Source organism: Nocardia sp. NPDC006630 (assembly GCF_040611495.1).
GTDB lineage: Bacteria > Actinomycetota > Actinomycetes > Mycobacteriales > Mycobacteriaceae > Nocardia.
Window position 1 is genome coordinate 57,445 of sequence record NZ_JBEXOK010000011.1, and the last position, 57,671, is coordinate 115,115.

The 57,671-nt window shown below is 66.6% G+C and carries 50 protein-coding genes and 2 pseudogenes (2 of these 52 only partly in view); 23 read left to right on the forward strand and 29 right to left on the reverse strand.

Annotated features, from left to right (window positions below):
- The 6 genes from argJ to ABZX86_RS30830 form a co-directional block, all read right to left on the reverse strand.
- Positions 1-140 carry the 5' portion of a bifunctional glutamate N-acetyltransferase/amino-acid acetyltransferase ArgJ gene (argJ, locus tag ABZX86_RS30805; protein WP_355128420.1) on the reverse strand. Its footprint begins 1,072 nt before the window's first position, so only the first 140 of its 1,212 coding nucleotides appear in the window; the start codon lies at positions 138-140; the stop codon falls past the left edge of the window.
- Positions 137-1,219: an N-acetyl-gamma-glutamyl-phosphate reductase gene (gene argC, locus ABZX86_RS30810; protein ID WP_355128422.1), complete on the reverse strand. Its 1,083-nt coding sequence runs from the start codon at positions 1,217-1,219 to the stop codon at positions 137-139. The genes argJ and argC overlap by 4 nt, the downstream gene beginning before the upstream one ends.
- 90 nt (positions 1,220-1,309) lie before the next feature.
- A complete protein-coding gene (locus ABZX86_RS30815) occupies positions 1,310-2,734 on the reverse strand; it encodes a gluconate:H+ symporter (RefSeq protein WP_355128424.1) in 1,425 nt (474 codons plus the stop codon).
- A 10-nt stretch (positions 2,735-2,744) separates the two neighbouring features.
- Complete coding sequence (locus ABZX86_RS30820; protein ID WP_355128944.1) at positions 2,745-3,353, reverse strand: bifunctional 4-hydroxy-2-oxoglutarate aldolase/2-dehydro-3-deoxy-phosphogluconate aldolase; 609 nt, start codon at positions 3,351-3,353, stop codon at positions 2,745-2,747.
- Between the two features lie 8 nt (positions 3,354-3,361).
- Positions 3,362-4,978, reverse strand: a complete 1,617-nt coding sequence (locus ABZX86_RS30825; protein ID WP_355128426.1) for a D-aminoacylase — start codon at positions 4,976-4,978, stop codon at positions 3,362-3,364.
- Positions 4,979-4,988: 10 nt separating this feature from the next.
- A complete protein-coding gene (locus ABZX86_RS30830) occupies positions 4,989-6,308 on the reverse strand; it encodes an amino acid deaminase (RefSeq protein ID WP_355128428.1) in 1,320 nt (439 codons plus the stop codon).
- Positions 6,309-6,461: 153 nt separating this feature from the next.
- Here ABZX86_RS30830 and ABZX86_RS30835 point away from each other — a divergent pair, with 153 nt between their 5' ends.
- The 5 genes from ABZX86_RS30835 (at position 6,462) to ABZX86_RS30855 (ending at position 11,047) form a co-directional block, all read left to right on the forward strand.
- Entirely contained in the window at positions 6,462-7,496 is a 1,035-nt protein-coding gene (locus ABZX86_RS30835; protein WP_355128430.1) for a sugar kinase, read from the forward strand.
- Entirely contained in the window at positions 7,493-8,257 is a 765-nt protein-coding gene (locus ABZX86_RS30840; protein WP_355128432.1) for an IclR family transcriptional regulator, read from the forward strand. Before ABZX86_RS30835 ends, ABZX86_RS30840 begins: the two co-directional genes overlap by 4 nt.
- A 10-nt stretch (positions 8,258-8,267) precedes the next feature.
- Complete coding sequence (locus tag ABZX86_RS30845) at positions 8,268-8,675, forward strand: RidA family protein (RefSeq protein WP_355128434.1); 408 nt, start codon at positions 8,268-8,270, stop codon at positions 8,673-8,675.
- Positions 8,676-8,794: 119 nt separating this feature from the next.
- Positions 8,795-10,459, forward strand: a complete 1,665-nt coding sequence (locus ABZX86_RS30850) for an LCP family protein (protein WP_355128436.1) — start codon at positions 8,795-8,797, stop codon at positions 10,457-10,459.
- 87 nt (positions 10,460-10,546) lie between these two features.
- Entirely contained in the window at positions 10,547-11,047 is a 501-nt protein-coding gene (locus ABZX86_RS30855) for a nitroreductase/quinone reductase family protein (RefSeq protein ID WP_355128438.1), read from the forward strand.
- Positions 11,048-11,098: 51 nt separating this feature from the next.
- Here ABZX86_RS30855 and ABZX86_RS30860 read toward each other — a convergent pair whose 3' ends face one another.
- The 5 genes from ABZX86_RS30860 to ABZX86_RS30880 all read right to left on the reverse strand — a co-directional run bounded on the left by ABZX86_RS30860 (position 11,099) and on the right by ABZX86_RS30880 (position 15,097).
- Positions 11,099-11,824 (reverse strand): helix-turn-helix domain-containing protein, encoded by a 726-nt coding sequence (locus tag ABZX86_RS30860; protein ID WP_355128440.1) that lies wholly within the window; start codon positions 11,822-11,824, stop codon positions 11,099-11,101.
- A 104-nt stretch (positions 11,825-11,928) separates the two neighbouring features.
- A complete protein-coding gene (locus ABZX86_RS30865; RefSeq protein WP_355128442.1) occupies positions 11,929-12,660 on the reverse strand; it encodes a helix-turn-helix domain-containing protein in 732 nt (243 codons plus the stop codon).
- 430 nt (positions 12,661-13,090) lie between these two features.
- Entirely contained in the window at positions 13,091-13,459 is a 369-nt protein-coding gene (locus ABZX86_RS30870; protein WP_355128444.1) for a DUF6188 family protein, read from the reverse strand.
- Between the two features lie 48 nt (positions 13,460-13,507).
- Positions 13,508-14,551 (reverse strand): hypothetical protein, encoded by a 1,044-nt coding sequence (locus tag ABZX86_RS30875; protein WP_355128446.1) that lies wholly within the window; start codon positions 14,549-14,551, stop codon positions 13,508-13,510.
- 36 nt (positions 14,552-14,587) lie between these two features.
- Positions 14,588-15,097, reverse strand: coding sequence for a hypothetical protein (locus tag ABZX86_RS30880; RefSeq protein ID WP_355128448.1), 510 nt, complete (start codon positions 15,095-15,097; stop codon positions 14,588-14,590).
- Between the two features lie 437 nt (positions 15,098-15,534).
- On the opposite strand from ABZX86_RS30880, the pseudogene rho reads away from it, so the two are divergent.
- A pseudogene (gene rho / locus ABZX86_RS30885) lies at positions 15,535-16,653 on the forward strand (transcription termination factor Rho); the annotation flags it as partial.
- 3 nt (positions 16,654-16,656) lie between these two features.
- Here the strand turns inward: rho and ABZX86_RS30890 are convergent.
- From ABZX86_RS30890 to ABZX86_RS30905, 4 genes are all read right to left on the reverse strand, one after another.
- Entirely contained in the window at positions 16,657-17,439 is a 783-nt protein-coding gene (locus ABZX86_RS30890) for an alpha/beta hydrolase (RefSeq protein WP_355128450.1), read from the reverse strand.
- 94 nt (positions 17,440-17,533) lie between these two features.
- On the reverse strand, positions 17,534-20,032 hold the full coding sequence (gene pheT, locus ABZX86_RS30895; protein WP_355128452.1) for a phenylalanine--tRNA ligase subunit beta: 2,499 nt from the start codon (positions 20,030-20,032) through the stop codon (positions 17,534-17,536).
- A 35-nt stretch (positions 20,033-20,067) separates the two neighbouring features.
- A complete protein-coding gene (gene pheS, locus ABZX86_RS30900; protein WP_355128454.1) occupies positions 20,068-21,129 on the reverse strand; it encodes a phenylalanine--tRNA ligase subunit alpha in 1,062 nt (353 codons plus the stop codon).
- A gap of 155 nt (positions 21,130-21,284) precedes the next feature.
- Positions 21,285-21,932: a nitroreductase family protein gene (locus tag ABZX86_RS30905; protein ID WP_355128456.1), complete on the reverse strand. Its 648-nt coding sequence runs from the start codon at positions 21,930-21,932 to the stop codon at positions 21,285-21,287.
- 69 nt (positions 21,933-22,001) lie between these two features.
- Between ABZX86_RS30905 and ABZX86_RS30910 the strand changes: the two genes are divergently transcribed.
- Positions 22,002-22,385, forward strand: coding sequence for a helix-turn-helix domain-containing protein (locus ABZX86_RS30910; RefSeq protein WP_327140799.1), 384 nt, complete (start codon positions 22,002-22,004; stop codon positions 22,383-22,385).
- Here ABZX86_RS30910 and ABZX86_RS30915 read toward each other — a convergent pair.
- A complete protein-coding gene (locus ABZX86_RS30915; RefSeq protein WP_355128459.1) occupies positions 22,342-23,808 on the reverse strand; it encodes an MFS transporter in 1,467 nt (488 codons plus the stop codon). The two genes, ABZX86_RS30910 and ABZX86_RS30915, sit on opposite strands and share 44 nt — an antisense overlap.
- Before the next feature lie 102 nt (positions 23,809-23,910).
- Between ABZX86_RS30915 and ABZX86_RS30920 the strand changes: the two genes are divergently transcribed.
- A complete protein-coding gene (locus ABZX86_RS30920; protein ID WP_355128461.1) occupies positions 23,911-24,480 on the forward strand; it encodes a helix-turn-helix domain-containing protein in 570 nt (189 codons plus the stop codon).
- A gap of 36 nt (positions 24,481-24,516) precedes the next feature.
- Here the strand turns inward: ABZX86_RS30920 and ABZX86_RS30925 are convergent, their stop codons facing one another.
- The 5 genes from ABZX86_RS30925 to infC all read right to left on the reverse strand — a co-directional run bounded on the left by ABZX86_RS30925 (position 24,517) and on the right by infC (position 28,856).
- The gene (locus ABZX86_RS30925; RefSeq protein ID WP_355128463.1) at positions 24,517-26,247 is read right to left on the reverse strand and encodes an amidohydrolase; all 1,731 of its coding nucleotides are present in this window, start codon (positions 26,245-26,247) and stop codon (positions 24,517-24,519) included.
- 296 nt (positions 26,248-26,543) lie between these two features.
- Complete coding sequence (locus tag ABZX86_RS30930) at positions 26,544-27,347, reverse strand: RNA methyltransferase (protein ID WP_355128945.1); 804 nt, start codon at positions 27,345-27,347, stop codon at positions 26,544-26,546.
- A 40-nt stretch (positions 27,348-27,387) separates the two neighbouring features.
- Complete coding sequence (rplT, locus tag ABZX86_RS30935) at positions 27,388-27,768, reverse strand: 50S ribosomal protein L20 (RefSeq protein WP_327140803.1); 381 nt, start codon at positions 27,766-27,768, stop codon at positions 27,388-27,390.
- Positions 27,769-27,860: 92 nt separating this feature from the next.
- Positions 27,861-28,055 carry a 50S ribosomal protein L35 gene (gene rpmI / locus ABZX86_RS30940; RefSeq protein ID WP_355128466.1) on the reverse strand — a complete coding sequence of 65 codons (195 nt, stop codon included), beginning with the start codon at positions 28,053-28,055 and terminating at the stop codon, positions 27,861-27,863.
- A 60-nt stretch (positions 28,056-28,115) separates the two neighbouring features.
- Entirely contained in the window at positions 28,116-28,856 is a 741-nt protein-coding gene (gene infC / locus ABZX86_RS30945) for a translation initiation factor IF-3 (protein WP_355128947.1), read from the reverse strand.
- Positions 28,857-29,182: 326 nt separating this feature from the next.
- Between infC and ABZX86_RS30950 the strand changes: the two genes are divergently transcribed.
- The 8 genes from ABZX86_RS30950 (at position 29,183) to ABZX86_RS30985 (ending at position 37,831) form a co-directional block, all read left to right on the forward strand.
- A complete protein-coding gene (locus ABZX86_RS30950; RefSeq protein ID WP_297608495.1) occupies positions 29,183-29,554 on the forward strand; it encodes a DUF1844 domain-containing protein in 372 nt (123 codons plus the stop codon).
- Positions 29,555-29,811: 257 nt separating this feature from the next.
- Positions 29,812-30,654, forward strand: coding sequence for an LppX_LprAFG lipoprotein (locus ABZX86_RS30955; RefSeq protein WP_355128467.1), 843 nt, complete (start codon positions 29,812-29,814; stop codon positions 30,652-30,654).
- A 276-nt stretch (positions 30,655-30,930) separates the two neighbouring features.
- Entirely contained in the window at positions 30,931-32,391 is a 1,461-nt protein-coding gene (locus tag ABZX86_RS30960) for a fatty acid desaturase (protein WP_355128468.1), read from the forward strand.
- A gap of 105 nt (positions 32,392-32,496) precedes the next feature.
- The gene (locus ABZX86_RS30965; RefSeq protein WP_355128949.1) at positions 32,497-33,651 is read left to right on the forward strand and encodes a 3-oxoacyl-[acyl-carrier-protein] synthase III C-terminal domain-containing protein; all 1,155 of its coding nucleotides are present in this window, start codon (positions 32,497-32,499) and stop codon (positions 33,649-33,651) included.
- A gap of 38 nt (positions 33,652-33,689) precedes the next feature.
- Positions 33,690-35,768 carry an ATP-binding cassette domain-containing protein gene (locus tag ABZX86_RS30970; RefSeq protein WP_355128470.1) on the forward strand — a complete coding sequence of 693 codons (2,079 nt, stop codon included), beginning with the start codon at positions 33,690-33,692 and terminating at the stop codon, positions 35,766-35,768.
- 115 nt (positions 35,769-35,883) lie between these two features.
- Positions 35,884-36,063 (forward strand): hypothetical protein, encoded by a 180-nt coding sequence (locus ABZX86_RS30975; RefSeq protein ID WP_355128472.1) that lies wholly within the window; start codon positions 35,884-35,886, stop codon positions 36,061-36,063.
- A gap of 59 nt (positions 36,064-36,122) precedes the next feature.
- Positions 36,123-36,995 (forward strand): helix-turn-helix transcriptional regulator, encoded by an 873-nt coding sequence (locus ABZX86_RS30980; RefSeq protein WP_355128474.1) that lies wholly within the window; start codon positions 36,123-36,125, stop codon positions 36,993-36,995.
- A 44-nt stretch (positions 36,996-37,039) separates the two neighbouring features.
- Positions 37,040-37,831 (forward strand): glucose 1-dehydrogenase, encoded by a 792-nt coding sequence (locus ABZX86_RS30985; RefSeq protein WP_355128476.1) that lies wholly within the window; start codon positions 37,040-37,042, stop codon positions 37,829-37,831.
- Between the two features lie 129 nt (positions 37,832-37,960).
- Here ABZX86_RS30985 and uvrA read toward each other — a convergent pair whose 3' ends face one another.
- Both uvrA and ABZX86_RS30995 read right to left on the reverse strand, forming a co-directional pair.
- On the reverse strand, positions 37,961-41,014 hold the full coding sequence (gene uvrA / locus ABZX86_RS30990) for an excinuclease ABC subunit UvrA (protein WP_355128478.1): 3,054 nt from the start codon (positions 41,012-41,014) through the stop codon (positions 37,961-37,963).
- Positions 41,015-41,231: 217 nt separating this feature from the next.
- Positions 41,232-42,047: a hypothetical protein gene (locus ABZX86_RS30995; RefSeq protein ID WP_355128480.1), complete on the reverse strand. Its 816-nt coding sequence runs from the start codon at positions 42,045-42,047 to the stop codon at positions 41,232-41,234.
- A gap of 252 nt (positions 42,048-42,299) precedes the next feature.
- Here ABZX86_RS30995 and ABZX86_RS31000 point away from each other — a divergent pair, with 252 nt between their 5' ends.
- Positions 42,300-44,033, forward strand: coding sequence for a GAF domain-containing sensor histidine kinase (locus ABZX86_RS31000; RefSeq protein WP_355128482.1), 1,734 nt, complete (start codon positions 42,300-42,302; stop codon positions 44,031-44,033).
- A 94-nt stretch (positions 44,034-44,127) separates the two neighbouring features.
- Here the strand turns inward: ABZX86_RS31000 and ABZX86_RS31005 are convergent, their stop codons facing one another.
- A complete protein-coding gene (locus tag ABZX86_RS31005) occupies positions 44,128-45,324 on the reverse strand; it encodes a beta-ketoacyl synthase N-terminal-like domain-containing protein (protein ID WP_355128484.1) in 1,197 nt (398 codons plus the stop codon).
- Positions 45,325-45,490: 166 nt separating this feature from the next.
- Between ABZX86_RS31005 and ABZX86_RS31010 the strand changes: the two genes are divergently transcribed.
- Both ABZX86_RS31010 and ABZX86_RS31015 read left to right on the forward strand, forming a co-directional pair.
- Entirely contained in the window at positions 45,491-46,834 is a 1,344-nt protein-coding gene (locus ABZX86_RS31010; RefSeq protein ID WP_355128486.1) for a diguanylate cyclase, read from the forward strand.
- 276 nt (positions 46,835-47,110) lie between these two features.
- Entirely contained in the window at positions 47,111-49,396 is a 2,286-nt protein-coding gene (locus tag ABZX86_RS31015; protein WP_355128951.1) for an ATP-binding domain-containing protein, read from the forward strand.
- A 136-nt stretch (positions 49,397-49,532) separates the two neighbouring features.
- On the opposite strand, the gene ABZX86_RS31020 is transcribed toward ABZX86_RS31015, so the two are convergent.
- Together ABZX86_RS31020 and ABZX86_RS31025 are read right to left on the reverse strand one after the other, a co-directional pair.
- Positions 49,533-49,985 (reverse strand): universal stress protein, encoded by a 453-nt coding sequence (locus ABZX86_RS31020; protein ID WP_327140813.1) that lies wholly within the window; start codon positions 49,983-49,985, stop codon positions 49,533-49,535.
- 452 nt (positions 49,986-50,437) lie between these two features.
- Positions 50,438-51,325, reverse strand: coding sequence for a helix-turn-helix domain-containing protein (locus ABZX86_RS31025; protein WP_355128489.1), 888 nt, complete (start codon positions 51,323-51,325; stop codon positions 50,438-50,440).
- A 55-nt stretch (positions 51,326-51,380) separates the two neighbouring features.
- Between ABZX86_RS31025 and ABZX86_RS31030 the strand changes: the two genes are divergently transcribed.
- The gene (locus ABZX86_RS31030) at positions 51,381-51,848 is read left to right on the forward strand and encodes a VOC family protein (RefSeq protein WP_355128491.1); all 468 of its coding nucleotides are present in this window, start codon (positions 51,381-51,383) and stop codon (positions 51,846-51,848) included.
- Between the two features lie 46 nt (positions 51,849-51,894).
- Here the strand turns inward: ABZX86_RS31030 and uvrB are convergent, their stop codons facing one another.
- Entirely contained in the window at positions 51,895-54,060 is a 2,166-nt protein-coding gene (gene uvrB / locus ABZX86_RS31035) for an excinuclease ABC subunit UvrB (RefSeq protein WP_355128493.1), read from the reverse strand.
- Between the two features lie 463 nt (positions 54,061-54,523).
- Here uvrB and ABZX86_RS31040 point away from each other — a divergent pair, with 463 nt between their 5' ends.
- Positions 54,524-55,108 (forward strand): DUF402 domain-containing protein, encoded by a 585-nt coding sequence (locus ABZX86_RS31040; RefSeq protein ID WP_355128495.1) that lies wholly within the window; start codon positions 54,524-54,526, stop codon positions 55,106-55,108.
- An 89-nt stretch (positions 55,109-55,197) separates the two neighbouring features.
- On the opposite strand, the gene ABZX86_RS31045 is transcribed toward ABZX86_RS31040, so the two are convergent.
- Complete coding sequence (locus ABZX86_RS31045; RefSeq protein WP_355128497.1) at positions 55,198-55,611, reverse strand: hypothetical protein; 414 nt, start codon at positions 55,609-55,611, stop codon at positions 55,198-55,200.
- A 196-nt stretch (positions 55,612-55,807) separates the two neighbouring features.
- Here ABZX86_RS31045 and ABZX86_RS31050 point away from each other — a divergent pair, with 196 nt between their 5' ends.
- Positions 55,808-56,332, forward strand: a complete 525-nt coding sequence (locus ABZX86_RS31050; protein ID WP_327140818.1) for a DUF402 domain-containing protein — start codon at positions 55,808-55,810, stop codon at positions 56,330-56,332.
- 64 nt (positions 56,333-56,396) lie between these two features.
- On the opposite strand, the pseudogene coaE reads toward ABZX86_RS31050, so the two are convergent.
- Positions 56,397-57,326 (reverse strand): annotated as a pseudogene (coaE, locus tag ABZX86_RS31055) (dephospho-CoA kinase); the annotation flags it as partial.
- 290 nt (positions 57,327-57,616) lie between these two features.
- Between coaE and ABZX86_RS31060 the strand changes: the two are divergent.
- A protein-coding gene (locus ABZX86_RS31060; protein ID WP_327146773.1) for a hypothetical protein crosses the window boundary here: on the forward strand, positions 57,617-57,671 show its 5' portion. The gene runs 164 nt beyond the window's last position; 55 of the gene's 219 nt are visible here — the first part of the coding sequence; the start codon lies at positions 57,617-57,619; the stop codon falls past the right edge of the window.

Genomic DNA, 57,671 nt, shown 5'->3' on the forward strand with positions numbered 1-57,671 from the left:
TCCGGTCCCTCACTGAATACCAGTGCCAGATCCGGCTTTCCGCTGACCTTGATGCCCGCCGTGATACCGGCCGCGCGGAACCCCAGCGGCGCGGTGACGCCCTGGGTCCGGACCAGCTTGCCGACAGAGGTTGAAGTCACGGTGCCACTCCTACGGTGGAAAGTCCTGCGGTCTCGTCGAATCCGAGAGCCAGATTCAGGGATTGGACAGCCGCGCCCGCGGTGCCCTTGGCCAGATTGTCGATGGCGCCGATCACCACCAGCAGTCCGGCGGCCTCGTCCACGGCCACCTGCAGGGTGACGGCATTGGATCCCAGGACCGAACCGGTCTGCGGCAGTACGCCTTCGGGCAGCAGGTGCACGAAGGGCTCATCGGCATAAGCTTTTTCGTAGACGGCACGGGCCGCGGCGGCGTCCACGCGCGTCGGGGCGGTGCAGGTCGCGAGAATGCCGCGCGGCAGCGGAGCCAGCACCGGGGTGAAGGATACGGCGACGTCGAGACCGGCGAGATCGCTCCCGCCACTCGCGGCGGCCGCCTTCAGATTCTGGGCGATCTCGGGAGTGTGCCGGTGCGCGCCCGCGATGCTGTAGGCACGCAGCGAACCCATCACCTCCGAACCCAGCAGGCCCACATCGAGTTTGCGGCCCGCCCCCGAGGTGCCGCTCACGGCGACAACATTCACATTCGGCTCGATAATGCCCGCGGCAAGGGCCGGGGCCAGTGCGAGACTCGACACCGTCGGATAGCAGCCCGGCACCGCGATCCGGGTCGCCCCGCGCAATCGCTCCCGCGCGCCCGGCAACTCCGGCAGCCCGTACGGCCAGCTGCCCGCATGCGGGGTGCCGTAGTACTTCTCCCAGGCCGCGGCATCGGTGAGCCGGAAATCGGCACCGCAGTCGATGATGACGGTCGATTCCGGCAGCGCCTGGGCAATGGCCGCGGACTGCCCGTGCGGCAGGCCCAGGAACACGATGTCGTGCCCGGCCAGCTCCTCCAGGGTGGTCGGCCCGAGGACCCGATCGGCCAGCGGCAGCAGATGCGGCTGCAGCGACCCGAGCAGGCTGCCCGCATTGGACCCGGCGGTCAGCGCCCCGATCTCGAGACGCCCGCTTCGATAGGCTGGGTGTCCGAGCAGCAGTCGCAGGACTTCGCCGCCCGCGTACCCGCTCGCACCAGCGACCGCGACCCGCAGCGTGGGTCCACTAGAGGTATCCGCCATGTGATGATTATGCACGATTGTGCAAGCTCATTCACAGCGGGGTCCGGCAGACCCCCGCCGCATCGGCCTTCCAGCCTCGATCAGCGCAGGTCAGGCCACGAAAGCGAAAAGCGTCGCCGCCACCGCGAAGCTCACCACCGACAGCACTGTTTCCAGCACCGTCCAGGTCTGCAGCGTCTGTTTGACCGTCAGATTGAAGAACTTGGAGATGATCCAGAAGCCGCCGTCATTGACATGGCTCAGCACAATCGAGCCCGCGGCGATGGACATGGCGATCAGGGCCAGCGCCATCTGCGAGTAGTCGTGGCCGACCACCAGCGGCGCGACAATGCCACCGGTGGTGACGATGGCGACGGTAGCCGAGCCCTGGGCGATGCGCAGGCCACAGCTGATGATGTAGGCGAGCACGATCACCGGAAGACCTGCGGCGGACATGGTTTGGGCCAGGGCCGAGCCGATTCCGGTGGCGGAGATGACCTTTCCGAAGAACGCGCCCGCACCGACCACCAGCAGCAGCATGCCCACCGGGCGCAGCGATTCGGCGGTGAGGGTGCTCAACTCCTGCACCGTCTGCCCGCGCCGCAGACCCAGCACGTAGAAGGCGGTCAGCACGGCGATGAGCAGAGCCACGGCGGGCGTACCGAGGAAGGTGAGCACCTCCAGCGGCTGCGAATTCGCCTGCAGCAGTTGACTGCCGAAGGTCGCGCCGAGAATGAGGACCAGCGGAATTCCGATAATGCCGCCGATGAGCGCCACCGAGGGCGGCGGGCGCACCGCCGTGGCCGTGGTAGTGCCGGGGCCGTCACCGGCCGGTTCCGCCACCAGGAACTCCGCGGGCACCTCGACCTTCACGCGATTGCCGATCCAGCTACCCCAGACGATGCCTGCCGCGATGAATCCGGGTATGCCGCAGACGAATCCCATGAGGATCAGCCAGCCGAGACTGACGCCGAGCAGACCGCCCAGCGATACCGGACCCGGATGCGGCGGCAGGAACGCATGCGTCATGGACAGACCCCCGACCATGGGCATCGCATAGCGCACCAGCGAACCGCCGCCGCGCTTGGCGGCCACGTAGACCAGCGGCGCGAGCACGAAGATCCCGATATCGAAGAACAGCGGGATGCCGAAGATGAGGCCGAGCAGACCCATGGCGACGGGCGCGCCCCGCTCCCCGAAGGCCCGCAGCAGCCGGTCGGTCAGCACATCCGCGCCGCCGGAGCGTTCCAGGATCGCGCCGAGCACCGTGCCCAGGCCGATGATCACGGCGATATGCCCGAGAATGCCGCCGAAACCCGTCTCCAGCAGGGAGTCACCGGATTTCATCGGAGTGCCGACGATCTTCGACACCGGCAGGCCCGCCGCGAGGGCCAGGGCCAGGCTGGTGAGCAGCAGTGCGATGAAGGGCTCGAGCTTGATGCGAATGATCGCCAGCAGCAGGATCGCGATGGACAGACCGCAGAGCACCAGCAGTCCGGGGGTGGTGGTGCGCAGCCAGTCGACTGTGGCGCCCATGGTGTACCTCTCAGTTCAAAGATCGAACGAACGACGCCGCCCGCGTGGCGATTTCGGCCCAGCGCCCGGCCGCGACATCGGCGGGCGCGACCACGTCGGTTCCGGCGGTGACCGCCACCGCGCCCTGGGTGAGGAAATCCGCGGCATTACCAGCGTTGACCCCGCCGGAGGGGATCAATTGCGCCTCGGGAAGGGGTCCGCGCAGGTCCTTGAAATAGCCCGGGCCGAAGGTGCGGGCGGGGAAGATCTTCACTGCCGCCGCACCCAAATCCATGGCCTGCATGACCTCTGTCGGGGTCAAAGCGCCCATGACAACCGGGATTCCGCGCCGCGTGGCCACCTCGGCCACCTCCTCGCGCACTCCGGGCGTCACCAGGAATCGCGCGCCGCTGTCGATAGCGGCCGCGGCCTGCTCACCGGTGAGCACGGTGCCCGCGCCCATGACCCCGAGTCCGGCCTCGGCGGCCTTGCGCAGGCAATCCAGAATGCCCGGGGTGGTGAAAGTCAGTTCCACGGCGCGGATTCCGGATCCGGCGAGCGCCTCGGCAAGGGCCACCGGATCGGGAATCTCCGGCGCCCGCACCACGGTGAGTACACGATCGGCTCGAATGACGTCCATGGCGGAGGTCAACGGGTCTCCTTCCGAGTGGAATCCATGCGCAGGGCGCGACCGGCCCGCACATCGGTGGGTTTGCCTGCGTCCAATGCGAATTCGCCGTTGACGAGGACGTAGGGAATGCCGCGCGCCTGCTGCCTGGGGTTGTCGAAGGTGGCGGTATCCGCCACCGTGTGCGGATCGAACAGCACCAGATCGGCGGCATAGCCCGGCCGGATCAGTCCGCGCTCGCGCAACCGGAGCCGCTGCGCCGGACGGCCGGTGAGGTGGTGCACGCACTCCTCGAGCCCGAGCACGCCGAGCTCACGCGAGTAGCGCCCCAGGTAGCGCGGGAAGGTGCCCCAGGCGCGCGGATGCGGCCGCTCCCCCACCAGCAGTGCGTCACTGCCGCCCATATGCCGCGAGTGGCGCATGATGGCGCGCACATTCTCTTCGTGCCCGACATGCTGAAGGATGGTGGTGGCCAGCTGATCTCGGGTCAGCAGGTCGAAGAACACCTCGACCGGCGGCATATCCCGCTCGGCGGCGATCTCGCTGACGGTGCGCCCGACGTAGCGATCGAGTTCCCGATTCGCGACACCGCTGATCTGAATGGTCTCCCAGTCGACCACCACGCCGTGGCAGCCGTCGGAGCCGTTCTCATTGACATCGGCCACGATGCGCAGCCGGGTCGCCAGATCGGCAATGCGCTCGAGCGCCGCATCGGGCCCGCCGGACATGGCCCAGCTGGGCAGCAATGCCGACAGTGTGGTGGACCCGGGCAGATACGGATACGTATCGAGGCTGATATCGCAGCCGTCCGCCAGGGCCGCGTCGACCAGGGCGAGGAATTCCGGTGCGCGCCCGCGGTTCACGCCGAAGTTCATGGTGGCGTGCGTGAGATGCAGTGCGCAGCCGGTGCGCCGGGAGAGTTCGATCATCTCGGCGTAGGCCTCGAGCGCGCCCGCACCGTAGGAGCGAGTGTGCGGGGCGTAAAAGCCCCCTGCTTCGGCCACCACCTCACACAATGCGGCGAGTTCCGAAGTGCCGGCATACATTCCGGGCGTATAGGTGAGTCCACTGGACATGCCGACCGCACCCTCGGCCAGAGCCTGCGCGAGCAGTGCGCGCATCCGGTCGATCTCGGCGGTGGTGGCGGCGCGCTGATGACTGCCCACCACCATCAGGCGCAGCGTGCCCTGTGGCACCAGGTACGCGGCATTGGGTGAGATGCGCGCGGTATCCAGGCGGTCCAGATACTCGGCGACGGTGCGCCAGGAGAAGTCGAGATCGGCGGGATTGCCGTTCCACCCGGCGATCTGGCGGCGCACCACGGCCAGCGCCGCATCGTCGATGGGCGCGTAGGAGAGCCCGTCCTGTCCGAGGACCTCGGTGGTGATGCCCTGGCTGAGTTTGGCGAAGTGGCCCGGTTCGGTGAGCAGGTGCAGATCCGAATGGGCGTGCATATCGATGAAACCCGGTGCCAGCGCGAGGGTCTCGCCCTCGTCGAGAATGCGGGCGGCCGCGGTCACCGTGCCGGGCGGGGCGATCCGCGTGATGCGGCCACCGTCCACGACCACATCACCCCGGTACCGGTCCGCGCCGGTGCCGTCGATGATGTCGATATCACGAATCAGTAAGTCGGCCATGGCAGTCCGCTCAGAAGAAGGTGTGCAGGAAGTCGACGACGCGCGGCCGCTCGGCATCGGCGTCGTCGAGCACCGGAATGAGCCGCCATTTGTCGAAGGCCGTGCACGGATGCGAAAGCCCCAGTCGCACCACCGAACCCACCGGCACCGCAGCGGCGCTGCCCTCCGGCAGCCGCAGGAAGGTGTGCTGGTCATTGAGGGCCGTCACCACGGCGCCCGCGGGCAGCGGTTGTACTGCCGGTCCCGCCATTCGCTGCGGGACCGGTAGCCCCTCATCGAACGGGAGATCACGCTTGCCCGCGTCGAGCAGCGCAAGCCCCGGTTCCGGCCGGGACACGCTGCGCGCCCAGCCATGCATACCCGCACGCAGCGGGCGGTCCGCACCGGTCAGCGCCACACCGCCGGCGGTGAGCGGGGAGATACCGGAGTAGAAGCCGTCATCGTGGATCAGGTACGCGCCCGAGCGCAGCACCACCGTGGTCGAAACCCCGTGCGCGCCTTCCTCGTCCGCGAGTCCGGCGAGCCGCTCCACCACCAGATCCGGATAGGCGCTGCCACCGGCGGTGAGGATCGCGCGACCTTCGTAGCGGCCCTGGGACGCCAGCTCCTGATGCAGGATGCCCAGCTCGTCGAGGTAATGCCGCACGGCCGCAAGCCCTTCCGGGGTGCGGTCGTGCGCCAGCGCGCCCTCATAACCACCGACACCGGCGAGCACGAGCCGTGCGGAGTCGTGGATGGCCTCGGCCACCTCGTACGCCTCGGACAGGGTGCGGGCCCCGGTACGCCCGTGCGGCCCACCGAGTTCCACCAGCACCGGCACTCGCACACCCTCGGGCGCGGACTCGAGGATCCGTTCCATCTCGCGCACGGTCGAGAGGCCATCGGCCCAGCAGTAGAACTCGAAGTCCGGATCATTCGCCAATTCGTCGGCGACCCAGCGCAATCCGATCGGATCGACCAACGCGTTCGCGAGCATGATGCGGTCCAGTCCGAACGAGCGGCCCACCTGCACCTGCCACACGGTGGCCAGGGTGATGCCCCATGCGCCGGCCTCGAGCTGCTCACGCCACAGCTGCGGCGACATGGTGGTCTTGCCGTGCGGGGCGAGCCGGACCCCGGCCTGCCGCGACCACGCCGCCATGACCGCGAGGTTGGAATCGACGGCCGCGCGGTCCACGGTCAGCACCGGCGTTTGCAGATCGTCCAGATGCGGTGCGGTGGCCAGGTATTCGCGCACGCTCAGCCCCCAGGCGGCGGGCGGCAGCGATTTGTGCTGCGGTCCCAGCCGCTCCCCGCCCAGGGCGGTGACGACGCCATTGTCGAGAGCCACGGCATTCCTTCCGATTTCATGCGACTGATTCACAGCCGACTATTCATAGCCAATTCACATTGCATATTTTGCAACGCTTGTTGCGCATTGTGTTTAGTGGTGGTTATTCTGCACACGAAGACCGCAAGCCGCAACCGTTCAAAGGAGATTGGTGTGACCCAGCCGACTAAGCGCGCGGTCACCGTCGGCGAGGGACTCGCCGTACTGATCGCGCAGCCGGGCCCGCTGGAGGACTCGCACACCTTCGAACGCGGTGCGGCGGGCGCCGAGGCGAATGTCGCCACGGTGCTCGCGCAGCTCGGCATTCAGACCGCCTGGATCTCCCGGGTCGGCGACGACGGCTTCGGCCGCTATCTGGTGCGGCATCTCGGTGCGCGCGGCGTGGACACCTCCGCCGTGACCGTCGATCCGGCCCGGCCCACCGGCGTCTACGTGAAGGAACGCGGCAGCGGCTCCGCCCAGGCGGGCGATCTGGACGCCGGAGCCAGCCGAATGCTGTACTACCGCAACGGATCTGCCGCCAGCGCCCTGTCCCCTGCCGATCTCCCCGCGGCCGCGCGACTGCTCGGCGGGGCCGACGTCATCCACTTCACCGGTATCACCCCGGCGCTGTCGCCCGCCGCCACCGAGTTCACCGCGAGCCTGCTCACCCAGCCGCGCGGGCAGCGCCTGATCAGCTTCGACCTGAACTACCGCCCGGCCCTCTGGGAGCGGCGCGGCGAATCCGCCGGGGAGATCCTGGCCCGCCATATTCGCGGCAGCGATGTGGTGTTCCTCGGCGCGGATGAGGCCGAAGCGGTTTTCGGGGTCGGTGACGCCGAGCGGCTGCGCGCCCTCTTCCCGCAGCCCCGCCACCTGATCGTGAAGAACGATAAGCATTCGGTGACCGGATACATCGGCGATGTTCGCCTCGAGGTCCCCGCCCTGCGCCTCGACGTGACCGAACGCATCGGTGCGGGCGATGCCTTCGCGGGCGGCTATCTGGCGGCGCTGCTGCAGGGCCGCCCGCACGAGCACCTGCTGCGCTTCGGGCATCTGTGCGCCGCCGCCGCGCTCACCGGCACCGGTGACGTCGCCGAGCTGCCGCCGCTGGCGACCCTCGAATCCCGCTCCGCAGCGAGTACTTCCGAATGGGCGGGAATGAATTACGCCCGGCCGCAGCCCATCCCCGAGAATGTCCCCTCATGAGCCAGAGCCTGCTGCGTGCCCTCACCATCCTCGCCGAACTCGGTGAGGAGCCGAAATCCCTGGACCAGTTGGCAACCCAGCTCGGCGTGCACAAGTCCACCGTGCTGCGGCTGCTGCAGACCATGGAGGGTGAGCGCTTCGTCACGCACGACCCGGAGCATAAATATCGATTGGGCTCACGGCTTTTCGAGCTCGCCAATCGCTCGCTGGAGGGTCGCGATGTGCGGATCGCGGCGCGGCCGCACCTGACCGCGCTCAATGCCGCCACCGGTCAGACCGTGCACCTGGCCACCTACGAATCCGGTGAGGCGATCTACATCGACAAACTCGATGCCACCCACAGCGTCCGGATGTATTCGCGGATCGGGCGGCCCGCCGCACTGCACTGCACCGCGGTCGGCAAGGTGCTCGTCGCCGCGCTGCCGCGCGCGTCGTGGCGCGGGATCGCCGAGGGCATCGAGTACCGGCCCTTCACCGACCGCACCATCCGCACCCCCGAGCAGTACCTGGCGGAGCTGGAACTCGTTGCGGCCCAGGGCTATGCCGAGGACCACGAGGAGCACGAGAGCTTCATCAACTGCGTGGCCGTCCCGATTCGCGACGGCACCGGCGCGGTCGTCGCCGCGCTCTCGATGTCGGTGCCGGACATGCTGCTCGACCACGACCAGGTCCTCGGCATGCTGCCGCAGGTACGCGCCGCGGCGGCGGCCGTCTCCACCGAGCTCGGCTGGAGTCCGAGCACCACCCACCCCGACCAGTGAAAGGCCGACCATGAGCGAAAAGATCGCCGTCCGCACCGACAAGGCCCCCGCGCCCGCGCACACCTTCTCGCAGGGTGTGCGCAAGGGCCCCTTCGTCCAGGTCTCCGGGCAGGGTCCGGTCGACCCCGTCACCAATGAGTACCTGTACCCGGGTGACGTCGCGGCGCAGACGATCCGGACGCTCGAGAATGTGAAGGCGATCGTCGAGGCGAGCGGTGCGAGCTTCGACGATGTGGTGATGCTGCGCGTCTACCTCACCAAGCGTGAGGATTTCAGCGTCATGAACGACGCGTACGGCGAATTCGTCACCGCGCACACCCGCGGCGCGGTGCTGCCGAGCCGCACCACCGTTTTCACGGGACTGCCACGAGCGGAAATGCTGGTCGAGATCGACGCCGTCGCCATCGTCGAGGACTAGTCGTCGGATGTGATGGTTATGCATGACTGTGCAATTTCATTCACCCGAGGGTGCTTATTCCGGCATAATCAGAGGCCGATCTGACATCACCGGTCTCCTCCGGCACACTCGACGTAGCCATGTACGACGACGACACTGAACAGCTCCCCGTTTACCGCCCCACCGGCAGTGCGCGCAGGTCAGCTGAGACGCCCCCGACCGAGCCCCGGCGCACCCGCCGCGCCCGGCCGAATTCGCATCGCCGCGCCGCGGAAGCTCCGGCCTCCGCGCAATCGAAGCGGCTGCGCTATGCCGGCCGCGGTGTCATGTCGCTGGTCACCGTCGGGGTGATGGGCATCACCGGTGTGCTCTGGTACGGGGAGACCACCCTGGACCAGGGTTTCACCCGCTCCGGCGCGATCGCCGAGGAGGACCGCACCCTCGACGGCGATATCAATATTCTGCTCATCGGGCTGGATACCCGAAAGGATCTCAACGGCAACGATCTGCCGAAGGAGATCCTCGACCAGCTGCACGCCGGCGACGGCTCCGAGGGCGGCTACAACGCCAATTCCCTGATCCTCGTGCATATTCCGAAGGATATGAAGAAGATCATCGCCTTCTCCATTCCGCGTGACGACTACGTGCCGGTCTCCGGCATCACCGGCTACGACCACGCCAAGATCAAAGAGTCGTACGGTCTCAAGAAGTACATGGTCGAGGAGAAGCTCAAGGCGCAGGGCGTCACCGACAAGGTCGATCTGGAGCGGCAGGGCCGGGAGGCCGGGCGCACCTCGATCGTGCAGACGGTGAAGGCGCTCACCGGCGTTCCCATCAACCGCTTCGCCGAGGTCTCGCTCGCCGGGTTCTACGATCTGGCCACCGCGCTCGGCGGCGTCGACGTCTGCCTCAATCACGCGGTGGACGACAGCTACTACTCCGGCGCCCAATTTCCCGCCGGCAAGCAGCATCTGGACGGCTCCGACGCCCTGGCCTTCGTGCGCCAGCGCCACGGCCTCGACAATGGCGACCTCGACCGCACACACCGGCAGCAGGCGTTCCTCACCTCGGTCGCCAAATCGCTGAAGGATTCCGGCACGCTCACCAATGTGGGCAAGCTGAAGGCGCTCATGGATGTGGCGCACAAGGATGTGGTGCTCTCGGACGGCTGGAGCCTCACCGACTTCATCACCACCGTGGGCCGCGCCGGTTCGCCCTCGATCGAATTCAATACCCTTCCGGTACTGCGCTACGACACCGTCGACGGCCAGGACGTCAATATCATCGATCCGGTCGCCATCAAGAAGACCGTGCGCAGCGCCTTCGGTGTGGAACAGCCGGCCGTCGCGGCCGCGCCCCGCACCACACCCACCAGCACCCTCGACGTGGTCAATGCCACCGGCACCCCCGGTATGGCGGCCAAGGTGCAGAAATCATTGGGCGCCAAGGGATTTCCCACCGGCGATGTCAGCAATGCCACCTCCTCCGATGGCAGCTCCACCGTCATCTACTACGGCACCGGCGCCGACGCGGATGCCCAGCAGCTGACCGATATGCTCGGCGGCGTCTCCGCCAGCCCGTCCTCGAATGTCACCGCCGGGCATATCAAACTGGTCCTGGGCACCGACTTCGAGCTTCCGGAAACCCTCGACCCGGCGGCCGCGACCACCGGCGGCACCACGACCACGACAACCGCCAAGGCAGCGGCAGCCGCCGCGGCAGCCACGACCACCACCGACGGCGCCCCCGACAACGGTAAGCCGGTCACTACGACCATCGGCTCGGATATCCCCTGCGTGAACTGATCCGCGCAGTCCCACCGGCCACCTGACGACTCACTGGACAGTATGTAAAGTGAGCCGCGTTACGCGGCGTCGAGCATTGGGATACAGATGGCAGGCAAGAATTCGGGAACCGGCACCCTCACCTTGAGCGGACGGTTCAATCACTACTCGAGCATCTACCTCGGCTGGAGCGCACGCGCCTATTCGCGCGTGAACAGCTGGATCTACGTCCGATCCGGCGGCACCAAGCTCGCCACCCTGCAGGGCAAACCGGTCTTCCAATTGATCGTCACCGGCCGCAAATCCGGCGAACCACGTCCGGTCATGCTCATGCTGATCCGCTCCGGTGACGATCTGCTGGTGTCCGGTTCCAACGGCGGCCACCCCGGCACCCCGAACTGGTGGCTGAACCTGACCGCCTCCCCCACCGCCCGCGTCCAGGTCGGCGCCGAGAACTGGCCCGTCGACGTGCGCGTGGTCACCGACCCGGCCGAGTACGAAACCCATTGGCGCACACTGGTCGCCGGCTACCCCGACTTCGCCACCTACCGGGCGCTGAGCACCCGTCAGTTCCCGATCGCGGTGCTGAGCCGGGCGGCCGGAGCCTGATCGGCGCCCTGCCGGCGCCCGGAACGTGTTGCCGCGCAGGGCCGTAGCGGGCTATCCGGCAGTGCGCGCGGGCGTCATGGTGTACATCAGCCACTCCCGGCGCGGGAGTTCGCAGCGAAAGAGCTGAACGTTCATCACAATGAACTCGCCGGTGTCGGGCGACCGCACCCGGGTGCTGCGGTGCGGGACCCCCTCCGGCGGAAGACGCTTCGACCACAGTCGTTCCCAGTCCGGCGACTGCCGGCAGACGGCGGCGATCTCCTCGCCGCGGGCGGACGCGGCGGCGCCGGGCCCCATATGCCGGAAGGCGTACACCATGGTGTGCGCCTCCCGCTCCCAATCACCCATGACCGCACGGGCCCGCGGATCCAGCAGCATCCACTCGAGGCCGTTGGCACCCGCCTCCGCACCCGGAAACCACCGGCGATAGGCGTCATTGACCGCAATGATGTCGTGCTCGGGAACGGTCTGATACCACGCCGGGTGCGGCAGGGTCTGCAGAAAATTCAGCTCGGCCGGTTCCATCTCGCCGTAGTGCAGCCCGGTCAGTTCCGGCAGCAGTGCGCTGGCGGCCCATTCGCGATACGGAAACTCGACCTCCAATGCCGTGAAGAGCGCGCCGAGCGCGATCGCGGTGGGCTGGCGGACACCCTGTTCGATCTTCTGAATCAACGCCTCCGAAACCCCCGCCCGCCGTGCGAGTTCCGCGCGCGTCAGCCGTGCCGCTTCCCGGCGCACGCGCAGAAATCCCGCAATTGTCGTATGCGCCTCGGCCACTACTGCCGCTCCTCCGTACCCGATATCCGTTGCTCCAGTGCGTGCTGCTCGCAGTCGAACCTACCGGCGAGCCTGAATGGCCTGTGCCGCAGGGCGATAGCGAATCATTCGGGGCCGAGTGCGGGCACCAGGGTATACATCCACCATTGGCGGCGGGGCAACTCGCAGCGGAAGATGTGGACCTGCATGCGCAGGAACTCACCGGTCTCGAGCGACCGCACGCGGGTGGGGCGGCGGCGGATCTCGGGGGGCGGAATATCCGTCGACCAGAAGCGTTCCCAGTCCGGCGCCTCCCGGCACAGCAGGGTGATCTCTTCGATGCGTTCGGGGGTGGCGATGCCCGGGGCCATGTGCCGGAAAGCCCACACCATGAAGTGCGCCTCCCGCTCCCAGTCGCCCATGACATGGCGCGCGATCGGATCCAGCAGCATCCACGCGATGATGTTGACACCGGGCGTCAGACCCGGAAACGCTTGCAGATAGGCGTCATTGGCCGCGATGAGGTCCAGTCCGGGCAGCGTCTGATAGCACGCCGGATAGGGCAGGCTGCTGAGGAAGTCCAGTTCGGCCTGCTCCGGTATGTCACCGTCGTACGGGATATCGGTCAGTTCCGGCTGCAGCACATTCGCGGCGTGCTCGCGGTACTGCATCGGCACATCCAGCGCTTCGAACAGTGCGGCGAGCGCGGTCGGGGTGGGGTGCCGAGTGCCCTGCTCGACCTTCTGGATCAAGGCCTCCGAGACTCCGGCGCGCCGTGCCAGTTCCGCCCGCGTCAAGCCGGCCGCCTCCCGTCGTACGCGCAGGAAACCCGCAATTGCCGAGTGTGCTTCGACCACCCTTGTGACTCCTCCAGACCCGATCTCGATGATGCTTTCACGCACCGCCGCAGACAAACCTACCGTTCGGTATTAACGATGGCGCAGGCACTCTGTACGGCCCGCGGGCCCGAACCGCAAATCGCACAACTGGGACAAATTGGGACAGGGCTTCGCATTGACGCGGAGTGGGCCGACTCGGGATGCTCACCAGGGCCGTTCAACGCTGCACGGCCACTACCGGATGCCTCGGAGGGGACGGCATGGGCTCGGGTCGCTGATGATGGGCGACCCGCAGAACGTGCCGCAGTGCATCGGCCACGATGTGCCGTACCGACATACGGCACACCGGGGATACGCCGCGGTCGGTGTGCGTGCCTGGCACGCACACCGACCGCGGCGCACACCGCGGGAACGCATACGGCAGGCGTCCGGCCGGATGCGATGCGGGTCAGGACTTCTCGGACCAGATCGCGAGTTCGCCGCCGGGCATGCAGACGACGAGGTAGATGCCGGGGGCGGTGACATGCCAGGCCTCGTAGTAGCGGTCGGGTTCCACTGCCAGCTGCGCACCCGAGTCCAGGAGCATGCGGAGCGTGCCATCGGAATCCACTGCGGCGGAGACTATTACGCCGTCCAGAGCGACGGCCAGATCTTCGGCGGGGGCTTCGCCGGCAATATGGTGCAGGGTGGAGGCCCCGGTGCGGTGCAGCACCAGCTCGCCCTCGATGTGGATTTCATAGGCGCCCGCGCCCAGCACCAGCACAAAGGGGCCGGGCGACAGCACTGTGAGGCGCTCACCGGTGATCGGTAGATCCATAACGCCTCCAGCGGGCGGCGCCCCGGCGGTGGCCGGGGCGCCGGACTACTACTCGGTGGCCTCCGCCAGTACGGCGATGACCTGATCGGAGACGAAGAACGGCTCCAGGCGTTCGCGAATCAGCTTGGCCAGCACACCGTTTCGCTTGGCCGCCTCGACCACGGCGGGGCCGTAGCGCAGAATCTCCCTGCCGATGTCCGCACCGGACAGACCCAGCTCCGGCAGCAGCGCGGCCAGGGTGTGATCGCCGTACTTCTCGAAGAAGACCTCCACGCCCTGGTCGACCAGGATGCCGAAGTACTCCTTCTCGCGCGTGGTGAGCGCGATGCGGTAGATGATCAGCGCCAGATCCTGCAGATCCTGCTGCGAGAGATACTCGCGCAGACCGCTCACCGGCTCACCGGCGTGCAGATCCCAGAATTCCATGGCGGCATCGTGCACCGGCGCGTCCCGCAGCATTTCGCGAATCGCGTTATTGGTCCGCTTGAGCGCGAATTGCGCTCCCTTACCGGCCATTTCGCCGAGGAAGGTGCCGTCGCCGGTGGCCTTCTCGGCGGCCTTGCGGGCCTGTTTGGCGGCGGAGGTGCCGAGCGAGACCAGCGAGCCGACGCCCGGGATCTTGTTCGCCATCTGCCGATTGCTCTCCATGAAATCGGAGATCAGCTTGTCCACGAACTTGGAGGCCACGGTAGCGATGAGCGGACTCTCGGTGAGCCGCTCCAGGATTCGCTCCTGCGCCTGGTGCATGCCGAAGATCTTCTCCAGCAGCTGCTCCACCGGCTCGCGCTCCACCACGTCGCCGAGGGTGTAGTCATTGTTCGCGGCGATATCGTCATACAGCGAGAGCGACAGCTGGCCGACCATCTCCTGTAGGACGGGGCTGCCGCCGATCAGATTGATAATTGTGGCCACCGTCTGCTTGGCCTGGTCGAGCTCCACCACATCGCGGAAGATGATGGTGTCGGCAATGCCGATCACCGCCTCCACATCGCGGCCGATCACCTCGGTGAAGCGATCGCCGGTCACCTCGGCGAGAATGAAGTCGACTTGCAGGTCGAGCAGCCGTTCGGCGATTTCGCGCGGCTCGGTCATAGGGTTCCACCCATCGTCAAGAAAAGACCGCCGAGTTCAGTCGGAATCGTTGCCGTGCATCGATTTTCGAATCTGTTCCAGGCGTTCCCGCGCGGTTTTCTGCCGCGCGTCCCACTGTTCCTCGACGCTACGACCCGCGGGCGTCTGCCGATCGAGCTCGTCCATCCCCTGTGCGGTGCCGTAGCGCTGCTCGACCTTATCGCGAACTGACTCGAAAGTAGGGACGCCCGATGTCGTATACCCGCCAATGCCTGGCGCGATCGGTATACCGGCTGGCGGTACCGGTGGGACCATGCCCGCCGGACCCCCTTCTACCTGGTCCAATGTGACAGGAACGTCCAGCGGCGGCGAGCCGGGCGCCGGATCCGTGTCCGGAGTCACATCGATGTAGTCGGGTGCATGACCGGCGGTGGCCGCCACCGCGGCCGCCACCTCGTGCAGCGCACCCAATGCGGCCCGGCCGGCACTGGCCTCGGCCACGGCCGCCGCCAGCTCGGCATCCGGCAACTTCGCCAATTCCGATACGAGATCCTCGGCATTGCTCATACGGACCAGGCTACGCAGCGCGCGCCCCACCGAGGGCGCCATTGCGCTGACGCCGAGTACGGCGTATGGTAGGCCGTGTTGTAAGCCCGTGGATGTAGGTAGACGCAGGTCCCTCCCACGAGATTTCTTCCCTTCCGAGTCAGTTTTCCGGCAGTAGTTCTGAGCTACCCGCTGACACACACTCGGATCCCCTTGCGGCCCGCCGTCCCGGCGTCCCGCCTCCGGCCGTACGCGGCCGCTCCACATACACACTCCCGGTGCGTAAGTCACCGGATGCCTTTCACAGGAGAACACTCATGACCACCATGGAAACCCGGCCGGCCCGCAATCGCGCCGCCGCACCCAAGTCCACCCCGTCCAAGTCCACCCCAACCACGTCCGTCGAGAACACCGCACCGCCGGTCCTCGACACCATCGAAACACTGTCGCCCGCAACGGGAATCCTCGATATCAGCGGCAATACGGCAACCCTGCGCAGCAACGGCTACCTGCCCGACCCCGCCGATATCTCGGTGCCCACCCGGCTCGTCCGCGAATTCGGTTTGCGCCGTGGCGATTTCGTGACCGCACTCGTGCGTCCGAGCACCCCGAATCAGTCGAATGCCCAGCAGTCGAATGCCAAGGGCGGCAAGTCCGCAACGCTGGTGCGCATCGACACCGTCAACGGCCGCCCTGCGAGCGAAGCCATTTCGCGCCCGCACTTCGGCGAACTGACACCCATTCATCCCGACGAGCGCCTGCGCCTGGAGACCGAGCCGCACAAGCTCACCACCCGGGTCACCGACCTGATCATGCCGATCGGCAAGGGGCAGCGCGCCCTCATCGTCGCACCGCCCAAGGCGGGCAAAACCTCTGTGCTGCAGGCGATCGCGCACGGCATCGCCGCGAATCATCCCGAGGTCCACCTCATGATGGTGCTGGTCGGCGAGCGGCCCGAGGAGGTCACCGACCTCTCCCGCGGCGTTCCCGCCGAGGTTGTCGCCGCCACCTTCGATCACTCACCGGCGCAGCAGACCGCACTCGCGGAACTGGCCATCGAACGCGCCAAGCGGCTCGTCGAACAGGGACATGACGTTGTCGTACTGCTCGATTCGCTCACCCGGCTGGCCCGCGCCTACAACACCTCCGGACCGGCCTCGGGCCGAATCCTTTCCGGCGGTGTGGATTCCGCCGCACTGCTGCCGCCCAAGAAGTTCCTCGGCGCGGCCCGCAATATCGAACACGGCGGCTCGCTCACCATTGTCGCCACCACGCTGGTGGAGACCGGTTCGCTCGGCGACACCGTGATCTTCGAGGAGTACAAGGGCACCGGCAATGCCGAACTCAAGCTCGACCGCAATCTCGCGGCCCGGGGCGTGTTCCCCGCGGTCGACGTCACCCGCTCGAGCACCCGCCGCGATGAGCTGCTGATGGTTCCCGCCGAGCACGACGCGGTCGACAAGCTCCGCCGGACATTGTCCGAGCTCGATGATCAGCGCGCGCTGGACCTGCTGCTCGACGGTCTGCGCCGGACCGGCAGCAATGCCGAGTTCCTCGCGAACATCATTCGTAAGTAAGCACTATCCAGAGGTCAGCCGCTTGGGCGGCAGCACCTTCGCGGCCCAAGCCGCGACCGTGCCCGACCACCCCGGAATCAGCACCAGATCATTGTGCGCACCACCCGGATAGATCACCAGTTCCTTGGGCTCCGGAGCCGCTTCGTAGAGCGTGCGCCCCATCCGCACCGGCAGCATTTCATCGGCATCGCCGTGCATGATCAGCACCGGGCACCGCAGCCGCCGAATCCGCCGCAGACTCGGATAGGCATCGGGCACCACCACTTTGGGCAGATACGGATAGACGGCCCCCGCCGCATCCCGCAGCCCGGTGAAGGTCGACATGAGCACCAGCGCCGCGGGCGGATACGCCGTCGCCAGCTCCAGCATGACCCCGCCACCGAGCGATTTCCCCAGGTACACAATCCGATTCGGATCGATTCCCGGCTGTGCGAGCAGGGCGTCGCGCGCCGCCCGCGCATCCAGGTACGTGCCCTCCTCGCTGGGTCGCCCACCGCTGCGGCCGAATCCGCGATAGTCGAAGACCAGCACATCGAAACCGGCCGCCGACAGCAGCGCCAGAATCGGCGACCGATCACCGATATTGCCGCCATTGCCGTGCGCGAACAGGATGTGCCCCAGGGGTTCCCCGGCCGCCCGCACGAACCAGGCGTTGACGGTCACCCCGTCCGTGGTCCGCAGGGACAGATCCTCGTACCCGACCCCGAACTGGTCGGGGGTCATGACGATGCGCCGATCGGGGACGTAGGTCAGCGCATTGAGAAAAGGCCGTGCCGGATGCCGCATAACGCCTTCCTACTCCTCCATACGACAGCGGCTCGTCGCGACACCCGAAAGTGCCTGCGACGAGCCGCTGCTCGATATTCCCGATCAGTTCCGGCTAGCGCAGCACCGCACCGACGGCGTCGGCCGCCGCAGCCACCGCCGAGTCACGGGCCGCACTGGCCTCGTCCTCGGTCAGCGTGCGGTCGATGGCACGGAAGCGCAGCGCGTAGGTGAGGGATTTACGGCCTTCGCCGGCCTGCGCGCCCTCGTACACGTCGAACAGCGAGATCTTGTCCAGCAGCTCGCCCGCGCCGGAGCGCAGTGCGGCCTCCACCGAGGCGGCCGGAACCGTCTTGGCGACACTCACCGACACGTCCTGCAGGACCGCCGGGAACGGCGAAACCACCGGGGTGGGCCGGTTTTCGCGCAGCGGCAGCGCATCCAGATCGATCACCACGGCGCAGGTGCGCGGCGGCAGGCCGGACCGCTCCAGCACGGCCGGATGCAGTTCACCGGCGTGGCCGACCACCACACCGTCGACCAGCAGTTCGGCGCCACGGCCCGGATGCCACGGCAGGAAGGCCACGGCCCGGCGCTCGATGACCACGCCCGCGGCCTCGGCGACCACATCGACCAGGCCGAAGGCATCGGCGGCCTCGACCGCGCGACCGGGGCCCCACGGTCCGCGCGGTTCGCGCTTACCGGTCAGCACGGCGGCGACATGCACCGGCTGATCGGGCAGTGAGCGCAGCAGGGCGCCGATCTCGTCCTCGGTCGGACGGCGGTCCACCGGCAGCGGGCCGACCGGCGCGGTCTGCTCGGTCCGGCGCACCACCTGGGCGATCCCGTAGATGGCCAGATCGCGCTCACCGCGAGAGATATTGCGGGCGGCCACCTCCAGCAGTCCCGGCAGCAGCGTCGAGGCCAGTTCGGGCCGATCCGCATCCAGCGGGTTGAGCACGCGCATGGTGTTGCGGCGCGGATCGTCGGCGGGCAGTCCCCAGATGTCGAACACCTCGCGGGACATGAACACCGGCACCGGCACCTCGACGCAGCCCTCGAACGCCAGAGCCTTGCTGACCGCCCGGCGGCGCTTCTGCTCGGCGGTCAGTCCGCGACCGGCCGGGGCGGTGGGCAGCACCGACGGAATCTTGTCCAGACCCTCCAGCCGCAGCACCTCCTCCACCAGATCGGCGGGCTGGGTGAGATCGGGCCGCCAGCTCGGCGGGGTGACGATCAACTGACCGTGCCCGGCCTCGCTGACGCCGACATCGACCGCGCAGCCGACCTGCTGCAGCCGGCGGGTGGAAGCGCCGGGCGCATAGTGCACGCCCGCAATGCGATCGGCCAGATCGATATCCATGGCGATGGGCTCGACGGCCGGAACCGGCACCCGCACATCGGTGAGCACGGATTCGACTGTGCCACCGGCAATCTCGGCCAGCAAACCGGCGGCGCGGTCCAGGGCGGCCAGATTGAGCTCCGGATCCACAATGCGCTCGAAGCGGCGGCTGGCCTCGGAGCCCAGCTTGTGCCTGCGCGCGGTGCGCGCCACGGCGATCGGATTCCAGGTCGCGGCCTCGAGAATGATCTCGGTGGATTCCCCGCCGACCTCGGTGCTCGCGCCGCCCATGATGCCCGCGAGCGAGATGACGCCGGAATCATCGGCGATCACCACATCCTCGGCATCGAGGGTGCGCTCGACCTCGTCGAGGGTGCGCAGGGTTTCCCCCTTGTTGGCACGCCGCACCACGAGTCCGCCCGACACCTTCGCGGCGTCGAAAGCGTGCAGCGGCTGGCCCAGTTCGAGCATGACGTAATTGGTGACATCGACCGCCGGGGAGATCGGGCGCACACCCGACAGCAGCAGTCGCCGCTGCAACCACCACGGGCTCACGGCCTTCGGATCGATACCGGCAACCTTGCGCACCGCGAAACGCGTGCACAGCGATTCGGGCTCGAGCCGCACCGGCCACGCCTCGGCATCGGCGTCGGGCAGCGACCGCACGGCCGGATCCTGGAATTCCAGGTCGAAGCCGCAGGCCAGCTCGCGCGCCAGACCGCGCGCCGAGAAGGCGTAACCGCGGTCGGGCGTGATGGCCAGCTCGATGACCGTATCGTCCAGGCCGAGCAGCTCATTGGCATCGGTACCGGGCTCGGCGGTGCCGGGCTCGAGCACCAGAATGCCGTTGTGGTCCTTGCCGATGGCCAGTTCCGCGACCGAGCAGATCATGCCATTGGAGGTGTGCCCGTAGGTCTTGCGCGAGGCGATCTTGAAGCCGCCGGGCAGCTCACCACCCGGCAGCACCACGACCACCAGATCACCGACGGCGAAATTCCTTGCGCCACAGACGATCTCCTGCAGCTCGGGCTTACCGATCTCGACCTTGCAGAATCGGATGGGCTTCTTGAACTCGGTCAGCTCGGTGATCTCGGCAACCCGGCCGACCACCAGCGGATGCTCGATCTCGCCGCCCACCCGCTGCAGCTGTTCGACCTCTTCGACCTCCAGGCCGACCCGGACGAACCCCGCGTCGAGCTCCTCCGGCGTCACCGACCACCCGGGGGTGGTGCGCTGCAGGATTTCCGTCAGCCAGGACTGCGCTACTCGCACTTGACGTTTCGCTTCCTCGTTGGAGTGGGGTGGGCTCAGGCTTGGATGCCGAAAGGCAGCGTGAAGCGCACGTCGCCCTCGACGATGTCGCGCATATCGGGCAGGCCGTTGCGGAACTGCAGAGTCCGCTCCAGACCCATGCCGAAGGCGAAACCGCTGTACACCTCGGGATCGATCCCGCTGGCAATGAGCACCTTCGGATTCACCATGCCGCAGCCGCCCCATTCGACCCAGCCCGGACCGCCCTTCTTGTCCTCGAACCACACGTCCACCTCGGCGGACGGTTCGGTGAAGGGGAAGAAGCTGGGCCGCATGCGGGTGGTGGTGTTCGGGCCGAAGAGCGAGCGCGCGAACGCGTCCAGGGTGCCCTTCAGATGCGCCATGGTCAGGCCCTTGTCGATGGCCAGACCCTCCACCTGGGAGAACACCGGGGTGTGCGTGGCATCGAGCTCATCGGTGCGGAAGGTGCGACCGGGGCACACCACATAGATGGGCAGCTCACGAGAAAGCATGGAGCGCACCTGCACCGGTGAGGTGTGCGTGCGCAGCACCTGGCGCGAACCCTCGGGGGCGATATGGAAGGTGTCCTGCATGGTGCGCGCCGGATGATCCGGCAGGAAGTTCAGGGCGTCGAAGTTGAAATGCTCGGTCTCCACCTCGGGACCTTCGGCGATCTCCCAGCCCATGGCCACGAACACATCGCCGACACGCTCGGAGAGAGCGTTGATGGGGTGCCGCGCACCGACCGCGCCGCGCCGGGCGGGCAGGGTCACGTCGATGGCCTCGGCCACCAGCACCGCGGCATCACGCTCGGCGAGCAGTTCGGTATTGCGGGCCTCGTACGCCTGCGTCACGCGCTGGCGGGCCACGTTCACCCGCTTGCCCGCGTCGGACTTCTCTTCCTTGGGCAGTGTGCCCAGCGAGCGCTGCGCCAGTGCGATCGGCGACTTTCCGCCCATGTACTCGGTTTTCGCGCTCGCGAGCGCGTCCAGGTCGGCGGCGGCGGCGAACGCCTTCTCAGCGGCCTCCGCGGCGGCGGCGAGGGATTCCTCGGTCAGCGCCGCGGTCTGCTCGGCACGGTCGATGTCGTCGGCCACGATGGTTCGTCACTCCCCTGGCTGGTACGGGTCGGGCGGAATTTCCTGTCCATTCTTGCTGGTCGAATCGTAGTCGTTGTAATCAGCCCGGTTCATCCGCTTTTATCGCAGGCCGCGCGCACCCTCCCGGCGTGGTGCGCGCGGCCCGCACCCGGTCACGCGACCGGGTAGGTCTCGCGGAAAACAGTGCGCTCGACGGCCCGCCGGCCCGGGTGCGGACGCTGCTCGGCGGCATAGCCGATGGACATGAGCAGGGCGATGGACAGATCCGGGCGATCCGCGATGCCGATCACCTTTTTCACCTTGTCTTCCTCCCAGCCGTTCATCGGCGAGGTGGCCAGCCCGAGCTCGGTGGCGGCCAGCATGACGTAGGCGGCGGCGATCATGGCGTCCTTCACCGCGTACTCGCGCAGCAGCCCGCGCTCGGCGAGGCCCTGCTGAAACTCGGTGGACGCGGCCGAGAATCCGGCGATGAATTCCTCGTTCCAGGCGCCGTTGCGGCGCGCGTGGTCGTACACGTCGCCCCGATCGTCTTGCCACGCTTGGGTTTCCGCGACGAAGACCAGCAGCACCGGGGCCTCCTGCGGCTGCGGCTGCCCACCGGTGGCCCAGGCCAGGCCCTCGCGGCCCGCCGGTTCGGTGACCACCACGATCGAGCGGTCCTGCAGATTCCAGCTGGAGGGCGCTTCCATGGCCAGTGCCAGCAGGGCTTCCAGAGCGGCGGCGGGCACCGGATCGGGCCGGTAGTGCCGGACGGTACGGCGGGTGCGAATGGCTTCGGCGACGGAGATCATCGTGTTCATGCCACTAACTATTGGAGAGTGACTCTTCTTTGTGAAGTAGGCACTAAATAGTGCGCTACTCTCCCGGATATGACCACGTTCGTCGAATCCTCGGGACTGCCCGCCGACGTCTACTCCCCCAAATGCCCCACCCGCCAGGTGCTCGACCACATTGCCGGGAAATGGACGATCCTCGTGGTGGACGCCCTGCTGCAGCAGGACACCATGCGCTACACCGAACTGTCCCGCCGCATCGGCGGCGTCTCGCAGAAGATGCTCACGCAAACCCTGCGCAGCCTGGAGGGCGACGGATTCCTCACCCGCACAATGCATCCCACCATTCCACCGCGAGTGGAATACCAGCTGACGCCACTGGGCCGCAGCCTCGCTGAACCGATCAGCGCGCTGCGGCAGTGGACCGAAACTCATATCAATGAAGTGGAGCGAGCCCGGGCTCTGAATCACGCTGAGTAACAGCGACTTCCGCGGCAGGACGCTTGCGGCCGGGGAGGAACAGAGCGACCACCGCGCCGACCGCCACGATGACGGCGCCGACACCGATGGCGGGAGCCAGGCCATCGACATAGCTCTGCGGGGTCGTGTAGCCGCCGTGCGAGGCGAAGACGGAGGCCAGCACCGCGACACCCATGGCCACGCCGACCTCACGGATCGTATTGTTCGCACCCGAGGCCATGCCCTGATCATCGGACGACGCGCTCGCCATGACGACGGTGGCGGTGGGCGCGAAGGTCAGACCCATACCGATGCCGCCGAGGATGAACGGCAGCACGAACGAGCCGTACGAGACGTCGACCGTGGTGATCATGGCCATCCAGCCCAGGGCGGCGGCCAGGAACACCTGACCGGTAGCGACCAGCACACGGGGGCCGACGCGGTCGACGATGAGGCCGGCGAGCGGGGCCACCACCATCGGGGCCATGGTCCACGGCAGGGTGCGTATGCCCGATTGCAGCGGCGTGTAGCCCTGTACCACCTGGAAGTACTGGACCAGCAGGAAGATCGAGCCGAAGACACCGACCGCGAAGGTGAACGCCACCGCGTTGATGACGCTGAAACCGCGATTGCGGAACATGCGCAGACGCAGCATCGGATCGGTGACCCGCAGCTCCCAGGCGATGAATGCCGCGAGCAGCGCTGCGCCGCCGAGCAATCCGCCGAGTACAACCGCGGAGGTCCAGCCGTCGTCCGCGCCGTGAATGACGCCCCACACCACCGCGAGCACGCCACCGGCCGAGAGCAGTAGCCCGACCACGTCCAATCGCCTTGCGCCGCCGTAGGATTCGCTCAGCACCCGCGCCACCAGCGGCACCGCGACAATACCGATGGGCACATTCAGCCAGAAGATCCACTGCCAGCTCAGGCCGCTCACCACCGCGCCGCCGACCACCGGGCCGAGCGCCACGCCGAGCCCGGAGATGCCACCCCAGATGCCGATGGCCGCGCTGCGCATCTTCTCCGGGACCGAGGCGGACAGCAGTGTGAGCGAGAGCGGCATGATGGCCGCCGCGCCGAAGCCCTGAATCGCGCGGAACAGGATCAGCATCCACGGCTCCGAGGCCATGGCGCAGGCCGCCGAGGCCGCGGTGAACACGCTGATGCCGATCATGAACAGCCGGCGGCGACCGAGCCGGTCGCCCAGCGCCGAGGCGGTGAGCAGCAGCGAGGCGAACGCGAGGGTGTACGCGTTCACGAACCACTGCAGGTCGGTGAGGGAGGCGCCCAGATCGTGCTTGATCACCGGCAGCGCATTGGCGACCACCAGATTGTCGAGCGTCGCCATGAACATGGGGATGCCGACCGCGGCCAGGACCGCGGCCACCGGGGGCTTGCGCGCCGCCCCCGCTGTGCCAGAGGAGGTTTCGAGAGTTCCAGTCATATCATGTCCCTAGTTGGTATCGACTGATAACAAGAGAGTATGCATCGACTGATAACATGTCAATAGTGACTATGATTCCCCAGTGACGAGGAGGCCGAAGCCGTGACGAGAACCCGCATGACCGCCAGCGAGCGTGGCGAGGAAGTGCTGCAGGCCGCCGTCGCCGCCTTCGCCCAATCCGGTTACGCCGCAACGAAAACCGATGAGATCGCACGCCTTGCGGGTGTTTCGCAGCCGTATGTCATCCGCCTCTTCGGCACCAAACAGCAGCTGTTCCTGGCGACATTGGAGCTGGCGTGCGATCGCATCGAGGAAATCTTCCGGGCCGCCGCCCTCGAGGCCGATCCCGCCGCCGCCCCTCGGGACAAATTGGACACGCTCGGGTCGGCGTTCGAGACCTTCCTCGACGAGCGTGACCTGCCGCTCATGCTGCTGCACGGCTTCGCCGCCTGCGGTGAACCGGCGATCGGCATCGCGACCCGCGACCGCTTCGGCCGGATCTACCAGCTGATTCGCGATCTCACCGGAGCCTCGGTGTCCGAGGCCCGCGACTTCATCGCCGCCGGCATGCTGCTCACCGATCTGGCCGCCATGCGGACCACCGGACCCGAAGCCATCGAAACACCTTGGGCCACAGAGATGCTCGATGACCTGCGGGGTACAGGCGCCTGAGGTTCGTCGCGGCGCCTTCCGGTGTGGGCCGATCCCTCAGCAGTGGTACTGCACCACCAGCGACCCGAGATTCGCGACCTCCGGATCGGCCTCCGCCTCCCGCAAAGCGCCCGAGCCGAAGCGCGTTGTGCCCCGCCGGATGGTCTCCACCACCCGTACGTCCTCCCACGACTTGAGGTTCTCCGGTTCGGCCAGCGTGAGCGGATCGACGCTGAGCACCACAAGATCGGCCAGTTTGCCGGTTTCGATGGTGCCCTTCGTCTTCTCCTCGAAGTACTGGTACGCGGCATTGCTGGTCAATGATCTGAGCGCATCACGCACCGACACCCGCTGTTCGGCACCGATGACAGTCCCGCCGCCGGCCGAGGTCGTCCGGGTCACCCGGGTGACCTGACTGGACAGAATGGCGATCGAATTCGCCAGGGCCACAGGCGCATCGTGATGCGCGGTATAGCGGAGCCCGTTCTGCAGCGCCCAAGCGGTCGGCGAAATGTTCTCGGCGCGTTCGCCTCCCAGCACCGTGCTGCGGTACCACTCGCCCCAGTAGAAGGTATGCATGGTGAAGAACGACGGGATGATGCCGAGCCGGGCGAATGCCTCGATCTGATCCCGTCGAGCCGTTTGCGCGTGAATCGCGACGGGCCTGCGGTGCACCGCATTCGGCTCCCCCAGTCGCTGACAGGCCGCATCGACCGCCGCGATGAACTGATCGATGGCCGCATCACCGTTGACATGCGCGATGACCTGAATATTGCGCCGGAAGGCCTGGTAGACCTTCTCGTTCGCCTCCTCGTCGCTGAGGATCCGATAGCCGCGGTAGCCCTTCGGTTTTCCGGGCACCGGCTGGAAATACGGCTGCGTGAGCCATGCTGTCCGCCCCTGCGGAGAACCGTCCAGCACCAGCTTGACTCCGGCCAGACGCATTCCCCGGAAGTAGCCCTCCTCGACGTCCAGTCGATCCCAATCCGCATCGGTCTCCAGCTCCGAGGCCTTGAAATACACGGCGAGGTCGATCAGGAACCCGGTGGAATTCTGCAGTCCCCGAAGATAATCCAGGATCGGGCGCTTGACCCCGCCGTCCTGCGCGGTGGTGAACCCGAATCTGTTGTACTCCTTACGCCCCGCCGCGTAGAGACCGGCGCTATCGAGCGGGTTCAGTCCGCTCACGGCCAGATCGAAGGCCGGATCGAACACCGTCTCCTCCAGCGGCTGGGGCGTGTCGAGGTCGTAGCCGAGCAACCGCAGTCCCTCTGTGTTGACCACACCCAGATGCGCGGACTGGTGCACCGCGAGCACCGGCCGATTCTGCCCGTCCGCGTCGGAGACCCGCTCCAGATCCTCGAGCGTGGGATGACCGCCGATCAGCGAATCGTCGTATCCCATACCGATAATCCACTTCGACCGCTTGCCGACCTCCGTCTTCGCCCACGCCGACAGCGTGCCGACCACATCCTCGACCGAGGCCACTTTTCCGTCGGGCTCCGCGAGCAGATTCGCGAGCATGGCCTGCAATCCGACCCCGCCCACATGACCGTGGGCATCGATGAATCCCGGCAGCAGGCACTCGCCGCGCAGATCCTGCATACGCGTGGAATTCCCCTTCCACTGCGCCTCGGCCTCCGCGAGATCGCCTACGAACACGATCTTTTCGCCGCGAACGGCCACCGCCTCGGGTGGCGCGGCCTCCCCCTCGTTCATGGTCACGATCGAGCCGTTGAAGAAGATGCGATCAGCCTTCAACAAGGCCGAGGTATCCGAATCCGACATGGTGAACCTCTTCCAACCGATCGCCGAAAGAGGTCGCCCACGGTCGCACCAGCCGCCCCCAGCAGCGATGCCGACGAAATGAGAACCCACTCATTGTCGTTCGGCCCCCATCGCATCGGAGGCCGAACGGCAAATTAGCCGGTAACTCGAAATCCCTTGAGCAAACCGGGAATTCGGTTTCGCAACGCCCTCGGTCCCACCGCACAGCCCCATTCGAACGGCGCAGCCCGTGTCCCTACAGGACACGCCTTATCGGCGTTGTGGGTGGGGACACGGGCTGCGTCGTCGGGCGTGGGTCAGCGCTGGGCGGCGTACTGGACGCGGGCGCTGGCGTAGAGGCAGATCGATGCTGCCGCTGCGAGATTCAGGCTTTCGGCGCGGCCGTGGATGGGGATGCGCACACGGTGGGTGGCGCGGTCGGCGATGGCACGGTCGAGGCCGTGCGCTTCGTTGCCGAACAACCAGGCGACCGGTCCGCTCAGCAGCTCATCGGCCTCGTCGAGGTCGACCTCGCCCTTGGCGGTGGTCGCCAGAATGGTGATGCCCGCCTGTTCGAGGGAGGACAGCACCTTCTCGGTATCGCGCTCGCGAGCGAGGGGTACGTGGAAGAGACTGCCCGCGGCGGACCGCACGCATTTGCCATTGTGCGGATCGACCGAATCACCGGCCAGCACCACACCATTGGCGCCCACGGCATCCGCGACACGGATGAGGGTGCCGGCATTACCGGGATCGGCGATCTCCACCGGCACGGCCAGCAGGGTCGGCGCGGCGCTCAGCACCTCGTGCAGCGGCACGTCCACGGAACGGCAGACTGCGAACAGCCCCGCCGGAGTCACGGTCTCCCCCAGCATTTCCGCGGCCCGGTCGCTCACCAGTGTGGTGCGCACGCCCGAGGCGGCGGCGCCGGCCACCAGCTGATGTTCGCGGCCGGCGATCTTGGCGGAGTAGAACAGCTCCTCGATACGCCCGGTCTCGAAGGCCGACTCCACCGAGTTCGCGCCCTCGGCCAGGAACAGCCCGCTCTTGCGGCGTACCGGAGCCCGATGCAGTTTGACAGCCGAAACGACCCGGGAATTGCGCTCGGAGAGCGCTTCCACGGGTCGTTCCGAATTCTGCTGTGTTGTCACGCAATCCGGCTTAAGCGGCCGGAGCGTTGACGTCTTCCGGCAGCGCAGCCTTCGCCAGGGCGACGAGGCCGGCGAACGCCTCGGCGTCGGAGACGGCCAGCTCGGCCAGGATCTTGCGGTCAACCTCGATCTCCGCGAGCTTGAGGCCCTGGATGAAGCGGTTGTAGGTGATGTCGTTCAGACGCGCGGCGGCGTTGATACGAGCAATCCACAGCTTGCGGAAGTCACCCTTGCGCGCCTTACGGTCGCGGTACGCGTAAGTGAGCGAGTGGAGCTGCTGCTCCTTGGCCTTGCGGTACAGCCGCGAGCGCTGCCCGCGGTAGCCCTTGGAGGCCTCGAGTACGGAACGGCGCTTCTTATGAGCGTTGACGGCCCTTTTGACGCGTGCCACTTGTCAGTCCTTGATCGATCGGCGGGCGCTGCGGTTGCGCCCGGGAGGGGGTCGGTTGCTGGCGTTCGAGAACGCGAGGTGCTGACGCAGCCTTAGAGGCCGAGCAGCTTCTTGACGCGAGGAACGTCCACCTTGGCGACGACCTCCGTGCCTTCCAGACGGCGAGTCCGGCGCGAGGACTTGTGCTCGAGCAGGTGGCGACGGTTGGCCTGCTCACGCATGAGCTTGCCCGTGCCGGTCACCTTGAATCGCTTCGAGGCACCGCTGTGCTTCTTCATCTTCGGCATGGATTCCTCAATCTGTCTCGTGCCGGCGGCGCGCCAGGGCGCGCCGCCGGATGATCGTTATTACTGCTGCGGGCTGGCCGCCTGCGCCTCAGCCGCCGGCGCGGCAGCCGGAGCTGCCGGTTCGGCTGCCGGGGCAGCAATTTCTGCAGCCGGGGCTTGAGCCGGAGCCGCTGCCGCGGGCGCACTGCTGCGCTGCGGCGTCGAGCTCGCTTCGTTCTGTGCCTTCACCCGCGTCTTCGCACCCTTGTGAGGCGCGAGGACCATGGTCATGTTCCGGCCGTCCTGCTTGGCCGAAGTTTCTACGAACCCGAGGTCCGCGACGTCGGAGGCCAATCGCTGCAACAACCGGAACCCGAGCTCCGGACGCGACTGCTCACGACCACGGAACATGATCGTGACCTTGACCTTCGACCCGGCGTCCAGGAAGCGAACAACGTTGCGCTTCTTGGTCTCGTAGTCGTGATCATCGATCTTCGGGCGGAGCTTCTGCTCCTTGATCACGGTCTGGACCTGGTTCTTCCGGGACTCGCGCGCTTTCTGCGCGGTCTCGTACTTGAACTTGCCGTAGTCCATGATCTTGCATACCGGCGGACGCGCGTCCGGTGCGACCTCGACCAGGTCGAGGTCGGCCTCGAGGGCGACGCGTAATGCATCTTCAACACGCACGATCCCGACCTGCTCACCACCCGGTCCGATGAGGCGGACCTCGGGTACGCGGATGCGATCGTTGATGCGAGTCTCAGTGCTGATGGGGCCTCCTAGGTCAAGCGGTTCGTCAACGACCGCAAGCAATAACTGCAACCCCAATTTCAACACGAAAGCCCCGCGTTGGTATTTCTCCAACACGGGGCCCGAGTCGACCGATCAACGACGCAAACAATTGCATCGCACCTGTAGCAGGGGTAAACCCACACAGATACCCACCCGGTAAAAGGTGGGCGACCGGACCGCCGAGCCTGGTACGAGACCGGCAGACGGTGGGAGTCGGGCTCCACTTGATGCCCCAAGCCGGTTACAGGAACCTGTCTGGGGCGGTCGTCGCGGAAAAGTCTAACATCAGTGCGCCGCAGCTCCGAATCGGCTGCCCCCTCGACCAGGGACAACCTGGTCGGTGCGATGCTCTACCCATGAGTGAGGCGACTTTGAACGAGCAGGAATCGGCTCTCATCGACGGTGAAGTCGTGCGCGAACTGGCCGAGATCCCGGCGGTCGAGGTTATCAGCCGGGCCGCCGTCATGCTGATGAGTTCGGCCGCCGAGAAGCTCGGCCTGGGCGAGCCGGATCCGTCCGCCAGCCCGCACCTGGACCTGGACGAGGCCCGGCGGGTCATCACCGCGCTGGCCGGTCTGGTCACCGCGTCCGTCGAGTACCTCGGCCCGCACGCCGGTCCCATCCGCGACGGATTGCAGTCGCTGCAGCGCGCGTTCCGCGAGGCGTCCTCGCATCCGGACGCTCCCGGCACCGGTCCGGGTGAGAAGTACACCGGCCCCGTCTACTGAGCTTGACATGAATCCGGCTTCGGCCCGGCCCGACCAATTGCGGTCGGGCCGGGCCGAATTCGTTAGGTAGTGAAAGCATCTTGGATGGAAGGCTTTTCGCGAATACTCGGACGGAAAGCCTTGGCGTCGCAGACGCGGTGCTGATTGGATGCTGGGGTGGCGTCGGATCGAGCGGGGTGCTCGGGAAGTGCTGCATACTACGACGCGGGGAGCGGCAGCTGCCCGCATACAGAGAACGAAACCTTCGGGGGTTGTACATGATTGAATCCATTTTCGAGCCGAGTTCGGCGCGCGCGAATACGCGCCGCCGCCGCCGTGCACTCGTCCCGGCCGTGGTCGCCGCGGCGGCCCTCATGGGCGCACTGGTGACCGGTTGCTCCTCGTCCGACTCAGGTTCCTCCTCGACCACGTCCGCGGGCGCGCCGGCCACCGGCCCGCTGCCGGACGGCGCGCAGCTCATCGCCGAATCCTCGCGCACCACCCAGACGCTGCAGTCGGTCCATCTGGACCTGCAGGTCACCAATATTCCGAACCTGCCGGTCGACTACGTCAAGGCCGACATCACCAATCAGCCGCAGGGGTCCGGCCAGGCGCTCGGCGAGGCCAAGGTCCGCGTCAAGGAGAACGACCCGACCTGGACCGAGACCAAGTTCCTGGTCGTCGACAAGACCCTGTACGCCGGTGACGGCACCAAGTACGCACCCGTCGGACCGGCCGAGAAGATCTACGATCCGGGCGTCATCCTGGACAAGGACAAGGGCATCGCCCATGTCATCGCCGAGGTGCAGAACCCGAAGGCCGAGGCCCGCGAGACCATCGACGGCGTGAACACCGTCAAGGTCACCGGCACCATCGACACCGCGGTCATCGACCCGGTCGTCCCGCGTATCGGCCAGACCGCGGGCGTGCTGCCCATCACCCTGTGGATCGCGGACGTCGCGCCGCCGACCACCTCCGCGTCGGCGCTGCCGTCGTCGGCCGCTTCGCCGGGCACCGGTCCGAATCTGGTGCGCGCGGTGGTCACCAAGGACGCGGGCAATGTGAATCTGACGCTGTCGGGCTGGGGTAAGCCCGTCACCGTCGCCAAGCCGGCGGGCTAAACAGCAGGCACCTGCCTGGCATCCGAAATACGGAACGGTCCGGGAACGCGGAACGGCGGCACAGCCGTCTTCCGCAGTCCCGGACCGCCTTTCGTGATGTGCCAGTGCGCGTGACCGTCCAGTTCGGTCGAGGCTTAAGAAATTGATTGGTGAAATGCAAGGCCCCGCACGCACGATAACGAGGCATCGCTCGAACGCTGTGGGTGCGTATGGCTTCGGGGTAGCTATGAAACCTGATCAGCGGAGCGCAGGGCTGATCAGACACGGAGGAATGAGATGACAACCGACCACACGGATACCGAGGAGCGGGATCTCCGTCCACCCCCGCCGTCGGGTCCACCTCCGGTTTCCAACGTCTGGGTCTACAACGGCAAAGCCTACGACCTCAGCGACTGGATTTCCAAGCATCCGGGCGGCGAGTTCTTCATCGGGCGAACGAAAAACCGTGACATCACCTCGATTATCGGTTCGTACCACAGGAACCCGGAGGGGATCGGCAAGCTGATCGAGCGGTACGCGCTCGACCGGGTCGCGGTGCCGGAGGACATTCACCCGAAGGCCAATGCGCCGGACTTCCTGTTCAAAGAGGGTTTCGACAGCTGGCGCGATACCCCGCAGTACCGCTTCGACAACAAGGACGATCTGCTCCACCAGGTGAAGAAGCGGCTCAAGGAGCCGGAGCTCGCCGCCCGCATCAAGCGGATGGACAAAACGTTCAATATCGTTGTGGCACTGCTGGCCATCGCCTACTTCGCGGTGCAGGGCGTGCGCCTGTTCGAGCGCAGCTGGATGCCGTTGCCGGTCTTCGTGATCGCCATGGTGCTGCTGCGCAGTTCACTGGCAGGCTTCGGTCACTACGCGATCCACCGTGCCCAGAAGGGCATGAACAAGATCTACACGAATTGCTTCGACTTCAATTATGTCGCACTGGCTTTCGTCACCGCGGACGGTCACGCGCTACTGCACCACCCGCACACCCAGAGTGAAGTCGACATCAAGAAGAACGTCTTCACCATGATGACGCGGATCCCCCGGCTCTACCGGGTGCCGATCCACACCATCCACAAGTTCGGGCACACGCTCACCGGCATGACCATCCGCCTGCTCGACGTCTGCCGCCTCACCCGCAAGGTGGGCATCAAGGATATGTACGGGACCTGGGGCGGCGCGCTGCCGCACTTCATCGGGTCGTTCGGCGTGCGGTTCCTGCTGCTCGGCGAGTTCATCGCCTTCACCGTGATGGGCGACTTCTGGGCCTGGGCACTGCAATTCGTGATCTCGCTGTGGATCAGCACCTTCCTGGTGGTGGCCAGCCACGACTTCGAGGTCGAGACCGAGGAACTGGAGAGCAATACCGAGGACTGGGGTATCAATCAGCTGGAACAGGCCTACGACCTGAAAGTGATCGGCAACCGCTACGTGGACTGCTTCCTGTCCGCCGGGCTCAGCTCGCACCGGGTGCACCACGTACTGCCGTACCAGCGCAGTGGCTTCGCCAATATCGCCACCGAGGATGTATTGCGCGAGGAGGCAGCCAAATTCGATGTCGAATGGCTGCCCGCGAAGAGCTTCTTCACCGACCGCTTCCCGAAGCAGATCCGGACGTACCTGCTGGCACGTTCGGACGATGCGAAGGAACAGAACTGGGGCTTCTTCCGCGAGCATTTCGCGCCGTCGGCCTTGAAGACCTGCGCCGTCTACACGGTTCAGGGCTTCACCGGAATCGGCACGGTGTGAACCGATTCCGCTGATCGACGCGCACATTTTTATCGAAAGAAGGGGAGTAATTTCGTGACTATCACCATTGGCGAGGGGGGCGCTGCGCCCACGGCGACGGCTCGGGTGACGGGCGGTGAGCGCGGCTACGGACTGGTTCAGCCCGTACTGCCGCCGGCGCCGCCGACCACGGTCGGCGTAATCGAAAGCATCGCAACGGGTTCGCCGCTCGAGATCCACGATCAGGCCGAAGCCGCGGCGCGGGTTGCCGAGCGGTTCTCCGATCCTGTTCAGCAGGCCCGGATTCCGCGGATCTACCAGAAGACCCGCATCCAGACCCGCAGGCTCGCAATCGATCCGCTCGATCCCGACTTCCTGCCGTTCAGTTCGCGGCCGGCCACCATCCGGGAGCGGATGCACCTGTTCTACGAGCATGCGGTACCGCTGGCCGTGGACGTGGCGCGGCGGGCGATCGCCGGACTGGAGGATCCGGCCACCCAGATCGGGCTGCTGGTCTTCGTGACCAGCACCGGCTTCATCGCGCCCGGGGTGGATGTGGCCGTGGTCAAGCAGCTCGGACTGGCCAAATCGGTCGGCCGGGTCGTGGTGAACTTCATGGGCTGCGCGGCCGCTATGAACGGTATGCGCACCGCCGTGGATTACGTTCGGGCACACCCGGATAAGAAGGCGATGGTCATCTGCCTCGAGCTCAGCTCGGTCAATGCCGTCTTCGACGACAATATCAACGACGTCATCATCCACAGCCTGTTCGGCGACGGCTGCGGTGCGGTCGTCATCGGCGCGGGCCAGGTGCAGCAGCCGCTGGCGCCGGGCAAGATCGTCATCCGGGACAGCTTCAGCTACCTGTTCGACGATGCGGAGGACGGCATCGTGCTCGGCGTCAACGATAACGGCATCACCTGCGAGCTATCGGAGGAGCTGCCGCAGTACATCCTGCGGGGCGTCGACCCCGTGGTCTCGGAAGTGCTGCACCGCAATGGATTGCGGAAATCCGATATCGACCTGTGGGCCATCCACCCGGGTGGGCCCAAGATCATCGAGCAGTCCGCGCAGTCCCTCGGCATTCCGGTCGAGCAGGCCGCGGTGAGCTGGGATGTGCTGGCGCGCTACGGCAATATGCTCAGCGTCTCGCTGATCTTCGTACTGGAGGAGATGATCCGGCAGGCCGGCAGCGGCAAGCCCCTCTCGACCGGTGTGGCGTTCTCCTTCGCGCCCGGGGTGACCCTCGAGGGCATCGTCTTCGACATCGTCCGCCAGTAGTCCACGCGCACAGCACTATTCAAAGAAATCAGCAGCCAATGCAACTCATCAGATTCCTCATCTCGATCTCCTGGATGCGGATCGCGGCCGTTATCGCGGCCGGTCTCGTCTGCGGTGTCGCCAATACCTACCTGGTGACCCTCATTCGCGGCGTCGTCTCGCCCGGACCGCATCCGGACGCCACGCTGGGGCATTTCGCCCTGACGGCAGTGGTCATTCTGGTCAGTGGTGTCATCTCGCAGGTGCTGTTGATCCGGCTCGCACAGGAGGCCATCTTCCGGCTGCGGGCGGACCTGAGTTCCGGAATCGTCTCGGCGCCACTGGAACACCTGGAACGGCTCGGCATGCACCGCCTGATGGCAACGCTGACCGAGGATGTGCGATCGCTGTCGCAGGCGGTGACCGCCATCCCGAGCATCTGCATCGATGTGACCACCATCCTCGGTTGCCTGGTGTATCTGTCGATTCTGTCCGGGCCGCTCTTTGTGATCACCGTGGCGGGCACCCTGCTCGGAATCGCCTGTGTCGAAACGATTCTCAAGCGGGTGCGCGGTCTCTACCGCCAGGCGCGGGAGAACGACGACGCGCTGCTGCGCGCCTTCACCGCCGTGACGCTCGGCATCAAGGAGCTCAAGCTGCACCGCGGCCGGCGCCAGGACTTCATGGACCGGCACCTGCTCGGCTCGGCCGAGAAACTGCGCGCGCAGAATGTCGAAGCCGGATCCAAATTCGCTGTGGCACAGGGCTTCGGGCAGGTGCTGCAACTCGCCACCATGGCACTCATCCTGTTCGTGATCGCCAAGGCGCTCAAACTGCCCGGCGATGTCATGTTCGGCTACGTCCTGGTGACGACGTTCCTGGCCATGCCCATGCAGAACTTCATGAACCGGATTCCGGACCTGCTGCGCGGTGATGTGGCGCTGGCGAAGATCCGCGGCATGAATCTGTCCATGGAGGCCGTTCACGACGAGAGCGAACTGCCCTTCACCGAGCGGCCCGCGGCGACCGAGGCCCGGCTGCAGCTGACGAATGTCGGCTACACCTACCGCTTCGAAGCGCCGTCACCGTTCCCGGAGGGGCCCGGAAGTCCCACTCCGGGCAGCGGACCGCATCCGGGGGCAGGGCCCGGACGGCCGGGAAAGCCTGGCGCACAGCCGAACCGGCCCGGCGCACACCCGGAGAGTGCTCACCCGGCAGGTCCGAACGGACATCCCGACGCGCCGGGTTCACATCCTGGGCAGCCGGGCGCCCGAGCGGGGCGGCCGGGACCGCACCCCGAGGGTCCCCCACCCGCGGGTCCGGGAGGCCATCCCGGAGGCCCCGGATCTCACCCCGGGGGTGTCGGGGCGCATCGGCCCGGCATGCCACCGCCCCCGCGGCGCGGCGGGCATCCCACCGGACCGGATGTGAACGGCCATCGCTGGGTCGATCACGGCGGGCACGACGGGAAGCCGGTGCCGATGAGCGCACTGCCGGGGGACGCCGGTGAGGGTGCGGCCGGATTCGCGCTGGGCCCCATCGATCTCACCTTCGAGCCCGGGCAGATCACCTTCATCGTGGGCGGCAACGGCAGCGGAAAATCGACGCTGGCTAAGCTGATCACCGGACTGTATGTGCCGCGCACCGGCTCGCTGTCGCTCAATGGCGAGCAGATCGATCACGAGAATGTCGAATGGTTCCGGCAGAACTCGTCGGCCATCTTCACCGATTTCCACCTCTTCGAGGACTATCTGGGCTTCGACCGTCCCGGCATCGACGCCGAGGTGCAGCACTACCTCGAAGAGTTGCAGATCGCACACAAGGTGACCGTGCGGGACGGGCGCCTGTCCACCATCGACCTGTCCCAAGGTCAGCGAAAGCGCCTGGCGCTCTTGACCGCCCTGCTCGAGGACCGCTCGATCTACCTCTTCGACGAATGGGCCGCGGACCAGGAACCCAAGTTCCGCGACGTCTTCTACACCGAGATCCTCGCCGACCTCAAGGCCCGCCGGAAAACGGTCATCGTCATCACCCACGACGACCGCTACTTCCACCTCGCCGACCAACTCGTCAAGCTCGACTTCGGCAAACTCACCGAAGCGAGCGCGACCGCGGGGATAGCAGCGCACTCGGAGTAAGCACGATCCATCACACGCGCCGGGCGTCATTGACGCCCGGCGCTGTCGTACCTGCGTGAATCCGCACTCACCCGCCTGGTATCACCGCCGGCGCTACCTGAGGCCGGCGCGAGAAGTGCCGGAAAAGCGGCGTCTGCTGTCCGTCGACACTCCCGGAACCGGCACTGCCGCAGCGGTATACGACCTCGGCGCGATGTCCGCCGACAGCTTCACCAAGCGCGCGGGGGTGCTGACCGGCGAAGCACCGGCCGCACTGCGGTCGGCACTGAAATCGTATTTCGACCGGCACGACTGACCACCTCCGACGAACGTCGAACACGGAGTAACCGGGTACCCGCCGTTGTTGGCCGACATATGGTCAGCGAGACATCGGCGACGAAACAGCTCCGACGAGAACAGCTCCGGGATTTTCTGCGCACGCGCCGGGCGTCACTGACGCCGGGCGCGGTCGGGGTGGCGTCAGTCGGTACACGACGCACCCCCGGATTGCGCCGGGAGGAGGTCGCGCTGCTCGCCGGCGTCGGCGTGTCCTGGTACACCTGGCTCGAACAGGGGCGGGATATCAATGTGTCCGCCGAGGTATTGGAGGCCATCGGCCGGGCGCTGCAGCTGACCGAACCGGAGCGGGCGCACCTGTTCGTGCTGGCCGGCCTCAATCCGCCACCGGCACACTCGGTTCGGGCCACAGAGGTCAGCCCGGAACTGCGCAGACTGATCGACGCGTGGGCACCCCGACCGGCGCTGCTGCGGGACCGCTACTGGAATATCCTCGCCATCAATCGCGCGACGCGGGCGGCGTTCGGGTATGACGACGACGATCACAATTGCCTGGTCTCCTTCTTCACCAACGCCCGGTATCGCGGCTGCCATGTGCGGTGGGCACAGGTCGCGCCCACCGTGGTGGCCGCCTTCCGCGCCGAGGCGGCCCACCTGCCCGGTGATCCCGAATTCGAGCGAGTGGTCGCCGAACTCAGCGCGGTGAGTGCGGAATTCGCGGAGCTGTGGGCCAGGCACGACGTCGCCTCCCCCACCCAGGCGGTGAAGGCCGTGACCCATCCCGAGGTCGGTGCGATGTATTTCGATACCACCACGCTGGCGGTCATCGACCACCCGTGCTGGTACTTGGAGCTGTACAACCCGCAACCCGGGACCGGGACGCAGGCGCGACTCGACAAACTGCTGCGGGCGGCATCCGCGCCCAGCCTGGTGGTGACAGACCTGGGTTGACTGCGCACTGTTTGCCGCCGCGCACACTCGGAACGCTGAATGCCATGACAAACAGCAGTTCTCGATTCCAGGACAAGATCGCACTCATCACCGGCGGCACCAGCGGTATGGGGCTGGCCACCGCGCACCGACTGCTTTCCGAGGGCGCGAGCGTGATCATTACCGGGCGCGACAGAACCCGGCTCGACACCGCCGCCACGGAGCTCGGCCACAGCCTCGGGAAAGCCGCTGCGGCGGAACGCGTCCTAGGAGTGCGCGGCGATGTGGCCGACCCCGCTGATCTGGCGGTACTGATCGATACGATCCGGACCCGCTATGGGCGGCTGGACGTGGTCTTCGCCAATGCCGGCGTCGCCTCGTTCCAACCGGTCGGCGAGGTCACCGCGCACGAGTTCGACCGGGTGGTGAGCATAAATTTCAAGGGCGTGTATTTCACCATCCAGCAGTCGCTTCCGCTGCTGGCCGACGGTTCGGCGATCGTGATCAATGCCTCCGTGAATGTGCACCGCGGCATACCCGGCGCCACCGTGTACGCGGCCACCAAGGCGGCCGTGCACAATCTGGCGCACACCCTCGCGGCTGATCTGGCACCGAGGCGCATCCGGGTCAACTCGGTGAGCCCGGGCTTCATCAAGACGCCCATGTTCCATGAGAACGTCTCACCCGCAGCGCATTCCACAGTTCTGACCGCCGTCGCCGCCGCCCGCCTCGGTACCTCCGAGGATGTCGCTGCCGCAGTAGCTTTCCTCGCCTCCGACGAGGCGTCCTACATCAATGGCGAGGACCTTCTCATCGACGGCGGCCTGATCGCCGCCATACCCACCGCCATGCTGTAGAGGCAGGCGGCGTAAACGCAAAGCCCCGCCAGTTCTGGCGGGGCTTTGCGTTCGGGCAAGAATCTCCCGCCACTCACGATGGGGTGGGTGGGCGCCCCGGGGCTGGGAGTGTGCCCCGGGGCGCGTGACTCAGCGGAGGGCGGCTGCCTTGCGGCGGGCGGCGGCTGCCTTTTTGGCGGCTGCGTCGGCTGGGGGCTTCTTTTGGGCGGCAGTCTTTTTCGCGGGGGTACCCGTGCTCTGGGCGGCCGACTTGTCGGCGGTGGCCTTGGCAGCTGCCTTCTTTGCCGGGGCCTTCTTGGCTGCGGTTGCCTTGGCCGGGGCGGCGGGCTGGGCGTCCAGGACTGTTTGGAGGAACTGGCCGGTGTAGCTCTCCGGTACGGCCGCAATGTCTTCCGGGGTGCCTTCGGCGATGACGGTGCCACCGCCGGAGCCGCCTTCGGGGCCCATATCGATCACCCAGTCGGAGGTCTTGATGACATCCAGGTTGTGCTCGATGACGATGACGGAGTTGCCCTTGTCGACGAGGCCGTTGATGACCTTGAGGAGTTTGCGGATGTCCTCGAAGTGCAGGCCGGTGGTGGGCTCGTCGAGGATGTAGATGGTGCGGCCGGTGGAGCGCTTCTGCAGTTCCGCAGCCAGTTTCACGCGCTGGGCCTCACCGCCCGACAGGGTCGGGGCGGGCTGGCCCAGGCGGACGTAACCGAGGCCGACATCGACCAGGGTGGCCAGATAGCGGTGGATCGAGGAGATCGGCTCGAAGAATTCCGACGCCTCCTCGATGGGCATATCGAGGACCTCGGCAATGGTCTTGCCCTTGTAGTGGACCTCGAGGGTCTCCCGGTTGTAGCGCGCGCCGTGGCAGACCTCGCACGGGACGTACACATCCGGCAGGAAGTTCATCTCGATCTTCAAAGTGCCGTCGCCCGAGCAGGCTTCGCAGCGGCCGCCCTTCACATTGAAGGAGAACCGGCCCGGCTGATAACCGCGCACCTTGGCCTCGGTGGTCGCGGCGAACAGCGTCCGGATCTTGTCGAAGACGCCGGTGTAGGTCGCGGCATTGGAGCGCGGGGTGCGGCCGATGGGCGACTGGTCCACCTGCACCAGCTTGTCCAGATGGTCGAGACCGTTGATGCGGGTGTGCCGGCCCGGCACCTGCCGCGCACCGTTCAGCTTATTGGCGAGAACGGTCGCGAGAATATCGTTGACCAGCGTCGACTTACCCGAGCCGGACACGCCGGTGACCGCGGTGAGCACGCCGAGCGGGAAGTTCACCTCGACATTGCGCAGATTGTGCTCGGTGGCGCCGACCACGGTGAGCTGCTTCTTCTTGTCCACCGGCCGCCGCAGCAGCGGCATCTCGATAGTCATCCGCCCGGAAAGGTATGCGCCGGTCAGCGATTCCTTGTTCGTCAGCAGCCCCGGATACGGCCCGGAGTACACCACGCGGCCGCCGTGCTCGCCGGCCAGCGGGCCGATATCGACCACCCAGTCCGAGGCGTGAATGGTGTCCTCATCGTGCTCGACCACGATCAGGGTATTGCCGAGATTCTTGAGCCGCGTGAGGGTTTCGATCAGGCGGCGATTATCGCGCTGGTGCAGGCCGATGGACGGTTCGTCCAGCACGTACAGCACGCCGACCAGTCCGGAACCGATCTGCGTCGCGAGCCGGATGCGCTGTGCCTCACCACCGGAGAGCGTGGCCGCCGCACGTGAGAGCGACAGGTACTCCAGACCCACATCGAGCAGGAAGCCCAGGCGCGCCTGCACCTCCTTGACCACCTGCGCGGCAATCGCGGCCTGCCGGTCGTCCAGGGTCAGCGAGTTCAGGAAGTCGGCCGCGCCGCCGATGGACAATTCGGAGATGTCCGCAATGGACAGGTCCTGCTCCCCCGCCCGCAGCGTGACCGCGAGAATCTCCGGCCGCAGCCGTGCACCGTTGCACACCGGGCACGGAATATCGCGCATGTACCCGTCGTAGTGGTCCTTCATCGCCTCCGATTCGGTGCTCTCCATGCGCCGCTGCAGGAACGGCATCACACCCTCGAAATCGGCGTAGTACGAACGCTTCCGGCCGTACCGGTTGGTATAGGAGACGTGCACCTGCTCGGAACTGCCCTCCAGCACGGCCTTTCGTGCCTTGAGCGGCAAGTCCTGCCAGGGCGTCTTCATGGAGAAGCCGAGCGCCTCGGCCAGACCCGACAGCAGCCGGGTGAAGTATTCGGCGGTCTGCCCGCGCGACCACGGCGCGATGGCGCCGTCGCCCAGGCTCAATTCCGCATCGGGCACAACAAGATCCGGATCGACCTCCTTGCGGATACCGAGGCCGGTGCAGTCCGGGCACGCGCCGTAGGGCGAGTTGAAGGAGAACGAGCGCGGTTCCAGATCCTCGATATCGAGGGGGTGCCCGTTCGGGCAGGCCAGCTTCTCGGAGAAGCGGCGCTCCCGATCGTGCGCGTGCTCATCACGATCCACGAAATCGAGCACCACGATGCCGTCGGCCAGCCGCAGCGCCGTCTCGATCGAATCGGTCAGGCGCTGTTTGGAACTGGACTTCACGGCGAGACGGTCGACGACCACCTCGACATCGTGCTTCTCCTGCTTCTTCAGCTTCGGCGGCTCGGTGAGCGGATACACCACGCCGTCCACCCGGACGCGGGAGTAGCCCTGCCCGTGCAGCGATTCGAAGAGATCGACGAATTCGCCCTTGCGAGTGCGCACCACGGGGGCGAGCACCTGGAATTTGATGCCGTCCTCCATGGCCAGCACCTGGTCCACGATCTGCTGCGGCGACTGCTTCTCGATGAGATGGCCACAGGTCGGGCAGTGCGGCGTGCCCGCGCGCGCGAACAGCAGGCGCAGGTAGTCGTAGACCTCGGTGATCGTGCCGACCGTGGACCGCGGATTGCGGTTGGTCGACTTCTGGTCGATCGACACCGCGGGCGAGAGTCCCTCGATGAAGTCCACATCCGGCTTGTCCATCTGCCCGAGGAACTGCCGGGCGTACGCCGACAGCGACTCGACGTACCGGCGCTGTCCCTCGGCGAAAATGGTGTCGAACGCCAGCGAGGACTTACCGGACCCGGACAACCCGGTGAACACGATGAGGCTGTCGCGAGGTAGGTCGATATCGACCCCTTTGAGGTTGTGCTCTCGCGCTCCGCGCACCGTCAGGCGATCCGCCACCGGCCATCCTTCCAACGTTTCGGCATCAAGAAGTCAATCCCCCGACGCCATGCTAGGCGTGCCCACCGACAATTCCGCCTCCCCGGAACTTTGGCGCACGGCTGAGAGCCGAAACTACTGGGTACGCGTGCCGCCGGTCACCGAGCGTCGCCAGTTCTGGGGGTACCCCGGGAGTTACCCCGATCCTAACGAAACCAGTTGTCACCTGGCGAAAAGATCAGGCCAACTTCTCGGTGGCCGCGAGAATGCCTGCCGGCACACCTGTGGCGCGACGCACACACGGGACCACAATGGCGCGCGGCTGTAAACCGCGCTCACGGGGGCGATCCTCGGTGCCGGCGGCGGTCACCAGGGTCAGATCGCCGTCGAAGCGGCGGTAGAGCAGCCGGCCGCGGCGGGTGTCGGGATCGATGAAGAACAGGTACGGCACCCCGCCCATGCACAGCCGCGCCGCGGCGTCGTCCTCGTGCAGCGCCGGAACCGGGTCGCGGTGCTGACGCAGCGGCCGCACGCCGAGCTGACCACTCCAGCACGCCACCGCATCGGCGCCGGTCTCGGCATCGATATAGAGGTGCGCGTCGTAATCCATGGCGTCCAGGGTCCGCGCCGCGGCTTCGGCGGTGGCCACCTGTAGTCGGCAGTCCTTGCGCCGCACGATCGGTCGCGGGCCGCTGACCATGGCCAGACTCGGGCGAGCCGGGTCCGGCCATGGTCGCGACACCTCCTCCGGCGAGCAGCCCAGCCGCAGGTCCAGGCGCTCGAGCGCGAAAGTGGTGGCAAAACGACCTGGCCCGGCGACCTGCACCCGGAGCGCCTTCCCCAGCGTCCGGATCGAGATCTGGGCGAGAGTGGTCCCCTCATCGGAGTCGGGCCAGTGCAGGCGTGCCCGCACCGGCCCTTCCACCCCGTGGCGGCGCAGAATCCTGCCCAGACTGCGCACCACGCGGGTCACCTCGGCCGGCGGAACCGGTCCGCGTGTGGTCACCACGAAGTCCGGATCGATCCCACTCGTCCACACGTCATACGCGCCCATAACCGACCCACTTCCCGTTTCCGACCCGGCAACCTGCTCCTATGGCAACACGTGAGTGAGCGCCGCAAACAGAGTCGAAAGTCCCAAGCCGGGCTATTTTTTGGAAATCTTTCCGTTAAATAGTTGGCGAATGGTTGCTTCAGGTGAAATCGGTTGTGTGACAATGGCATACGCATCAACAACCTTGTGGCAACCAGTGCGCGCGTAACATCCCGAGTGCCGCGTCGCATCCGACGGACAGCCAGGAAAACCATGCACGATGCACCCCGCACCGGGCCCTACTCGGTGCGCGACACGCTGTCGCAGTTGCGATTACGTGAATTGCTCACCGAGGTCAAGGACCGCGTCGAGCAGATCATCGACGCCCGCGACCGCATCGACGGGCTGGTCGAGGCCATGCTCGCGGTCACCTCCGGCCTCGATCTGGACCAGACGCTGCGCACCATCGTGCGCGCCGCCACCAGCCTGGTCGATGCCCGCTACGGGGCGCTCGGGGTGCGCGGCCACGATCAGCAACTCACCCAATTCATCCATCACGGCATCGACGACCGGACCCGCGTGCTCATCGGCGCCCTGCCCGAGGGCCACGGGCTGCTCGGACTGGTGAACGGCGAGACGATCCGGCTGGATGATCTTGCGCGCCATCCCGCTTCGATCGGATTCCCGCCGCACCATCCGCCGATGCGCAGCTTCCTCGGGGTGCCGGTGCGCATTCGCGGTGAGCTGTTCGGCAACCTGTACCTGGCCGAGAAATCCGGCGGGCACCCCTTCACCGAGGACGACGAGGTGCTCATGCAGGCGCTCGCGGCCGCGGCCGGTATCGCCGTCGACAATGCGCGCCTGTACGAATCGGCCCGCACCCGGCAGGCCTGGATCGAGGCCACCCGCGATATCGCCACCGAATTCCTCGCCGATACCGATCCGGCCAAGGTGCTGGCCCATGTGGTCGAGCACGCCCGCGAACTCACCGGGTCCCAGCGCGCCCTGCTCGCGGTGGTCGCCGATCCGGATACACCGCCCGAGGACGTCACCGAACTGGCGGTGGCGCAGTGGTCCGGCCCCGGCGACGATCCGGAGAGTGCGACCGTCCGCGCCTCCGGCACCGCCGTCGGGCAGGCCCTGACCACCCGCACGCCGCTGCGTTTCGACGATGCGCGGCAGGTCGATCTGGGTGCGGCCCTCCCCGATATCGGGCCCGCACTGGTCCTGCCGCTGCACACGCCCGATTCCATACTGGGCGTGCTGATCACGGTGCGTTCCGCCGAATCCGCGCCGTACCCGGACGAACTGGTGGAGCTGATCGCCGCCTTCACCGATCAGGCCGCGCTGGCAATGCAATTGGCGGTGGCACAGCGCCGCATGCGCGAACTGGACATCCTCACCGATCGCGATCGCATTGCCCGCGATCTGCACGATCACGTCATTCAGCGACTCTTCGCCATCGGCCTGTCACTGCAGGGCACGGTGCCGCGCACCCGCGTTCCCGAAGTGCGGCAACGGCTCAACAACACCATCAGTGATCTGCAGGATGTGGTGGAGGAGATCCGCACCTCCATTTTCGATCTGCACGGTGGCGACGGGCACAGCACCCGGCTGCGCCAGCGCCTCGAACGCGCCATCAAACAGCAGACCTCCGCCACCGAGATCCGGGCGCTCATGCACGTCACCGGGCCGCTGTCGGTGGTCGAGCCCGCGCTCGCCGATCATGCGGAAGCCGTTGTGCGCGAGGCGGTCAGCAATGCGGTGCGGCATTCCGGCGCCGATACCATCACCATCGATATCGGGGTGGCCGACGATCTGACCATCGTGGTCGCCGACAACGGCTGCGGCATTCCGGAGGGCATCACGCCCAGCGGGCTCACCAATCTCGCGCATCGCGCCGAACAGTCCGGCGGCCGGCTCGCCGTCTATCCGCGCCGCGACGAGTCCGAGACCGAGACCAAGGAAACCGGCACCAAACTGCACTGGTCCGTGCCCCTGCACTGAGGGGACGTGTGGATCCCGGCCAAGAGCTCGCCGGGATGACGGCACGGTCGGGCGCGGGACGACAGCACGGTCGGGCGCGGGACGACGGGCGCGGTCAGTTGACCGGGCCGAGTACCAGCGCGGAGTTGTTGCCGCCCATGCCCAGTGCGGTCTTCACAGTCAGTCCCTCGCCGCCGGCCATCACACCGTCCACCAGGCGCGCATGCGCGGGCGCGACAATCGGCGCCGACACCACCAGGCCGCGTTCGTAACCGAGCGCGATCGAGGCCACCTCGACCCCCGCCGACGCCGCCTGGCAGTGCCCGGTCAGTGGTTTGGTCGCGCAGACCAGCGGGCGATTGTCGAAAAGCCGGGACAGCAGCGCGGTTTCGGCATCGTCGCACTGCTGGGTGCCGGAGCCGTGCGAGTTGAAATACGCGATCTCCTCGGGCCGCACATCGGCGCTGGCGAGGGCGCGGCGCACACATTCGAAGATCTGCTCGTGCGAGGGGTCCACCGAGATCACGTGATAGCCGTCATTGGTCATGGCCCCGCCCAGGATCGCCGCGTACGGGCGGTCGGCCTCGCGGGTCACCACGAAGGCTGTGGAGGCCTCACCCCAGCTGAAACCGCGGCTGCCGGTCTGGAACGGGCGGCACGCAGTCAGGGGTTCGACATCGGTGACGGCCGCGCCCAGGGCCTCGAAGTGCTCGACCATATCGGGCGTTCCGGACAGGTCGGTGGCGACGACCACCACATCGTCGGCAAAACCCTGTGCCAGCCACAGCTGGGCGGTGAGCAGCCCGGCATTGGCCGAGGAGCACGCCGAGGTGACGTTCATGGCCGGCCCGTGAAAGCCGAACTCCTGCATCAGGTTCGAAATCGGTGTGGACGGCAGTAGTCGCAGATAATCGCGGGCGCGGCGACGGCCGTGATCCTCGACGTAGAAATCACGCCACTCGTACACATTGCCGAGCACGATGGCGTGCAGCAAACCCACGGTGTGACCGGGCCGCCAGCCGCGCGCGGTCGCATCCGCGACGGCCTCGCGCACCGATTCCTGGACAGCCCGGACATACCGGCTCGGGCCGACATCGGGATCGCCACCTTCCGGCACGCGGGCAACCCATCCGTGTCTATCGCGTTCGGGGCCGTACCCTGAATGGAGCCGGGCTGCGGGCTTACCACTCAGCAAACCCTCCCAGAGGGTTTCTCGACCCCAGCCGTACCCGGTGACGGCACCGATTCCGGCAATGGTCATATGATCTTGGTGCTGTTCCGCGGTGTGCGGGATGGGGGTGGTGCCAGGCATTTGCATCATTCCTTCCCGGAGCCGGTGCCTGTAATGATCGCCAGTAGCAAGCCGATGCTGTGCGGAACTGTGATTGATCCAATAGCGGTTGGTGCGGTGTCCAGCAAACCTCGCCGATCACACCATAGGCCGAGCTCCAACGACGCGTTTCACCGACGATCAGGGGGTGCTTGAGGTGGTTGGTAACGATCGGGCAATTACCCCGACCGATGCCGAGCAGCTGGCCCAGCGGTACCGCACGCTGGTGGAGCACAGCCCCGACGGGGTAGTGGTCCACGAACGCGGCACCATCGTTTACGCCAATCCGGCCATGCTGCGGTTGCTCGGCGCACAATCCGTCGACGATGTCGTCGGCGCACCCGTCGCCGATTTTGTGGAGGCACGCGACATTCCCGGCATGCTGGAGCGCATCCGGCGCCTCACCATCGCCGGAACCGCTTCCGAGCCCGCCGAATTGGCGCTGGTGCGCTGTGACGGCAGCACCCTGGACGCGGAGACGGTATCGGTGCTCACCGCATGGCAGAACCGGCTCGCCTATCAGGTGGTGGTGCACGATCTGACCCCGCAGCGCCGCGCCGAGGCCGCGCAGGCGCGCGCCGAGCAGTTCTTCACCACCGTGGTCTCGCAATTGGAGGAGGGGGTGGTGGTCATCGACCGGGAGGGGCGTATCGAATCGGCGAATCCCGCGGCGCGCCGCATATTCGGTTATGACGCCGATGATCTGATCGGCACTCGCCTGGACGATCTGCCGCTGTGCCTGCTCGATGCCAATGCCCAGCCGATGCCGCCGACCTGGACACCGGTCATCCGCACCCTCGCCACCGGAGAGACGGTGACGCGCTTCGTCTTCGGGGTGGACCGGCCCGACGGGCAGCGGCGCTGGCTCTCGGCCAGCAGCCGGCTGCTGAATCCGGAGGACCCCAACTCCCCCGCGGTGTCCTCGTTCAACGACATCACCGAATTCCGCGCCAGCCGAAGGCAATTGGAGTATCAGGCCACCCATGATCCGCTGACCGGTTTGGCCAATCGGGCGCTTGTGCTGTCGCGCCTGGCGGGCGCGCTGGGCACCAGCGAGGATCTGCCGGTCTCCACGGTGCTGTTCATCGACCTGGACGGTTTCAAGATCATCAATGACACGCTCGGGCATGCCATCGGCGATACGGTGCTGCAGATCGTGGCGCAGCGGCTGCAGCGCGGCCTGCGCTCCGATGACATCGTGGGACGCATCGGCGGTGACGAATTCCTGGTGCTGCTGTCCGGGCGCACCCTGGGCGAGGATCTGGAAGCCCTGGTCACCCGGCTGCGCCAGACCATGGCCGAACCGATCATCGCGCGCGGGCATCGCATACAGGTCAATGCCAGCATCGGCATCACGCCGCTGCACGCGGGCGACGCGCGCACGCCGGAAGCGGTCCTGCACGATGCCGATATCGCCATGTATCGGGCGAAACCGGCCGGGCATCGCGACAACACGCTGACTCGCCGGAGCGACAGCACGCACGCGTCGTGAATATACCCGGCATGACCTGCCCGGTCTGAGCCGCTCATCACGCTTCACCAGCCGATACGGCGAGCCGGGGAATCGCGAACTAGACTCGACAACTCTGTTCTCGATGGTTCGCGCGCTGTGCGCCCAAGGCACCGTGTGGTGACAAGGAGTTCCGTTTTGCCCGACCTCACCGAGGAGCGTTCTGTGTCCGCGTCACCGTCCGAAGCCACCAAGACGGCGGCGGAGCTGGAGCGTGAACAGCAGCACCTGACACTGCTCTACGAGCGGCTCGACGGGATGCGCGAATACGCGCAACGCCGACTGCGCACCGTCCTGCTGGAGACCGGCGGTACGCCGCAGGCCCGCAGTGAACGGGAATCGTTCACCCAGCTCTACTCCGAAGACCTATCCAAGTACGACGCCGCCGAACACGGGCTGTGCTTCGGGCGCATCGACCTGGCCGAGAGCGATGAGTCCGCGGACGGCGCTTCCGCCAACGGCAGCGCCGTATCCAATGGGAACGGTGCTGCCGCCAACGGCGCTGCGGCCGATGGCGCTTCCGGCGAAGGCGAGAAGCGCTATATCGGCCGCATCGGCATTCTCGACGAGACCGACGATTACGAGACGCTGCTGCTGGATTGGCGTGCGCCCATGGCGCGCCCGTTCTATCTGGCCACCACCGCCGCGCCCGACGGCGTGACGCGGCGGCGGCATATCCGCACCCGCAATCGCAAGGTCACCTCGGTCAATGACGAATACCTCGATCTCGGGGCGGCCCGGCGCGACGGTGTGATCAGCGGCGACGGCGGCGTGGGCAGTGAGAGCGCACTGCTGGCCGCGCTCAATGCCGCACGCACCGGGCATATGAACGACATCGTCGAAACCATTCAGCACGAACAGGATGCGATCATCCGCTCCGAGCACAAGAGCGTGCTCGTGGTGCAGGGTGGTCCCGGCACCGGTAAGACCGCGGTCGCGCTGCACCGTGCCGCCTATCTGCTGTACACCTACCGCAAGCAGCTGGACAAGGCCGGTGTGCTCATCATCGGCCCGAACTCCACCTTCCTCGACTACATCGGACAGGTGCTCCCCTCGCTCGGTGAGACCGGTGTGCTGCTGTCCACCGTCGGCAATCTGTACCCCGGAGTGCAAGCCACCCTGGAGGATTCGCTGCGCGCCGGACAGCTCAAGGGTTCGCTCGACATGCTCGAGGTGCTCAAGCGGGCGGTGCGGGACTGGCAGGAGATCCCGAAGGATCCGGTGCGGCTGCACTTCGACGGGCGCGAGCTGAGCCTGGACCGCCGGGTGGTCACCAAGGCGCGCGGGCGCGCCCGCTCCTCGCGGCGGCCGCACAACCTGGCCCGGCCCATCTTCGCGGCCGGCGTGGTGGACGCGCTCACCGATCAGCTCGCCGAGCTCATCGGCGCCGATCCGCTCGGCGGGCGAAACCTGTTGAGCCAGGCCGATCTCACCGAGATCCGCGACGAGATGCGGGCCGACGCCGATATCCAGCGCGCCATCGGGGCGCTGTGGCCGCTGCTCACCCCGCAGGATGTGCTGGGCGGACTGTGGGCCGACCCCAAACGCCTGGCCAATGCCGCGAATCAGCTCAGCCCGGCCGACCGCGCCGAGCTGCAGCGCACCGACAGTGGCGAATTCAGCGATGCCGACGCCCCGCTACTGGATGAGCTGGCCGAACTGCTCGGCATCGACGACAGCGAGGAGCGCGAGCGCTCCCGCCGCCGCTGGCGGGCCCAGCTGGCCGAGGCCCAGGATGCCCTCGATATCCTCACCGGCTCCGCGCCGCAGGACCTCGAGGACGATCTCGATCCCGAACTGCTCATGGCCTACGACCTCATCGACGCCGGTCAGCTCGCCGAACGCCAGCAGGTGCGCACCAGCCAGACCACCGCCGAGCGCGCCGCCGGGGATCGCACCTGGACCTACGGGCACGTCATCGTCGATGAGGCGCAGGAGCTTTCGGAGATGGCCTGGCGAATGGTCATGCGCCGCATTCCGAATCGCTGGATCACGGCCGTCGGCGATGTCGCCCAGACGGGTGATCCGGCCGGCGCGTCCTCCTGGCAGCAGGTGCTGGAGCCGTATGTGGCCAAGCGCTGGAAGCTCACCGAGCTGACGGTCAACTACCGCACGCCCGCCGAGATCATGGCGATCGCCGCCGATGTACTGGCCGAGATCGATTCGGGGGCCTCCATCCCCCGCTCGATTCGCGACTCCGGCTTCCAGCCCACCGCATACCGGGTGCCGCCCGCCGATCTCGCCGCCGAGGTGGGACGCCTGGTGGCCGCCGAGGCCGAGCATCCGGGCACCACCGCCGTCATCGTCCCGCACGACGCGGCTGCGAAACTGGCGCATCTGGCCGATGATTCGGCCCGGGTGCTGACCGTGCACGAGGTCAAGGGCCTGGAATTCGACGCGGTCATCCTCGTCGAGCCCCGGCAGATTCTCGACGAATCCCCGCGCGGGATGAACGACCTGTACGTGGCCCTGACCCGCTCCACGCAGCGACTCTCGGTGGCGCACACCGAAGACCTCCCGGAGGTCCTGCACCGGCTGCGGTGAGACGGTGGTTCGGGGGCCAAGGCCCCCGGAACGCAAAGCGGCCGTGACCAATTGGTCACGGCCGCTCTACTGTCGTCGGGGTCCGGGGCGAAGCCACGCCTCCCTTGACAGGGTGTGGGGCAAAGCCCCACGTATGTCAGCGCACGGTGTGCACGATGAGCACGTCGCTGCGGGACTTGCGGGCCACGTCCGACGGCACGGAGCCGAGCAGACGACCCGCGAGGGTGTTGAGGCCACGGTTACCGACCACGAGCAGGTCGGCGTCGAGCTCCTTGAGCAGGGTGAGCAGCGATTCGACGGGCTCGCCGACCACGGCCTTCTCCACGACGTTCACGGCGCCCGCGGCAACTGCCTTATCGCGTGCCACGCGCAGGATCTCGCTGGTCGGCGCGGAGCCGCGCACCTGGTAGGCCTCGTCCTTCAATACGTCCGCGGCGGCTGCGACGTCGCGGTCGTCGGTCGGGTAGTACGCGCAGGCGATGTACAGCGTCGCGCCCGCGGCGCCGGCCAGAGCAGCGGCCCGCTCGACGGCGACGTACGACGAGTCCGAGCCATCGGTACCGACGACGATCGTCCGGTAGGCGGTCATTCTCTCCTCCAAGTACAAAGGTTGGGGCCGCGGTGTCTACGGTTCCGTAGTTACCGCCGCGGCAACTGCGCCTGACAATAGCGGCATAACCGGCGGAAATTTTCGATATCGCAACACATCACAGTTGCGTGCCGCATCGGGACTGTCACACATTCCCAGCACGCTGCGCATACGGCATCGGCTACCAGCGAATTCCCCACCGGCAGTGTGAAACACCACAAATCGCCAACATCATTGCGCCCCTGGGACATTCGTCACAACATCGGATTTCCACCGGGTGCGGACCGGTCCGCCCGGCGCGCATCAGCGCTCCGGACGGACCGGAAAACCGCTATCTCACAGATCGTGATAGTCGGCCCAGAACCAGCCGAGAATCACGCTGAGTACGTTCATGCGTTCCTCTTCCGTACGGCCGATCAATGACGGGCAATACTAGCTCGCCGAGCATCGGTTCAGAGGGCGAGACGTGCGTATTCCAGCGGAGCCATCCCGATCTCCTGTGCGAACTCGCGGGAGAAATGGGCCTGATCGAAGTAGCCGAGATCCAGTGCGAGGGCGGCCAGATCGGAGGTGCGGCCCTGCGCCAGCAACTGCGCGCCGTCCTGTAGCCGGAAGCGGCGCAGCACCCATTTCGGGCTCACTCCGACATAGCGGCGAAACAGCCGCTGCAGCGTGCGAATCGGGGTATCGAAACGCTCGGTGACCTGGTCGACGCGGGTGAGCTCACGATCGGACTCCATGGCGTCCATGATGCGCAGCACCAGGCGATAGGCGGTGTCATCGGCGACCGCGCGCCGGGCCGCGGCCTCGACGAGGAAGGTCTCGACCAGCGTGCGGCGACTCTCGTCGTCCGGATCGGCCAGAATCTTCTCGGCCAGATCCCCGGCCTCTGGGAGCACCTCGGTCAGCGGCAGGGCGGTATCGCGCAGTGCGCCGACATCCAGCCCGGTGAACGCGCCGAAGCCGCCCGGGCGGAACTTCACGCCGAATGTCTCACCGACACCGGCCAATTCCCGGACGTACTTGGTGGTCCACACGCCGGTGACAAAGCCGCCCCGCCGTTCGTGCGTGTGCTCGAAGGTCATATTGACGACCGGAAAGCCCAGCACCTCGGCGAAGTAGGGCGGCTGGCCCCGCCGGTCCCAGCGCACCGACCAATAGAACTCGACATAGCGGCTGACCTGCTCACCGGCCGGCAAACGGCTGTGGTTGCTGGCGCGGATCTGTTCCCGCGGGCGCAGAATGCCTTTCGCGGTCTCGGGCGGCGGCACCGGGCGCGGTGCGTAGGACTCCGGGAGGAGATCCGACGACTGCGGGCGCACCGAATCGTCATCGGCCATGAGGCTGTCGCTTTCTTACAAGATCTGTCCCGGCATGCCGAGCACAGTGGTGACCATGAGCAATGACGTGAATCCGATCCCCGAGGGCTACCACTCCATCACCTGTTTCCTCCCCGTGACGGACGGGAACAGGGCGCTCGACTTCTATACGAATGTCTTCGGCGCAAAGGTGCTGAGCCGCAACGATCTTCCCGACGGCCAGCCCGCCCATGCCGAACTGCTGATCGGCGACTCCACCGTGCAGGTCGGCATGGAGCTGCCCGAGAACGGGGTGCGCTCCCCCGTGGAGTGGGTGACCGCCAGCATCGTGCACTACTGCCCCGATGTGGACGCGGTGGCCGCCCGCGCCCGCGAACACGGCGCACGGTCGGTCGATGAGCCCACGACCTTCCTCACCGGCGACCGCTACGGCGTTGTCATGGATCCCTTCGGCCACCGCTGGGTCTGCATGACCCGGGTCGAGGACGTCTCGCGCGACGAGGCCGAGCGCCGGGTCAACGAATGGATGGCACAGCAGTCCTGAATCGCCGGCCCGCTGCGACGGCACCGCAATACTCACGGCGCCTTCCTCACTGCAGTCCGGCGGCATCCATACCGCGCAGTTCCTTCTTCAGGTCGGCGATTTCGTCGCGCAGGCGACCGGCCAGCTCGAACTGCAGCTCGCGGGCGGCATTCATCATCTGCGCGGTCATCTCCTTGACCAGGTCCGCGAGTTCGGCGCGCGGCATGGATTTGATATCGCGGCCCTCGTAGACACCGGCGCTGACGGCGCGGCCCGGTTCGCCCTGCGCACGGCGGCCGCGACTGGAATTGCGGCCCGAGCCGCCGACCTCGACCTCGGTCTCCTCGGCCTCGCGGTAGACCGTATCGAGAATATCGGCGATCTTCTTGCGCAAGGGTTTCGGATCGAGGCCGCGCTCCTCGTTGTAGGCGACCTGTTTGGCGCGGCGGCGATCGGTCTCGTCGATGGCGTGCTGCATGGAATCGGTGATCTTGTCCGCGTACATGTGGACCTCACCGGAGACATTGCGCGCCGCGCGGCCGATGGTCTGAATGAGGCTGGTCGAGCTGCGCAGGAAGCCTTCCTTATCGGCGTCCAGAATCGCGACCAGCGAAACCTCCGGCAGGTCGAGACCCTCGCGCAGCAGGTTGATGCCGACCAGTACGTCGTACTCACCGAGTCGCAACTGCCGCAACAACTCCACACGCCGCAGCGTGTCGATCTCCGAGTGCAGGTAGCGCACCCGCACGCCGAGCCCGAGCAGATAATCGGTGAGGTCCTCGGACATCTTCTTGGTGAGGGTGGTGACCAGCACCCGCTCGTCCCGTTCGGCGCGCAGCCGGATCTCGTGCACCAGATCGTCGATCTGCCCCTTGGTCGGCTTGACCACGACCTTGGGGTCGATCAGGCCCGTCGGGCGAATGACCTGCTCGACGAATTCGCCTCCGGTCTGGCCCAATTCGTACTTTCCGGGGGTGGCCGAGAGGTACACCGTCTGCCCGATGCGGTCGGCGAACTCCTCCCAGGTGAGCGGCCGATTGTCGACCGCCGAGGGCAGCCGGAAGCCGAACTCCACCAGATTCCGCTTGCGCGACATATCGCCCTCGTACATGGCGCCGATCTGCGGCACCGTCGCATGCGATTCGTCGATGACGAGCAGGAAATCCTCGGGGAAGTAATCGATGAGCGTCGCGGGCGCGGTGCCCGCGCCACGGCCGTCGATATGGCGCGAGTAATTCTCGATACCGGAGCAGAACCCGACCTGGCGAATCATCTCCAAGTCGTACTGGGTGCGCATCCGCAATCGCTGCGCCTCCAGTAGCTTGCCCTGCTTATCCAATTCGGCCAGGCGCGTTTCGAGTTCCGCCTCGATATCCTTGACGGCCCGTTCCATTCGATCGGGACCGGCGACATAATGCGTCGCCGGGAAAATGCGAACCATATCGACCTGCCGCACCACATCACCGGTGAGCGGGTGCAGATAATAGAGCGCTTCGATCTCGTCGCCGAAGAATTCGATGCGGATCGCCAATTCCTCATAGGAGGGAATGATTTCGACGGTATCGCCGCGCACCCGGAAACTGCCGCGGGTGAAGGACATATCGTTGCGGGTGTACTGCACATCGACCAGCAGCCGCAGCAGCTTGTCGCGATCGACCTCTTCGCCGACCTCCAGCATGACCGACCGATCGAGATAGGACTGCGGCGTACCGAGGCCGTAGATGCAGGACACCGACGCCACCACCACGACATCACGGCGCGACAGCAGGCTGGAGGTGGCCGAGTGCCGCAGCCGCTCCACGTCGTCATTGACGGAGCTGTCCTTCTCGATATAGGTATCGGTCTGCGCGATGTACGCCTCGGGCTGGTAGTAGTCGTAGTACGAGACGAAGTACTCGACCGCATTGTTGGGCAGCATCTCGCGCAGCTCATTGGCCAGCTGAGCGGCCAGGGTCTTGTTGGGAGCCATGAGCAGGGTGGGCCGCTGCAGCTTCTCGATCAACCAGGCCGTGGTGGCCGACTTACCGGTACCGGTGGCGCCGAGCAGCACCACATCCCGCTCGCCCGCATTGATGCGCCGCTCCAGCTCCGCGATGGCGGCGGGCTGGTCACCGGCGGGAACGTGCTCACTGACCACCTGGAACCGGCCCTCGACCCGCTCGATATCGCCGATGGGCCGGAACTCGGAATGCGCCAGCGGCAGGTCGTCCGGGATCTCGGTTGCGAAAGCCATGTTCACAGCCTAGGACGACCCACCGACAGGTTCACGCCGAGCGGCCCGAGTCGCCGCCCGCAACGACACGATCGGGGCGGCGACCCGCCCGAGCCGCCGGTGACACTGCGCACATCCGCGGCCGATGCCCCGGGCCGCCCGCGCCCGCGCCGGCCGATCCGGACCGATGCATCCCGCGGGTGCGCGCGCGAGGCACCGCATCGGGAACGAGCCGAGCGCCTCGGATACCCCGGCGTGGCACGGTCGGGACCTGAGGATATTTCTAAGCGTTTACTTTCGCCCGGCCCCGGCGCCGAACAGATCCCGCTGTACCAAATGTCCGAATTATAGTTTCTCCCAAGGAAGTTCAAAGAAACTCCAGGAGATGCCCGCGAAATTCCGTTCCGCGCACGGCCGTCCGATTCCCAGGACCCAGGTGTAACCTGATCTGGCTGGTTGCACGAGTCGGAGAAGAGGCAGGGCGATGACCGGTCTGCATATGCCACAGCGGAATTCCACCAACGGCGCTGACCCGCGCCGGATGGGAAACACCACTCCCCCAGTATCGCCGCATCGACCCAGGCTCGAGTATTTCAATCTGGAGGCGCTGTCCTGGACCGATTATCACGGTTACTTACATCAGGTCGAGCGGATGGCCGCGCAACCGTGGGGTCTGTATGTGGAGCGGATCGTGGACAATCCGCGCTTCCACTACATCGAATCCTGGTTGCTCCCAGAGCTTTCCCTGCGCGTGACCGTGTATCACCTACGGCCGGGCCATGATCGCGGGCAGACCTACTACCTCGACATCGGCGATTACACCCGGATCGAGCCCAAGAAGTGGCGCGCCGAGGGACACTATCTACACGTGGTGGCCCGCCCCGGCCAGATGCCCGAGCTGCTCGGCATCGACGAGTTGCTCTCGGCGCACGCCGCCGGGCACTTCGATACCGCTCGCACCCATCGAGCCATCGAGCGTGCGGCGGCGGTCGTGGACGGTCTCGCCGCGTGCGGTCATGATGTCGACCGCTGGCTCGCCACCAAGGGTCTCGCGCTCAGCTGGTTGTAAAGGCGCTTCGGCCAGCGCGCCGCGAAAAGGCCACCCGGTCCGTATTGTGTTCGGCCCGGGTGGCTTTCGCTTACTGTCCGACCTCCGACTTAACCGGACAGGCTCGGGAACAGACCGTTCAGGCCGCAGCCCACGCTGCCGAAGGCGCTGGACGGAGAAACCTGGACCACGGTCGACTTGCTGATCAGGTCCTGGGTCGCCTGAATGGTGTGGGCGCCGGCGGTGGTCGGGGTCCACTGGATGGTGACCGAATTGCTCAGCAGCGACGGGGTGACCGGGCTGCCGGTGATCGCGGTGCCGTTATCGGTGAAGCTCACCGACAGCAGGCGGTCGATCGCGACGGTGGCCGTGACCGTATAGGCGCAACCCACCTGTTGATTCGAGCCGCCGACCGAGATATCACTAACCCAGGCGCTGGCCTGGGGCGCTACCAGAACCATGGTCGCGGCAGCAGCACCGAAGGCGGTCAGACCCATTCCGGCGCGGCGAGCGCGGGCGCTCATTGCGTTCATACTGTGTACTTCCCTCTTGGTATGTACCACCCACGTCAGGTGTGGGTAGCCGCACCGTAACGAACACTGGTGTTTCACATTGCGATTTTCCGGAAAATAGTCCCGTAAAACACTGTTTACCCAGTTCCGGCCACGACTTGGGCACACTCCTCTGGACGATGACGGCCCGACAAGCGATGCTGTTGGCATGACTCAGGCGCCCGCGGTAGATCTACACCGGCCCAAGGTGGAGTACTTCAACGTCGATGAGCTCACCAATATCGACCCGAAGGGCTTCGTCCGCGCGGTCGAGCGCTACCAGGTCGAGCCCTGGGGCCTGTACATGGCGCGGACGTCGGATCATCCGGAGTTCCACTACATCGAATCCTGGCTGCTGCCAAGCCTGTCCATTCGCGCCACGGTCTTCCACTTCACCCCGGCACACCTGCGCGATCAGGACTACTACATCGATATCGGGGAATACGCACAGGTCGGACCGAAGCGCTGGAAGTCGGTGGACCACTACCTGGATCTGGTGGTGCGCAGCAATCGCGAGGTCGAACTGCTCGATGTGGACGAACTGCTCGCCGCACACGCCGCCGGCTATCTGGACCTGTCCGAGTCCCAGCAGGCCATCGAGACCGCGACCACCGTCATCGACGGAATCGCCGCGCACGGCCATAATTTCGAGTCCTGGCTGCAGGCCCGGGACATCACCCTGACCTGGATGTAAGCACCGCGGGCCCCGGCGCGCACGCCGGGGCCGACGGCCGAATTCACGCCTCGGCGGCGACGATCACATTCGCGGGACGCCCCGGATCCGCCGTGGCGTGCCGGACTTCCGCACCACCCGCCGCAGCGTCGACACGCGGAAAACCGATCTCCGCCAAGCGATCCCGCAGCCCCTCGGCCACGCTCGCACCGGCGACCGCTAGGCGAATATCGAGCACATCCTCCGCGGGCTTGCCCGCCACCGCGGTCGGCCCGACGTGTTCGATGCTCCGCGCATCGGCTCCGCAGGCGACCGCGAGCCGGGCGATAATCCGCCGCGCCGCCGCGGGCCACTCCGGATTCGCCTCCACCACCGGCGATTCGGCGGGCCGCGGCGCGGGGGTGCGGGTGCGCAGATTGTGTTCGAAGGGGATCAGCCGCTCCTCCCACAGCCGGTGCACCGCGGCATCGATCTCGCCGCCGGCGCCATTGTTGTCGAGCAGCACATCGGCGACGGCACGGCGCTGAGCATCGGTGGCCTGGGCCGCGATTCGCGCACGGGCGTCGGCCTCGTCGATACCGCGGAACTGCACCAGGCGGTGCAGCCGGGTCTCCTCGGCGGCGTCGACGACCACCACCAGATTCATGAACGGCGCCAGGCCGTTCTCCACCAGGAGCGGAATGTCCTGTACGACAATGCCGTCGGCGGGCGCGGAGCCGATGAGCTCGGCGGTGCGCTTGCCGACCAGCGGATGCACGATGCCATTGAGGATGGCGCGAGCTCCGTCACTGGCGAATGCCTTGGCCGCCAGCGCCGGTCGATCCAGGCTGCCGTCGGCGGCGAGGATTTCCTCCCCGAAGGCATCGACCAGGGCCGTCAGCCCCTCGGTGCCGGGGGCGACCACTTCACGCGCGATGACATCACTGTCCACCAGCACCGCACCGCGTTCGACGAGAATGCGGGCGACGGTGGATTTACCCGCTCCCATGCCTCCGGTGAGACCGATTCGCAACATTTCCCCAGTCTCGCATTTCCCACTCCCGCCGCGCGCACTGCCCCTCACCAGCCGAAAGGTTGGATTACCCACTCACCTGGGCAATTCCACCAGCGCGCCGACAGTTTGCCCATTCCGTGATATTTACGAGACCGATTCGCAACTTTTTCGCCCAATCCCGACCATTGGTCGGCAACATTCCGACACGCCGGGGAGAAAGTCGTGCAAAATCCGGTGTCGCACACTTTCGTTCGGCTAAGGTTTCGCCGCAGGCGATCCATGGCCGGAAACACGTAGGAGAAGGAACACCATTGGGCACCAAAAACAACCAGACGGGTCGGCACCGTCTGGGACTGCCGGGCACGA

Coding starts and splice junctions, on each gene's coding strand:
- argC (WP_355128422.1), bottom strand. CDS start 1,219: ATGGCGGATACCTCTAGTGGACCCACGCTGCGGGTCGCGGTCGCTGGT.
- ABZX86_RS30815 (WP_355128424.1), bottom strand. CDS start 2,734: ATGGGCGCCACAGTCGACTGGCTGCGCACCACCACCCCCGGACTGCTG.
- ABZX86_RS30820 (WP_355128944.1), bottom strand. CDS start 3,353: ATGGACGTCATTCGAGCCGATCGTGTACTCACCGTGGTGCGGGCGCCG.
- ABZX86_RS30825 (WP_355128426.1), bottom strand. CDS start 4,978: ATGGCCGACTTACTGATTCGTGATATCGACATCATCGACGGCACCGGC.
- ABZX86_RS30840 (WP_355128432.1), top strand. CDS start 7,493: ATGAGCCAGAGCCTGCTGCGTGCCCTCACCATCCTCGCCGAACTCGGT.
- ABZX86_RS30845 (WP_355128434.1), top strand. CDS start 8,268: ATGAGCGAAAAGATCGCCGTCCGCACCGACAAGGCCCCCGCGCCCGCG.
- ABZX86_RS30850 (WP_355128436.1), top strand. CDS start 8,795: ATGTACGACGACGACACTGAACAGCTCCCCGTTTACCGCCCCACCGGC.
- ABZX86_RS30855 (WP_355128438.1), top strand. CDS start 10,547: ATGGCAGGCAAGAATTCGGGAACCGGCACCCTCACCTTGAGCGGACGG.
- ABZX86_RS30870 (WP_355128444.1), bottom strand. CDS start 13,459: ATGGATCTACCGATCACCGGTGAGCGCCTCACAGTGCTGTCGCCCGGC.
- ABZX86_RS30875 (WP_355128446.1), bottom strand. CDS start 14,551: ATGACCGAGCCGCGCGAAATCGCCGAACGGCTGCTCGACCTGCAAGTC.
- ABZX86_RS30880 (WP_355128448.1), bottom strand. CDS start 15,097: ATGAGCAATGCCGAGGATCTCGTATCGGAATTGGCGAAGTTGCCGGAT.
- ABZX86_RS30890 (WP_355128450.1), bottom strand. CDS start 17,439: ATGCGGCATCCGGCACGGCCTTTTCTCAATGCGCTGACCTACGTCCCC.
- ABZX86_RS30905 (WP_355128456.1), bottom strand. CDS start 21,932: ATGAACACGATGATCTCCGTCGCCGAAGCCATTCGCACCCGCCGTACC.
- ABZX86_RS30910 (WP_327140799.1), top strand. CDS start 22,002: ATGACCACGTTCGTCGAATCCTCGGGACTGCCCGCCGACGTCTACTCC.
- ABZX86_RS30915 (WP_355128459.1), bottom strand. CDS start 23,808: ATGACTGGAACTCTCGAAACCTCCTCTGGCACAGCGGGGGCGGCGCGC.
- ABZX86_RS30925 (WP_355128463.1), bottom strand. CDS start 26,247: ATGTCGGATTCGGATACCTCGGCCTTGTTGAAGGCTGATCGCATCTTC.
- rpmI (WP_355128466.1), bottom strand. CDS start 28,055: ATGCCGAAGATGAAGAAGCACAGCGGTGCCTCGAAGCGATTCAAGGTG.
- ABZX86_RS30950 (WP_297608495.1), top strand. CDS start 29,183: ATGAGTGAGGCGACTTTGAACGAGCAGGAATCGGCTCTCATCGACGGT.
- ABZX86_RS30955 (WP_355128467.1), top strand. CDS start 29,812: ATGATTGAATCCATTTTCGAGCCGAGTTCGGCGCGCGCGAATACGCGC.
- ABZX86_RS30960 (WP_355128468.1), top strand. CDS start 30,931: ATGACAACCGACCACACGGATACCGAGGAGCGGGATCTCCGTCCACCC.
- ABZX86_RS30970 (WP_355128470.1), top strand. CDS start 33,690: ATGCAACTCATCAGATTCCTCATCTCGATCTCCTGGATGCGGATCGCG.
- ABZX86_RS30980 (WP_355128474.1), top strand. CDS start 36,123: ATGGTCAGCGAGACATCGGCGACGAAACAGCTCCGACGAGAACAGCTC.
- ABZX86_RS30985 (WP_355128476.1), top strand. CDS start 37,040: ATGACAAACAGCAGTTCTCGATTCCAGGACAAGATCGCACTCATCACC.
- ABZX86_RS30995 (WP_355128480.1), bottom strand. CDS start 42,047: ATGGGCGCGTATGACGTGTGGACGAGTGGGATCGATCCGGACTTCGTG.
- ABZX86_RS31000 (WP_355128482.1), top strand. CDS start 42,300: ATGCACGATGCACCCCGCACCGGGCCCTACTCGGTGCGCGACACGCTG.
- ABZX86_RS31005 (WP_355128484.1), bottom strand. CDS start 45,324: ATGCCTGGCACCACCCCCATCCCGCACACCGCGGAACAGCACCAAGAT.
- ABZX86_RS31015 (WP_355128951.1), top strand. CDS start 47,111: ATGCGCGAATACGCGCAACGCCGACTGCGCACCGTCCTGCTGGAGACC.
- ABZX86_RS31020 (WP_327140813.1), bottom strand. CDS start 49,985: ATGACCGCCTACCGGACGATCGTCGTCGGTACCGATGGCTCGGACTCG.
- ABZX86_RS31025 (WP_355128489.1), bottom strand. CDS start 51,325: ATGGCCGATGACGATTCGGTGCGCCCGCAGTCGTCGGATCTCCTCCCG.
- ABZX86_RS31030 (WP_355128491.1), top strand. CDS start 51,381: ATGAGCAATGACGTGAATCCGATCCCCGAGGGCTACCACTCCATCACC.
- uvrB (WP_355128493.1), bottom strand. CDS start 54,060: ATGGCTTTCGCAACCGAGATCCCGGACGACCTGCCGCTGGCGCATTCC.
- ABZX86_RS31040 (WP_355128495.1), top strand. CDS start 54,524: ATGACCGGTCTGCATATGCCACAGCGGAATTCCACCAACGGCGCTGAC.
- ABZX86_RS31045 (WP_355128497.1), bottom strand. CDS start 55,611: ATGAGCGCCCGCGCTCGCCGCGCCGGAATGGGTCTGACCGCCTTCGGT.
- ABZX86_RS31050 (WP_327140818.1), top strand. CDS start 55,808: ATGACTCAGGCGCCCGCGGTAGATCTACACCGGCCCAAGGTGGAGTAC.